The sequence below is a fragment of the Mangrovibacter plantisponsor genome (assembly GCF_003182475.1).
Classification (GTDB): domain Bacteria; phylum Pseudomonadota; class Gammaproteobacteria; order Enterobacterales; family Enterobacteriaceae; genus Mangrovibacter; species Mangrovibacter plantisponsor.
In genome coordinates, this window is sequence record NZ_QGTS01000003.1 from 1 (window position 1) to 56778 (window position 56778).

At 48.2% G+C, this 56778-nt stretch carries 39 protein-coding genes and 11 pseudogenes; 24 read left to right on the top strand and 26 right to left on the bottom strand.

Annotated elements, in window-relative coordinates; genetic code table 11:
* On the top strand, positions 1–129 hold a 129-nt coding region (locus tag DES37_RS04890; RefSeq protein WP_146211490.1), incomplete at its 5' end, for an IS3 family transposase.
* A 17-nt stretch (positions 130–146) separates the two neighbouring features.
* Entirely contained in the window at positions 147–707 is a 561-nt protein-coding gene (locus DES37_RS04895; protein ID WP_146211491.1) for a Rossmann-fold NAD(P)-binding domain-containing protein, read from the top strand.
* A gap of 352 nt (positions 708–1059) precedes the next feature.
* On the opposite strand, the pseudogene DES37_RS04900 reads toward DES37_RS04895, so the two are convergent.
* A pseudogene (locus DES37_RS04900) lies at positions 1060–1776 on the bottom strand (IS630 family transposase); the annotation flags it as partial.
* 89 nt (positions 1777–1865) lie between these two features.
* Between DES37_RS04900 and DES37_RS04905 the strand changes: the two are divergent.
* Positions 1866–2887, top strand: a pseudogene (locus tag DES37_RS04905) (IS110 family RNA-guided transposase).
* Between the two features lie 1148 nt (positions 2888–4035).
* Positions 4036–6018 (top strand): ligand-gated channel protein, encoded by a 1983-nt coding sequence (locus DES37_RS04915; protein ID WP_110025310.1) that lies wholly within the window; start codon positions 4036–4038, stop codon positions 6016–6018.
* 130 nt (positions 6019–6148) lie between these two features.
* Here DES37_RS04915 and DES37_RS04920 read toward each other — a convergent pair.
* The 3 pseudogenes from DES37_RS04920 to DES37_RS04930 all read right to left on the bottom strand — a co-directional run.
* Positions 6149–6645: pseudogene (locus DES37_RS04920) on the bottom strand (transposase); the annotation flags it as partial.
* Between the two features lie 25 nt (positions 6646–6670).
* Positions 6671–7703 (bottom strand): annotated as a pseudogene (locus DES37_RS04925) (IS3 family transposase).
* A gap of 79 nt (positions 7704–7782) precedes the next feature.
* Positions 7783–7899, bottom strand: a pseudogene (locus tag DES37_RS04930) (transposase); the annotation flags it as partial.
* An 821-nt stretch (positions 7900–8720) separates the two neighbouring features.
* On the opposite strand from DES37_RS04930, the gene DES37_RS04935 reads away from it, so the two are divergent.
* Positions 8721–10379, top strand: coding sequence for a methyl-accepting chemotaxis protein (locus tag DES37_RS04935; protein ID WP_110025081.1), 1659 nt, complete (start codon positions 8721–8723; stop codon positions 10377–10379).
* Between the two features lie 613 nt (positions 10380–10992).
* On the opposite strand, the gene DES37_RS04940 is transcribed toward DES37_RS04935, so the two are convergent.
* Positions 10993–12009, bottom strand: coding sequence for a patatin-like phospholipase family protein (locus DES37_RS04940; RefSeq protein ID WP_110025082.1), 1017 nt, complete (start codon positions 12007–12009; stop codon positions 10993–10995).
* Between the two features lie 896 nt (positions 12010–12905).
* On the opposite strand from DES37_RS04940, the pseudogene DES37_RS04945 reads away from it, so the two are divergent.
* Together DES37_RS04945 and DES37_RS04950 are read left to right on the top strand one after the other, a co-directional pair.
* Positions 12906–13205 (top strand): annotated as a pseudogene (locus DES37_RS04945) (IS110 family transposase); the annotation flags it as partial.
* Positions 13206–13367: 162 nt separating this feature from the next.
* On the top strand, positions 13368–14501 hold the full coding sequence (locus DES37_RS04950; RefSeq protein WP_110025083.1) for a hypothetical protein: 1134 nt from the start codon (positions 13368–13370) through the stop codon (positions 14499–14501).
* A gap of 128 nt (positions 14502–14629) precedes the next feature.
* On the opposite strand, the pseudogene DES37_RS04955 reads toward DES37_RS04950, so the two are convergent.
* A pseudogene (locus tag DES37_RS04955) lies at positions 14630–14707 on the bottom strand (integrase core domain-containing protein); the annotation flags it as partial.
* 1 nt (position 14708) lies between these two features.
* Here DES37_RS04955 and DES37_RS04960 point away from each other — a divergent pair.
* Positions 14709–15095: pseudogene (locus tag DES37_RS04960) on the top strand (transposase); the annotation flags it as partial.
* Positions 15096–15311: 216 nt separating this feature from the next.
* Here DES37_RS04960 and DES37_RS04965 read toward each other — a convergent pair.
* A pseudogene (locus tag DES37_RS04965) lies at positions 15312–16123 on the bottom strand (IS3 family transposase); the annotation flags it as partial.
* Between the two features lie 528 nt (positions 16124–16651).
* On the opposite strand from DES37_RS04965, the gene DES37_RS04970 reads away from it, so the two are divergent.
* The 3 genes and pseudogenes from DES37_RS04970 (at position 16652) to DES37_RS04980 (ending at position 20973) form a co-directional block, all read left to right on the top strand.
* Positions 16652–18073, top strand: coding sequence for a glycoside-pentoside-hexuronide (GPH):cation symporter (locus DES37_RS04970; protein WP_110025084.1), 1422 nt, complete (start codon positions 16652–16654; stop codon positions 18071–18073).
* An 89-nt stretch (positions 18074–18162) separates the two neighbouring features.
* Positions 18163–19506 (top strand): NosD domain-containing protein, encoded by a 1344-nt coding sequence (locus DES37_RS04975; RefSeq protein WP_110025085.1) that lies wholly within the window; start codon positions 18163–18165, stop codon positions 19504–19506.
* A 394-nt stretch (positions 19507–19900) separates the two neighbouring features.
* Positions 19901–20973 (top strand): annotated as a pseudogene (locus tag DES37_RS04980) (carbohydrate porin).
* Between the two features lie 61 nt (positions 20974–21034).
* Here the strand turns inward: DES37_RS04980 and DES37_RS04985 are convergent.
* The 6 genes from DES37_RS04985 to DES37_RS05010 all read right to left on the bottom strand — a co-directional run bounded on the left by DES37_RS04985 (position 21035) and on the right by DES37_RS05010 (position 27768).
* Positions 21035–22003 (bottom strand): carbohydrate kinase family protein, encoded by a 969-nt coding sequence (locus tag DES37_RS04985; RefSeq protein WP_211320538.1) that lies wholly within the window; start codon positions 22001–22003, stop codon positions 21035–21037.
* Positions 22004–22005: 2 nt separating this feature from the next.
* Complete coding sequence (locus DES37_RS04990; RefSeq protein WP_110025086.1) at positions 22006–23730, bottom strand: GH32 C-terminal domain-containing protein; 1725 nt, start codon at positions 23728–23730, stop codon at positions 22006–22008.
* A 107-nt stretch (positions 23731–23837) separates the two neighbouring features.
* Positions 23838–24848 carry a LacI family DNA-binding transcriptional regulator gene (locus DES37_RS04995; protein ID WP_110025087.1) on the bottom strand — a complete coding sequence of 337 codons (1011 nt, stop codon included), beginning with the start codon at positions 24846–24848 and terminating at the stop codon, positions 23838–23840.
* Positions 24849–25314: 466 nt separating this feature from the next.
* Entirely contained in the window at positions 25315–25680 is a 366-nt protein-coding gene (locus DES37_RS05000) for a helix-turn-helix domain-containing protein (RefSeq protein ID WP_110025088.1), read from the bottom strand.
* Positions 25681–25729: 49 nt separating this feature from the next.
* The gene (locus DES37_RS05005) at positions 25730–26227 is read right to left on the bottom strand and encodes a hypothetical protein (protein WP_110025089.1); all 498 of its coding nucleotides are present in this window, start codon (positions 26225–26227) and stop codon (positions 25730–25732) included.
* Positions 26228–26301: 74 nt separating this feature from the next.
* Positions 26302–27768 carry an efflux transporter outer membrane subunit gene (locus DES37_RS05010; RefSeq protein WP_110025090.1) on the bottom strand — a complete coding sequence of 489 codons (1467 nt, stop codon included), beginning with the start codon at positions 27766–27768 and terminating at the stop codon, positions 26302–26304.
* Positions 27769–27857: 89 nt separating this feature from the next.
* Between DES37_RS05010 and DES37_RS05015 the strand changes: the two genes are divergently transcribed.
* From DES37_RS05015 to DES37_RS05030, 4 genes are all read left to right on the top strand, one after another.
* Positions 27858–28472 (top strand): TetR/AcrR family transcriptional regulator, encoded by a 615-nt coding sequence (locus DES37_RS05015; RefSeq protein WP_110025091.1) that lies wholly within the window; start codon positions 27858–27860, stop codon positions 28470–28472.
* Positions 28473–28548: 76 nt separating this feature from the next.
* A complete protein-coding gene (locus DES37_RS05020) occupies positions 28549–29658 on the top strand; it encodes an efflux RND transporter periplasmic adaptor subunit (protein ID WP_110025092.1) in 1110 nt (369 codons plus the stop codon).
* Positions 29655–32765, top strand: coding sequence for an efflux RND transporter permease subunit (locus DES37_RS05025; RefSeq protein WP_110025093.1), 3111 nt, complete (start codon positions 29655–29657; stop codon positions 32763–32765). The genes DES37_RS05020 and DES37_RS05025 overlap by 4 nt, the downstream gene beginning before the upstream one ends.
* Complete coding sequence (locus DES37_RS05030; RefSeq protein WP_110025094.1) at positions 32758–33567, top strand: oxidoreductase; 810 nt, start codon at positions 32758–32760, stop codon at positions 33565–33567. Before DES37_RS05025 ends, DES37_RS05030 begins: the two co-directional genes overlap by 8 nt.
* Positions 33568–33677: 110 nt before the next feature.
* On the opposite strand, the pseudogene DES37_RS05035 reads toward DES37_RS05030, so the two are convergent.
* The 3 genes and pseudogenes from DES37_RS05035 to pth all read right to left on the bottom strand — a co-directional run bounded on the left by DES37_RS05035 (position 33678) and on the right by pth (position 36814).
* Positions 33678–34765, bottom strand: a pseudogene (locus tag DES37_RS05035) (IS3 family transposase).
* 205 nt (positions 34766–34970) lie between these two features.
* The gene (gene ychF / locus DES37_RS05040; protein WP_036105242.1) at positions 34971–36065 is read right to left on the bottom strand and encodes a redox-regulated ATPase YchF; all 1095 of its coding nucleotides are present in this window, start codon (positions 36063–36065) and stop codon (positions 34971–34973) included.
* Between the two features lie 167 nt (positions 36066–36232).
* Positions 36233–36814: an aminoacyl-tRNA hydrolase gene (gene pth / locus DES37_RS05045; protein ID WP_036105540.1), complete on the bottom strand. Its 582-nt coding sequence runs from the start codon at positions 36812–36814 to the stop codon at positions 36233–36235.
* Between the two features lie 330 nt (positions 36815–37144).
* Here pth and ychH point away from each other — a divergent pair, with 330 nt between their 5' ends.
* On the top strand, positions 37145–37420 hold the full coding sequence (gene ychH, locus DES37_RS05050) for a stress-induced protein YchH (RefSeq protein WP_036105245.1): 276 nt from the start codon (positions 37145–37147) through the stop codon (positions 37418–37420).
* A 61-nt stretch (positions 37421–37481) separates the two neighbouring features.
* On the opposite strand, the gene dauA is transcribed toward ychH, so the two are convergent.
* The 4 genes from dauA to lolB all read right to left on the bottom strand — a co-directional run bounded on the left by dauA (position 37482) and on the right by lolB (position 41853).
* Positions 37482–39176 carry a C4-dicarboxylic acid transporter DauA gene (gene dauA, locus DES37_RS05055; protein WP_110025095.1) on the bottom strand — a complete coding sequence of 565 codons (1695 nt, stop codon included), beginning with the start codon at positions 39174–39176 and terminating at the stop codon, positions 37482–37484.
* Between the two features lie 120 nt (positions 39177–39296).
* A complete protein-coding gene (gene prs, locus DES37_RS05060) occupies positions 39297–40244 on the bottom strand; it encodes a ribose-phosphate diphosphokinase (protein ID WP_146211492.1) in 948 nt (315 codons plus the stop codon).
* 131 nt (positions 40245–40375) lie between these two features.
* The gene (gene ispE / locus DES37_RS05065; RefSeq protein WP_036105251.1) at positions 40376–41233 is read right to left on the bottom strand and encodes a 4-(cytidine 5'-diphospho)-2-C-methyl-D-erythritol kinase; all 858 of its coding nucleotides are present in this window, start codon (positions 41231–41233) and stop codon (positions 40376–40378) included.
* Positions 41230–41853: a lipoprotein insertase outer membrane protein LolB gene (lolB, locus tag DES37_RS05070; protein ID WP_036105544.1), complete on the bottom strand. Its 624-nt coding sequence runs from the start codon at positions 41851–41853 to the stop codon at positions 41230–41232. Before lolB ends, ispE begins: the two co-directional genes overlap by 4 nt.
* Positions 41854–42043: 190 nt before the next feature.
* Here lolB and hemA point away from each other — a divergent pair, with 190 nt between their 5' ends.
* Genes hemA through kdsA form a run of 6 tightly spaced genes read left to right on the top strand, consistent with a single transcriptional unit; the run spans position 42044 to position 47362 of the window.
* A complete protein-coding gene (hemA, locus tag DES37_RS05075) occupies positions 42044–43300 on the top strand; it encodes a glutamyl-tRNA reductase (protein WP_036105254.1) in 1257 nt (418 codons plus the stop codon).
* A 42-nt stretch (positions 43301–43342) separates the two neighbouring features.
* Entirely contained in the window at positions 43343–44425 is a 1083-nt protein-coding gene (prfA, locus tag DES37_RS05080) for a peptide chain release factor 1 (RefSeq protein WP_110025096.1), read from the top strand.
* Entirely contained in the window at positions 44425–45267 is an 843-nt protein-coding gene (gene prmC / locus DES37_RS05085; protein WP_110025097.1) for a peptide chain release factor N(5)-glutamine methyltransferase, read from the top strand. Before prfA ends, prmC begins: the two co-directional genes overlap by 1 nt.
* Positions 45268–45269: 2 nt before the next feature.
* Positions 45270–45662, top strand: coding sequence for a SirB2 family protein (locus tag DES37_RS05090; RefSeq protein WP_036105262.1), 393 nt, complete (start codon positions 45270–45272; stop codon positions 45660–45662).
* Positions 45659–46468 carry an invasion regulator SirB1 gene (gene sirB1, locus DES37_RS05095; RefSeq protein WP_110025098.1) on the top strand — a complete coding sequence of 270 codons (810 nt, stop codon included), beginning with the start codon at positions 45659–45661 and terminating at the stop codon, positions 46466–46468. Before DES37_RS05090 ends, sirB1 begins: the two co-directional genes overlap by 4 nt.
* Positions 46469–46507: 39 nt before the next feature.
* Entirely contained in the window at positions 46508–47362 is an 855-nt protein-coding gene (gene kdsA / locus DES37_RS05100) for a 3-deoxy-8-phosphooctulonate synthase (protein WP_110025099.1), read from the top strand.
* 68 nt (positions 47363–47430) lie between these two features.
* On the opposite strand, the gene chaA is transcribed toward kdsA, so the two are convergent.
* Entirely contained in the window at positions 47431–48528 is a 1098-nt protein-coding gene (chaA, locus tag DES37_RS05105; RefSeq protein ID WP_110025100.1) for a sodium-potassium/proton antiporter ChaA, read from the bottom strand.
* A gap of 482 nt (positions 48529–49010) precedes the next feature.
* Between chaA and DES37_RS05115 the strand changes: the two genes are divergently transcribed.
* Positions 49011–49676 carry a gamma-glutamylcyclotransferase gene (locus tag DES37_RS05115; RefSeq protein WP_110025101.1) on the top strand — a complete coding sequence of 222 codons (666 nt, stop codon included), beginning with the start codon at positions 49011–49013 and terminating at the stop codon, positions 49674–49676.
* 78 nt (positions 49677–49754) lie between these two features.
* Here the strand turns inward: DES37_RS05115 and DES37_RS05120 are convergent, their stop codons facing one another.
* The 3 genes from DES37_RS05120 to DES37_RS05130 form a co-directional block, all read right to left on the bottom strand.
* Positions 49755–50000, bottom strand: coding sequence for a hypothetical protein (locus DES37_RS05120; protein WP_036105281.1), 246 nt, complete (start codon positions 49998–50000; stop codon positions 49755–49757).
* Between the two features lie 221 nt (positions 50001–50221).
* A complete protein-coding gene (locus DES37_RS05125) occupies positions 50222–52012 on the bottom strand; it encodes a methyl-accepting chemotaxis protein (RefSeq protein ID WP_036105284.1) in 1791 nt (596 codons plus the stop codon).
* 94 nt (positions 52013–52106) lie between these two features.
* Entirely contained in the window at positions 52107–52460 is a 354-nt protein-coding gene (locus tag DES37_RS05130; RefSeq protein WP_036105545.1) for a DsrE/DsrF/TusD sulfur relay family protein, read from the bottom strand.
* A 163-nt stretch (positions 52461–52623) separates the two neighbouring features.
* Between DES37_RS05130 and DES37_RS05135 the strand changes: the two genes are divergently transcribed.
* A complete protein-coding gene (locus DES37_RS05135) occupies positions 52624–54036 on the top strand; it encodes a YchO/YchP family invasin (RefSeq protein WP_110025102.1) in 1413 nt (470 codons plus the stop codon).
* On the opposite strand, the gene narL is transcribed toward DES37_RS05135, so the two are convergent.
* Both narL and DES37_RS05145 read right to left on the bottom strand, forming a co-directional pair.
* Positions 54033–54680 (bottom strand): two-component system response regulator NarL, encoded by a 648-nt coding sequence (gene narL / locus DES37_RS05140; RefSeq protein ID WP_036105287.1) that lies wholly within the window; start codon positions 54678–54680, stop codon positions 54033–54035. The genes DES37_RS05135 and narL overlap by 4 nt on opposite strands.
* Positions 54681–54791: 111 nt before the next feature.
* The gene (locus DES37_RS05145; protein ID WP_170123726.1) at positions 54792–56426 is read right to left on the bottom strand and encodes a histidine kinase; all 1635 of its coding nucleotides are present in this window, start codon (positions 56424–56426) and stop codon (positions 54792–54794) included.
* Between the last annotated feature and the right edge of the window lie 352 nt (positions 56427–56778).

Genomic DNA, 56778 nt, shown 5'->3' on the forward strand with positions numbered 1-56778 from the left:
TTTATCAGTCGGGAAATAATGCGGACGACGGTGTTTAATTATATCGAGTGCGATTACAATCGGTGGCGTCGTCACAGTGCCTGTGGCGGTCTCAGTCCGGAACAATTTGAAAACGAAAACCTCGCTTAGGGCCGTGTCCACATTTCGTGGGTAGGATCAACAATCCGAACACCGATGAACGTCGCACATTTGCCCGTGTTGCGGAAACTGAACGAGGTAGTGTCGAAGTGGTGCATATCCTTAATGGGGCATTTCTCGATAAACGCATCGTATTCGGTTTTCTTGGTGCATTCGATTTACAGACACAAGAGGCATTTCTCTGGGGGGATGGTGATGCAATTACCGATGTAACAACTTATCGTGATACGGGACTCTACACCGCTGAGGTTGCGATTGATGAAGAAATCGTCCCACCTGTTTTCGAAATCGCTGGTGAAACATTAACTTTTGACGAACTGGTCAGGGCTTATGAAGATGCATCTGGTAACACTCTGACCATCGTGAAAAAAGGCAGTTATGCTGACCTTGATAAGGAAATAGCAGCACGCCGTAAGGCAGAACCCAATAATTTTTATGCCTGGCTTCCTCTGATGTATTATCGTGGTTCGTTTGGTGGTAAAGGAAAGCTTCACTCCCTTGCAAATGAACGGTACCCAATGATTAAACCCGAATCAGTCAGGGATTATATTCATCGGGATAAGCTCTGAGGTCATATCAGCAACAACATACTGACATCCGGATGCTAACTTTAACTGGATGCTCCCGAAATAAATGCGAAATGAAATTTTGAAAACCTGACAGGCACGAGGGAATAATCCCATGTTAAGCTATAACTATTTTTATTACGCATCTTAATTCTGCAACATAGTCGTATTGCGACGCTCCCACTCGTCAAAATATACGTTAACATTAGCATTTCTTCACCGAAAAATATGAATTACGTTTTAATAAATAGCACATTTCTCGGGAGCATGCGGATTATTGTAATATCTGCAGGTACAATAAATGGCAGAGAGAAGCACAGAATGTCTATTGAATATATAATATCAGAACGACTTATGTGGCTTTAAGATGTTTCAGCAGTCTGATGAACAGCACCGAACTTTTGCTGTTGCCGCCAACGTAACTGACCTTTCCTGTACCGCTGTGTAAGGCTCCGGCAAGATAATATTTTTCATTCTGACCTGGCGTGACTACTCGCTTTTGCTGCCCGCGAACCTGCCAGTCTGCGCCGATTTTTGGGTTAAGATGGATATCCACTTCATCCTCATAAAAGACCGGGTGTTCTGCGCTACATTCGTCCAGTGCTTTATGGATTGCCGCCATCTTTTCGTCTTTATGGGGATCGCGAATACGCAACGTTGGCGCGGCTCTGCGCCATACCAGCCCGGCAGAGGGTAACCAGCGACGCACCGTGCCGGCATGTAACTGGCATCCGGTTATCTCATTGATTTTTATCGCCAGTAATTCGGTACTCCAGCGTGAACGTTGATAACCAAAATCGCCGGGAGAATGCTTTATGAGTTCACGTAACAGGGTGCAGATATGCTCAAAAGGCCAGCGTCGGGAGCGTCCTGCGGGTAAGGATTTCAGGCCTTCAATACCTGAGTGCGTAAACCAGTTAATCCAGCGCCCAACAGAAGAACGGGCACAACAAAGCGTTCTTGCGACATCGCTGACACGGTCGCCCCGATGCAACATCAGCATGGCGGTCAGCCTGCGGGCATGGTTCTTGTCACGTGTTCCGGGCTGAGTTCCCTCAAAGTGATCTATTATTCTGCGCTAATGAAATGGACACCTCTCCACAAAGGCTTCAGTGAGCCATGCTGTAAGTGCAAACCAACAGCAACATGAAGAGGTGTCCCATGGAACAAATTATCGGAATTGATCTGGCAAAGCGAGTATTTCAGGTGCACGTCGTTTCTGCACATGGTGAGAATAAAGCCAACAAAATGATCACCCGTGAAAAACTGCTGGCCTTTATTGCTCAACAGCCGCCATCACGTATTGTGATGGAAGCGTGTGGTAGCGCGAATTACTGGACTCGTCAGTTCAGTGATCACGGACATGAAGTAAAACAAATCAGCCCACAGTATGTCGCACCTTTCAGAATGGGCAATAAAAATGACAAAAATGATGCCGCTGCAATTGTTGAGGCTGACAGCCGCCCGGGGATGCGCTACGTGCCGGAAAAATCTCTGGAGCAGCAGGACATTCAGTGTCTGCACCGGGTTCGCCAGCGTCTGATGAAAAACAAAACGGCCCTAATTAATCAGATAAGAGGGCTGGGTCTGGATACGGAATTTCGATGCCAGAAGGCGCACATAAGATCATGGCCTGTTTACCGGATTATCTGGAAGATACAGAAAATGACCTGACCACTCTCAGTCGGCAGTTGTTTCACGAGATGCTACAGGAATTACAGAGCAGCCAGCAGCGAATTAAAGACCTGGACGTTCGTCTTACGCACATCAGCCAGCAGAATGAGGATACGCTCCGACTGGAAAGTATTCCTGGTATCGGGCCGATAGGAGCATCAGCCCTGACGGTCGCTCTGGGTGACAGCAACGATTTTCAGAATGGTCGCCATTTTGCCAGTTATCTGGGGCTGGTGCCAGGAGAACACAGTAGCGGCGGCAAAGTTAGGCTTCTGGGCATAACGAAACGGGGAGATGGTTACCTTCGTGGATTACTCATCCACGGAGCCCGGTCCGTAGTTTATCGGGTAATTAACCTCCCGGATGAACAGTGCAACAGTTTGCAGCGATGGCTGAAAGGTCTTATTACCCGGAGTGGAGTGAATAAAGCCGTAGTGGCGCTGGCTAATAAGAATGCCCGAGTGGCTTGGGCGCTGGTAAACCAGAAAACAGAATACACACCAATGTAACTTACTGATTTTAATTAGCCCAAAGAGTAGATGTGCTGACAGGTAGAACCGGCTCTCTGTAAACCTGACAAATAGCTGGGCTGCAAAAAGCCATGGCACTAATGAGGACAGAGAGTACGGATGTTCATCGGGGCTCACGAAGCCGGATATATGTGTGTGGCTACTTTGTCAGAAAAAGACCTGCCGGTGCTTGCATCGGAGAGGTGTCCATATAGCTATTTAGCTGAAAACCACCTGTCACTGCATTCAGGATTTTGATGGAAGATATACCTTTTTGGGGAAATCGAGAAAAAAAGGACAGCATTTATCTTCATTCATTCGCTGTATCACGAAATATGGCTGGAAAAGGGATCGGAGGGGAAGTTATCTCTTTCATTCGAGATATGGGGCGGAAAAAATAGCGTCAGTTTCTACGGCTGGATTGTGCATCCACAAGCGAAAAATTGATCCACTGGTATGAAAAACAAGGTTTTTACTTTGTTGATACAGTGGTTGTTAACCAAAAGAAATGGAACCTGATGGAAATGCCTTGTGAAGAAGAGAGTTGTAATATGATCTTACCCAGCATGAGTGGACATGCGACAGAGTAAGTAAACTCTTAACAAGAGGCGACTCATGACAAAATCAGTATCAACGATCAAAAAGCCCCTCAAACAAAATACGGAAGAATCTCGCGAGGAGTAGTTTATACAATTGTGCCTGCATATGGGGAATTTCGAAAATTCGGATGCTCACTTGCTGATTTTCAGCCGCGCAGTAATAGGGGGCTGAATCATGCAAGGACTGCCTCATCCCGGAAATGACAGCCCCGGTGATATAGTGATGAGTCATGTCTACTTTGAGACAAATTGCCCGCATTTTCAGGACAATGCATGGACTGCTCCTGATAGCCAGCAAGAGGTTTATCCATTCGACAAAGATTCTGTAACAGCCTTGACCTGTTGATTCCTGCCTTTGAACTGACATCCCAGCACGATATTTTATTTGAACAATAATAATTACCATTATCATTACTCTTTACACAATTAAAATATTTTGTAAGACTTTCGCTTTATCTCTCCATCACTCAGAGCCCTGACAAGGCAAGTAATCCAGCTCTGCAGCTTACTCAGATGGGGATTTTTTTTCATTTGAAATGGAATGTGGAAATGACAATACCTCGTATTAAGTTACTTGCGGTTACCTTGTGTGCAGCTGTCCCCCCGCTGTGGGTTCACGCAGCCGATGACACAATGGTTATTACAGCAACGGGCTTCGAGCAGAAAATCCAGAATGCCCCTGCCTCTATCTCCGTTATATCCAAACAACAGATTGAAGATAAAGCCTATCGCGACGTTACCGATGCGCTGAAAGACGTTCCCGGTGTCGTAGTAACTGGCGGCGGTAGCAGCAGCGATATCAGCATCCGCGGCATGTCTTCCCAGTACACCCTTTTTCTCGTCAACGGTAAGCGTGTCAGTACCCGTAGCACTCGTCCAAACAGTGACAACGCAGGGATTGAACAGGGCTGGCTGCCGCCACTGGAGTCCATTGAGAGGATCGAAGTTATCCGCGGGCCAATGTCTTCGCTGTATGGTTCCGATGCAATGGGTGGTGTCATCAACGTGATTACCAGAAAAGTCTCTAACACCCGGGCCTGGACAGGGTCGCTGCATGGTGACGCCACTTTCCAGGAAAATAACGATTCCGGCGATTTATTCCAAACTAATATCTACGCATCCGGCCCACTGATTGACGGCCTGCTGGGGGCAAAAATCACGGGCCTGCTATCTCGTCGGGCGGAAGATAAAATCGAAAATGGCTTCAACGAACAAAAAATGCGCAACGGCGGGGTGACGCTGAACTTCACGCCTGACGACAAGAACGACTTCGATTTCGATTACGCGCGTGAGCTACAGGACCGCAACAGCACGCCAGGAATGTCCATGGCCTCCGAAAGCTGTCGCGGCAATGTCTGTACGCCAAACAGCAAAAGTGAATCGCGTTATGAACATACCACTTACTCTGTAACTCATAACGGTTATTACGATAATTTCAACACAACCAGCTACGCCCAACAGGAAGAGACTAACAACCCAGGGCGTAACATGAAATCATATAATACGACCCTGAATAATCAGAACCAGGTTTTCCTTGGCGATCACACACTGACTCTGGGTGGGCAATATCGTTATGAAAAGCTGAGTGATAAAGGTAACCAACTGGAAGCCGCAGATGGCCTCAGCAAACTCACCCGCTGGAGTTGGGCTCTCTTTGCTGAAGATGAATGGGCAGTAGCCGATAGCTTTACACTGACCACTGGTCTGCGTATGGATAAAGACGAAAACTACGGTACCAACTGGACTCCTCGCGGCTATGGTGTCTGGCATCTGACTGATCAATGGACACTAAAAGGTGGCGTTTCCGCAGGCTACCGTGCTCCTGACCTTCGCCAGTCTTCCGCCAGTTGGGGACAGATAACCGGTGGTGGTCGCCTTGATGGCATTATTGTTGGTAACCCCGATCTGAAGCCAGAAAAAAGCCTGAGCGAAGAAATAGCCCTGTTATGGGATAACAATGACAACCTGAACGCAGGTATCACGCTATTCAACACGGACTTTAAAGATAAGATAACCGAAGTACGTCGCTGCAATAGCAGGGCTGAACCGGCCTGTACTATCGGTAACACCAGCTATGATTTCGTTAGCGATCGCATCAATGTTGATAAAGCCAATATGCGTGGTGTGGAGTCGACCTTCGGATGGAAGATCACCCGCAACCTAAACTGGACAGCGAACTATACCTTCACGCAGTCAGAACAGAAAAGCGGCCAGTTCTCAGGCAAGCCGTTGAACAAAATGCCGAAAAATATGTTCAACACCACCCTGGACTGGCAGGCAACCCCTGAAGTAGGCTTATGGAGTCGCCTGAATTTCCGTGGGAAAACCTCGGAATATCTGAGCCGCACCTCCATGTCGCAAGGTACGCCCTCCTATACCCAGGTGGATTTAGGTTTGCGTTATAACGCGAACAAAAACCTGCAGGTCTCCGCAGGCGTGTATAACGTTCTCGATAAGCAGATTGATTACGACACCTACGATACAGTACTGGATGGTCGTCGTTATACTGTGGGGCTGACCTATAATTTCTGATGAACTGATTAGCAAAAGCGCCGGTTAAACGCGGTACCAAAACTTAACTGCCAGTGCGGCAAAAATTTAATTCGGGGTTCTACTCCAGAACCCCATATTTTCCTTTATCCCAGGATATGTCCACTCCCCGTTATCTGAGACACTCATTATTAGAATTTTCTAACTGTTTCCGGTATATATCCGGAGGGAGATTATTTAAACTTTCATGGGTACGATTCCGGTTATAATCCTGCTGCCAGAACCATGCCATCTCTCTGACCTGACTCAATGATTCAAACAGATAAGCGTTTAAAAACTCCCTGCGGAATGAACCATTGAACCCTCAATGAATCCGTTCTGTTGCGGTTTACCCGGTTGAATATGGCACAGTGTAATATGATTATATTCACAGTAATTCAGCAGGTTAACTGATATAAGCTCCGGGCCATTATCGACTCTGATTTACTCAGGCAGTCCTCGTTTTTCTTTCAGCCGCTCAAGTACACGGATAACTCTGTCTGCAGGCAATGATGTATCGACTTCAATCGCCAGACATTCACGGGTTCCTTAGTCAATAATATTCAGTGTTCTGAATCGCTTACCGCAATAAAGTGCATCATGCATAAAGTCCAGAGCCCGCTGATGATCCTACCCACGTAATGTGGACACAGCCTTAAGCGAGGTTTTCGTTTTCAAACTGTTCCGGGCTGAGACCGCCACAGGCACTGTGACGCCGCCACCGATTGTAATCACACCCGATATAATTAAACACCGTCGTCCGCATTATTTCACGGCTGATAAAGTGTTCCCGTGGATACATTCCACTTTCAGTGTAACGTTTTTCGGGCATTTACGCCGCCAGAGCGCCATCTGTAACGCATCGCAGGCCAGTTTCGCCGTCATTCGTGAGGACATCGACCAGCCAATAACGGCATGGGACCACAGATCAATCACCACCGCCAGATACAGCCAGCCTTCATCCGTGCGAAGATACGTGATATCGCCTGCCCACTTCTGATTCGGGCCACTGGCGATAAAGTCCTGCTCCAGCAGGTTTTCCGATACCGGCAGACCGTGTTGACGATAGCTGACCGGGCTGAACTTCCGGCTGGCTTTTGCCCGTAATCTCTGACGGCGCAGGCTGGCGGCGATGGTTTTGATATTGTATTCAGGCAGTTCTTCGGCGAGACGAGGCGCACCATAGCGCTGCTTTGCTTCCGTGAATGCCTGACTGACAGCAGTATCACAGATGAGCCGCAACTGCTGGCGTGGGCCGGTTTGATGGCGACGTTTAAGCCAGGCGTACCAGCTGCTTCAGGCAACCTGAAGCACGCGACACATGGCTTTGACGCTGAACTCAGCCTGATGCTTTCCGATGAAGACATACTTCATTTCAGGCGCTTCGCGAAGTATGTCGCGGCCTTTTGGAGAATGACCAGTTCTTCATCGCGCTCCGCCAGTTGGCGCTTAAGGCGGGCAATTTCGACGGACATTTCCTGTTCACGTTCGGAAGATGAATGTGCATTTTTTAGCTTACTGCGCCAGTTGTAGAGCCAGGATTCATACAGGCTGAGTTCACGGGCGGCGGCAGCGACACCGATGCGCTGAGCCAGTTTCAGGGCTTCATCGCGGAATTCGGGAGTGTACTGTTTACGGGCCGTTTTGCTGTTGAGGCGATTGTGTGCGGATAACTCATTTGGGCACAGGTTTTCCTGATGCCAGATAGATGTAAGCAACAACCCAAAACCAGAATCAGTGCTTGCAAAACGGAAGTAGTCCATAGATGTAGAAAATCGCATTACTTATACCATTCTGATGGCAGATTTCTTCAACCTTAAGACCGGAATCAGCCAGCTTTAAGATGTTAACGATCTGGGTTTCAGTAAAACGTGCTTTTTTCATGTAGGGCTCTGCAAATGTTAAAGCAGAAAATCTAATTGTAGCTGTCTCATTTTAGGGGAAGTGGATACAGAAAGCGGGGTCAGATTTATAAAAATCCGCTTTGTAAATGTCATCTTACTCATGTCTCTTAAAAGTTGAACTTAGTTTGGGCTGTGGTGTTCCACAATCAGCGTTATCGACTTGTTAAAAGAAAAGTTGATGACTTTCATTTAATTAATAAAATATACATTTATGATGTCAATCATGATTCCAACGGAGTGTATATCAGTAATTTTTCGGCCAGCAATACACGAAACTATCAGTGTAATCACAGCAATAAAGTAAAGCATCCTGTGGTAAAGCTGGCATGGTATGTGCAGAACCAGCTTAGTCTTGTGGAGTTTTCGACGCACATATGTGACAGATTGACAGTGCCAAAACCATAATTAATAAGTGGTAAATAAAATAACACCTTTAGCTGATGGAAAATAATTTAAATTAATTATTGGTATTATTTTAATAGTGGTTAAATTAAATAAATGTGATTTCAATCATTAAATTGTAATAATAAATTAAGACTATTTTAAGCAAGTGAATGTATATTAAGTGGCATAAGGCAATAGTCTGTATATTTAGTTTAACTTATTGTTATATATTTTTGTGTTGTTTAATTCGTGCTTCACTGCTTAACCAAAACCTGTGTCTGGCTTAAACATTGTGAACAACTGTATATGAAGTGTGGTTGATATAATTGAAACCAAGCTTCAATTAACACAAAGCCAGTCTCATGTTGGCCAACTTTTTCCAACGTGGATAACCACATTGATTATCCGGAGCCAATGATGAATATTTTAAAAGATATCACTGTCAGAAAAATGGTCTTAATCATCCTTGCAATATTCACATTAATTTGGGGTATTGCAACCTCATTGACACTGAACAACTTCAGTGAAATGGAAAACTTACTGACCCAGAATACCACTCAGAAAAAAAGCTACGCGATGCTGGTAAAAGGTAATGACCAGTACTTCCGCACCATGACACGCATGTTACGCGCCATTGACTTCCGCGAATCCGGAAACACGGCAGATGCGGAAAAAACCTTCGCGTCTGCAGGCAAGGCGCTGAAAATCAGCCAGGACAGCCTGGCACAGTTCCGTGCAGCTGCTCACCCTGGGGTCGATGAAGCGCTGGTACAAAGTATGGTGAATGACTGGGACATTCTGCTGAATACGGCCATTGCGCCGATGCTGCAAAATGCCCGGGCCAATAACATGGACGATTTCCGCCAGACATTTCGTAAAGTCTATCCGCCGCTGAGTGTGCAGTTTGGCACCACGGCAGAAAAATACACTCAGGCAATGCAGTCTGGCACGTTGGTACAGCAGGCCCGGACGCATATCAGCAACAACCGCTTTATCTTACTGGGTGCACTGGTTGCCGGTATTGTGACGCTTTTCCTGACCGACCGCTATCTGGTGGTTTACCTGGTGCGTCCCATTGGTGCAATTAAAAAACACCTGGAGCGTTTAACTGCAGGCCAGTTGCACCATAGTATTGATGACTTTGGCCGTAACTGTGCCGGGCAATTAATTCCTTATCTCCGCACCATGCAGCAAAGCCTGCGGGATACAGTCAGCACTATCCGCGACAGCTCTGCCACCATTTACAGCAGCACCAACGAGATACGGAAAGGGAATGAAGAGTTGTCAGTACGTACCGACCAGCAGGCAGCGGCTTTGCAGGAAACTGCAGCCAGTATGGAAGAACTGACCTCTACCGTGAAAAACAATGCGGATAACGTCCGCCACGCACGACAGTTCACCGATGAAGCACAACAAGTGGCGGAAAAAGGCGGCATCATTACCGGTACGGTAGTGAAAACGATGGAAGGTATAACAGAGAGTTCTCAGAAAATTGCCGACATCACCAGTGTGATTAACAGTATTTCGTTTCAGACGAATATTCTGGCGCTTAACGCCGCCGTTGAGGCCGCCAGAGCCGGGGAACAAGGACGCGGGTTCGCCGTCGTCGCCAGCGAAGTTCGCTCACTGGCACAGCGAAGTGCGCAGGCAGCAAAAGAGATTGAAGGCCTGATTGGTGAATCAGTCAGCCGGGTAAATGCCGGAGCCGGGCAGGTACAGGAAGCCGGAAAAGCGATGCAAACCATTATTACCTCAGTGAGCCGGGTCAGAGAGTTAATGGGCGAGATATCAATCGCCTCCGATGAACAAAGCCGCGGCATTGAACAAATTGGACAGGCGATGACGGAGCTCGATGGCGTCACCCAACAAAACGCCACCCAGGTTCAACTGGCAGCGACCAGTGCAGCCGAGCTGGAAAGAGAAGCGGAGCAGTTGAATGAAGTTGTTGCTGTATTTGACCTGGGTAACGGTACTGTCAGTCAGGCAAATACTGAGCAGAAAAAACCGGTGCTGAAGTCACGCCTTAAAGTAGCGGCTGTGACATCCGGTACGGTAGATAACTGGGAGTCATTCTGATAATAACGCAGTGATATAGCAGGCCTTTGCCGGGAAAATCACAGGTTTCCCGGCCTTTTTGTACCTTGTTTACTTCTTTTTCACGAATAACTAATGGCGAGAGTGCCTGTCCATACCTGTAACTCTATTCATGGGTCAGCAATACATTGACCTGCTCCCCGTTGATTAATACACCGCGATGTTAGTAATGTCTTCATCAGTAACTTACCGCCGTATTCGGGATTTCAGGCGTACAGGTCACGCGTATTCTCGACAGTATCGCGCTGTTTCGGGGGGATTCCCCTTGCTTACCCCACAACTTTTTTGAGTGTATAAAAATCTATACCGGGTAACAGCCCTCTTTCTTTATCGGAGGGTATCTTTCGACAACAACTGGAGTTTACATTTCTAACTGTACTTTAAGGGATGAAACGAAGTGGTTAAAAAACACACTTAGCATACGTTTCCGTACGACTGAGCTTCAGACCCCTGGTACGCTAATAGCCACTTTACTGGATGGAAAATGAGTCTCGGCAGAAAAGATTCTGAACTCGATTTAATCTGACAGAAGCCTGTATCAATAACCAACAACTGTCAGATCAGGTCTGAGTTAGTATAAGTTAAGGGGCATAGCTTACTTCGAAAACTTAAAATCCCCACCACTACTGACTAACAAATTAGCAATTTCAGTTAGTGTTTTATCAAACACAGCCGCATTCTGTCGCCCTGCGTTACGCAGAAGTTCTAGATTCTCTCGTGACGCGTTATCTAAAGCAGCGTCTGCACCATATAACTCGGGCTGAATTCTGTAGTATTTAGAGTTTTTTACCGTTGAGGCAATTTGTTGTAAATAATACGCAGTCATCTGGGGCCCACCCTCGAGTGCAATATCGATTACAGGTTTCGCCCAGCTAAATGGTCCCCAGTCCTTAATTTCGGAATAGGAATAGCCCTGTAATTTTTTACCCGTTCCAAGTGAAACAATAATCATATCTTTGATACCAGAGACATTACTAAATTTAATGGCTTCGGAGTATGCACAAAGCGCGGGGTCGTTAGCCGCCACACCACCATCTACGAGGATAAATTTTTCTGATACAGGAGGTAATGAGTAAATTCGTGCCGCTTCAAAATATGTGGGTGCAGCAGAAGTGCCACGTAAAATATCCCTGACAAGAAAATCTTGTCCCTTAGTTATTGCTGAGTGTTGCTTGAAGATCACGGGAAGACGGTTGCTTACATCATAAGAAACAAAGCAGGTCGGCCTTAATAATTCACTTAGTTTTATTTCACCAAACGCCGTATTTAACACTCTCTCCAGCTCTTTACTTGAATATTTTTCATCAGTTGCCCCCCCTAATGAACTAATTTTTTTCCAGACGCCCACATCAAAAATGTCATCACCATCCTCAAGATAGAAATTAACAGCTTCTTGAGCGGTGAATTTTGGTTTTCCTTGCGTATCTGGACAAACATAGGCGGAGCAAAGAATGGCACCAGTACTGGTGCCTGCTACCAAATCGAAATAATCGGCAATTCTTGCGTTTGAATTATTTGATATTATTTGTAGTTTCTTCTCCAGCTCGACCAGAATCATACCCGGAAGGATGCCTCTGATCCCCCCACCATCTATAGAAAGTATTCTCATCATGACTTTTATTCCTCTAAAGAAATACAGGGTAATATATATCTCCTTTGGTTATGCCTACGAACAGGAGATATGGGTTTTTGAAATTCTGGTCAGTCATTAACTCTGCCAATAGCATTACTTGCCTAATACAAGCAATTACGGAGTATATACAGACAACATTGCTGATTCTTCCCTGCGTTACATCAACAAACCAAGGTGATGTAGTTTAAAAGGTTATCCATGAATAGTTTTCACCTCTCGCTGAGTCATATAATACAAACAGCAATAAAAAAACATCGAAGACGCAAACCAAAAAGTATAATCCACTGTATAAAAATGGACAAAGATTTGTACATTTTCTTCGTTAAAGTATTTTTTACGTTGAAAACTATACTATCACCAGATAGAATGCTAAAAATAACATTGATTTTAGTTAAATCCAAAATGAGATTATAATAAAGATAATCCGCACAAGTTGTGCCAACTGACTGATGAATGAACTAAAACGTCAACCAGATTGAATAATTTTGATTATAGCAACATTATTCAACTAAACATCATCCGATGAAGAAAATAATAAATCACATTCGAAACAAGAACTAAGCTATAGTGTATTAGTTTGATTACCAAGGGATACTGACGGTTTTCACTGAAAGCACACAATCAATTCTGATAGTCTGCTTTAAGCGAGGTATAGTCATTCGCACCCTGAGAATTACACTTTTAAGTGATTCAGAGTATGCGCATACTGGTTACGAATATTGAGCTAGAATGATGCGATGATCGCCGCTTTTCTTTCGAGCCAGTAGGTGCTCCACGTTCGATAACGAATACTCAGGCGTGCAGATAAACTGCTGGCTATATTTCTTTCGAGGAGCGTGGAATGCATACCAATCCCCGATAAAAAGGAGTTGGTGATGACTGTGACTAATCAGTTTGTTGCACACGTGGTCTGGACTGGGCAGATAAAAAACACGATGTCTGCGTTCAGTTTGAAACGGTGAACGCGAGTTCCATCTGAAGGTAAAAGGCAGGATCGCAATAGCTCTCGAGCTGAAGAAGGGGCCAGTGGTGTATTCTCTTAAAAAATATCCGTTTATCACAGTTTTCCCTGTTTATCGCTGGTTCGCTACCGGCAGGCCTTCCCACCCAGTGGCGCAAAAGATGACCCGCAGCATGCTGAGCTGGCATTAGAATTAATGCTACGTTACCCCAAAATATAAAAGCCATTGAACCCGACAATGCGGATATTAGCTTACTTCATTGTGTGCTGGCAGTTAACACTCACCGTCAGATATTTCTAAGTCCTTACTATGAGTTTCGAAATTCACGCTTTGTACTAATTTAATTATATGTACACCTTGAGGCGGAGCTATAAAATGGCGTTCACACGAAAGTCATTCTACTTGACTAGCATATTCTCCTGCATCGCGATTATTTTGGGTATTCTGTTATTTTATGGACTGGATGAGCCCTCCGGTATGCACGCGACGAGTGCGCAGGAGTTTCATGTTGAGCAGGAGTTTCATGTTGAGAATGAATCCAGTACGGCACCAGATTCGCAGAATACAAACTCTTTAGGGGCAGTGATCACTGGTTCTCGAGAACCAGGTGTTTCATGGAACAACCATAATCATGCCTCAATTATTGTTACCCCGTTTGATGCGGGCGGATTGAATAGCGTCGGTCCCGGGAGTACATCGGCCAATCATGGCGAACACTCTCCTGCACAGTCAACGGTCTATCAAGATATTGTCCAGATTCCCGACAGGGCTTATGCATTTCCCTCATTTTCCAAAGTTGACATTCCATTGCTATCCGCTACAAGTTATTCTGAAACAGTAGAATCTGTACCAAGAGGGCAGGGGTCGGTAAACATTACTACATCGGTCAACATTGCCACACCTGAGCTATGGTCTGAGCCAGACCTGAAAAAAATCACTGCTACCGTAAGCTTTCCACGAACAAAGACTTACAAGCTTGGGGAGACCTTTATTGTCACACTCGCTGTCATAAACGGGGTGAACCCAATTGCGACTATTGAGGTCACTAGGTTGCTTGGAATCGAGGGAAACACGACGACAACCCAAACTCCACTGATGACTGAATCGAGAGAGATGAAAGCCATCCTCGTGTATGCAGGTAAAAAGGTCGATTCAGGAGATACAGAAATTCAGCGCGTATCATCAAAGCAAGCCACAATCTGGTCATGGGACGTTACGCCTGATTCCCCGGGGCGGCACTACATGAAAATTATTCTGACAGCCCAGATGCCCAATAACAAACCAGACTTCTCAAGGCCGTTCATCTACGAACTCACAGTAACAGAGGACTTATGGAGCCATATAAAGCGGATTCTGGCAACGTGGATAACACCACAGTGGATTTCGGCAGACTGGCTCTGGAAGTCGATCATGGTGCCTGTTGGTTTGTTCGTTTTGTGGCAAGTACGTGCCCGCTGGCGTGCCCACAGGCGTAAGAAAAAGCTGGCTCAGAAGAATGGTGCTAGCTAGTAAATCAGAATGCAAATAGCCATGTGAGTTGGCATTCACTTCCAGAGAGTTTCTGGTAAGCCAACATCCGCTCCTGTCAAGTAGCGGACTGACTAAATGAACTAAAGGTCCACTAATGCTGGGTAAGATCACTCTTCCGGTGTCAGGTTATTCAGGGATTCATGAGGCCGCTCGCTGTTATATTCAGCCAGCCAGCGCTCGGTAATTGGTGTAGGTCCGGTGAGTGCCATGATGATCATTGCGGAAAGTGGTGACCTGAACCGTTTTGCTCATTATCGTCAGTATGTTAATTACTGCGGATTTAACCTTTCAGCAAGTCAGAGCGGAGAAAGGTGTAGTGGTTACAGTCTGTCAAAACGTGGAAATGCACGGCTGAGATATGCGTTCTGGCTCGCCACTACAGTCGCCGTCAGAATGCAGGAAAATACTCTTCGAAATAAGTATGAGTGCTATATCCGGGAACATGGCGATACACCTGATCAGCGTCGAAAAGCAGTTGTTGCAGTAGCAACCAAACTTGCACGGATAGCACATTCAGTTGTCAAAAATGATACAGATTATCAACGATATTTCGATATAAGCCATGGGACGTGATTCCGTCGGGCCGTAAGGCACATCGCGACCTTTAGATAATGCTCAACGCCCATGGCTTCCCTTAATGCTTTGTTAAGTCCTGTCGGGCCATATGGACCCTTGTTCACCATGGTAAGCATAATATCAGGCCAGTAGCATGGGCTGAACCCGGAATTAAGGCCAGTTTTCACACTGGTTGGGTCTCTATTTTGTAAATTAAATTGATTCATAAGGTAGTCCGTTGTCCATCCGCATCTTCAGCGGGTAGCCGCGATTTACCACGATCCTGTCCAGCACCCGGACGACTCGCTGAGCCGGGATATTAAGGTCAATTTCTATCGCCAGTGCTTCGCGGTTAAAATCATCCACCACATTGAAGGTCCGGAAGCGTCTGCCGCACACCAGCGCGTCATGCATAAAATCGATGGACCAGCTCTGGTTTAACGCATGCGGCGTCGCCAGTGGTGCTGGATTACGCACCGGCAGGCGCTGTTTACCCTTACGGCGAAAATTCAGTTTCAGCAGGCAGTAAATCCGGTGAACGTGTTTATGGTTCCAGGTATTGCCCTGCCTGCGCAGCACCTGAAACAGTTTTTTAAAACCGTACTTTGGATAACGCTCTGCCATCGTTGATAGCGCATCAATAACGGGCTCATCCCGCCGGGTATCGGGCTGGTAAAAATAGACCGTCCTGCTCAGCGATAACGTCCTGCAGGCCTGGCGAATGCTCATGGTAAATTGTGCAGTCAGGTAACCGACGAGCTCACGCTTTATCGCTGTTTTTAAAGATTTTTTTCGATAACGTCTTTCAGTGCCCGGCATTCAAGGCTGAGATCAGCAAACATCTGTTTGAGGCGACGGTTTTCATCCTCCAGGTCTTTCATCTTTTTGATATCAGAGGCTTCCATACCGCCAAACTTCGATTTCCAGTTGTAATAGCTGGCTTCAGAAATACCGGCTTCACGGCAGACATCCTTAACGGTACGTCCGGCTTCGACAGACTTCAGAACGGCAATGATCTGGTGTTCGGTGAATCGGGCTTTACGCATGGTGATCTCCTCACAGGACATAATCAGTATGTCGGAAGATCTCTAAATGTGAATGGTTCGTTTTGCAGGGATACTTACAACTGTTTTTAGATGTTATTTAAGTAAGGTTTTTTCATTGGTTATATTATGATTTAACTCTGCTTCGGATTTTGTTGCCGAAATAAGAGATAGACAGGAAGAGTTTATCGTTTTTTATGTTTTTTATAAGTGAAAGGAATTTAATAATTATGTGCGTGTTGGTCGTATATATCTTACGGGGAAATTGAGAGTCGGATCTATACTTTCATGTAACGTGGATACATGTGACGTGCATTGCAAACTTAGCTACACTCAGTGCATATAATTATATTACATTCAGAACAGAGCATTTTTATGGGGATAAATAAGAATGTTGCATCACCTGCTACCTTGCCCCATCGTCATTTTCATGTAACGGCGGACGTTGCGAAATAAGTCATTTTATTTTTACTGGCACCGGCTTTAACGGTGATATTTTATACTTACGAACGTGGAATTAATGAGGGATATATGTCTGGAAGTGCAATAAGAAAGCAAAGCGCATATGAAAAGCTGAGCCTGAGAGAAAAGGTTGGCTATGGCATGGGCGATGCTGGTTCCTGCATGATCTGGAGCGTGCTGGCACTCTATTTGACATGGTTTTACACCGATGTCTATGGCCTGGCTCCTGGCATCGTCGGTACGTTATTTTTGGTTATACGTATTTTTGATGCTTTCAGCGATCCAGTTATGGGGGCTATTTGTGACCGTACCAAAAGCCGCTGGGGCAAGTTCCGCCCATGGCTGCTTTGGATGGCTCTTCCGTTCGGTCTCGGCGCGGTAGCAATGTTTACCACGCCTGATATTGGCATGAACGGAAAAATCATCTATGCCTGGGTAACCTATCTGATTATGTCGCTGATCTATACAGCGATTAATATTCCCTATTGCTCGGTAGCTGGCGTGATTACACTGAATCAAAAAGAACGTATGGGATGTCTATCATGGCGTTTTTTCCTTAACGGGCTGGCAACTCTAATCATCTCTTCTACCATTCTGCCGCTAACCGACTGGCTGGGAAACGGTAACCGAGCCTCTGGCTTTCAGATGACCATGATAATTATGGGCGCTGCCGCTACCTTAATGTTCCTGTTTTGCTTCTCGAGCATTAAGGAACGTGTAGTTGCAGTGAAGGAAAACGACTCATTAAAGCGCGATCTGAAAGATATCGTTAAAAATGACCAATGGTTGTTGATGATTACCATCACCTTCCTTAACGTTTTCCCGGCCTTTATTCGTGGTGCGGTAACCATCTATTATGCCACCTATGTTATGCAGGCTTCTGTCGGATTTATCACCTTCTTTATGGCGCTGGGTGTCGCTTGCAATATGCTGGGGAGCGTAATAGCTAAACCACTTACTGATCGTTTCGATAAAGTGAAACTGTTCCGTATTATCAATGTCGTCCTTGGTATCCTGTCGTTCGCTCTTTGGTTTGTAAACCCAGCGTCGCTGACACCTCTGTTAACGCTGTTTATAATCATAAATATCCTGCACTTAATTCAGTCAGGCCCAATCCTGTGGGCCATGATGTCCGATGTTGATGATTACGGTGACTGGAAATTTGGCAAACGTTTAACCGGTATTTCATTCGCTGGAAACCTGTTTATGTTGAAAATGGGACTTGCGGTCGCTGGGGCTATCGTCGCCTGGGTTCTTTCCTGGACAGGATATATAGCGAATAAACCGGAACAGAATCCAGACACGATTGAGGGCATTATTATTATGTTCTCCCTCATGCCAATGGTTAGCTATTTTATCAGCGCATTTATTGCCCGGCATTTCAAACTCAATAATGTTTTTCTGGAGAGAATAAAAGTCGATTTGGCAAAGCGCGGATTAGAAAATAGCAATGCTGTATTGCAGAACCAACATGAAGCCCCTGTATCTTAACCGATACGTTAATTTATTAATTCGCAACGAACTCAGCCTGTCTTTGCAGGCTGCTGCTAAATTGCACGCCTTTTAAGGAATATTAATTTATGTCTAATGAAAATTATTATGATGTGACAGCATGGAATATCGGAAATGCACATCAGGATATTGGTGAAGTGATTAACAGTATCATCGACGATATTAAGACCAGGCAAACGCAAACAGATATTAATGAAGGCGGAAAGCCAGGTGCGGTAATTTATATTCCACCTGGCGACTACCACTTAACAACGCAGGTGGTGATCGATATCAGCTATCTTAAAATAGTGGGTTCCGGCCACGGTTTTACTTCTTCAAGCATTCGTTTTAATACGCCGCAAAATGAATGGGCCGACTGGCATGAATTGTGGCCGGGCGGCAGTCGTATTCTGGTTGATCTTACTCCGCATGTGGGCGATGAAGAACATAGTGCAGCCGCGTTCTACGTTAAGAGAGATGGTAATCCACGCATTAGTTCTGTTGAGTTTGCTGACTTCTGCATTGATGGTTTACATTTTATTGGGGCTAGCGACCCGGAAAATAGCTATGTCAATGGTAAAACGGGTATTTATATCGCCAGTGCGCAGGACTCATTCCGTATAACGGGTATGGGAATGGTTTATTTAGAGCATGGTGCCGTGATTTATAACGCCGATGCGCTGTCAATACATGATAACTTTCTTGCAGAATGCGGCAACTGCATAGAGCTGCGCGGAGCAGGACAGGCATCAAAAATCACTGATAACTTAATCGGCGCTGGTTATAACGGCTATTCGATTTATGCTGAAAATTTTGGTGGGCTGTTGGTAACGGCAAATAATGTTTTTCCGCGTGGTTCGAGTAGTGTTCATTTTTCTGGCGTGATTCGCTCTTCAATTACCAGCAACAGGTTCCATTCGTTTTATCCGGGTATGCTGGTACTCGAAAATAATTGTTCAGAAAACATGATTTCTTCGAATCATTTCTTTCGCGAACGTGAGCCCTGGGGGCCTATGCAAAAATACGATAACGGTTTAGATGATTTATATGGTCTGCTGTATATCAGCGGCAATAATAACTCCATTGTTGCCAACCATATTTCTGAAACCATAGAAGCCCAATATATTAAGCCATCTGGTGCAAGGCCAGTAGTCATACGTCTCGTTTCAGGTAGTGGAAACTACCTCTCCGATAATCATATTGTCGCCACTACCGAAGCCGCTAATGCACAGCAAATAGCGAAGCAATCATGCTTTGATACCCAGGTACGCGCGTTGCTGACCGTCGATACCTTGATGCCACTTGATGTCACCATGGTACAAGTGGAAAAGGAATCGCTGCATAACACGATTCTGGATTCAGGAAGTGATGCACAAGTAATAGTGGACAAAACGGTAAACGCCTTCAGAGCCACACCAACACCAGGTATGTAACGGTCTTACCTCGCAAGCTCCGAACAAAACGGGGGGCTTATGCCCCCTTTTTTTGTGTTTTAAACGCAGGGATAAAATAATGAATATAAAATATGTGGCATTGTCTCTAGGTACGCTATTTTCCTCTGGCCTGACGGCAGCGCAAATTTCTACCTCCGATGATATCAACCAGCGTTTTACCCAACTTGAACAGCGTTTAATCAATGCCGAGCAACAAGCAAAAGAGGCTCAGGACGAGATCAAAGCGTTGAAGCAGCAGAAGCTTGTCACTCAGCAAAATATGGTGACGACAACAGTTAATACTGATAAATCAGAAAAGCACACGAACGAGCCTGTAAAATTAATGCTTTCAGGCAATAGCGATATCAAACTCTACGGTGACGTTGAGTTCAATATGGATGCAGCCAGCAGCACCGGCAGCCTGATATCGGTAAATAGCTCGGCAAGAAACTGGGCCAAGGGTAATAATGAGCGTTGGGATATTAACGGCCGAATTCTTCTGGGATTTGACGGCACCCGCAGAGCCGACAATGGCCATTTTGCGGGTTTTTCCGCGCAGCCGCTGGCATATATGACCGGAAAAATGGATGTTGATGACGCTGTATTTTTCTTTGGCCGTGAAGATGACTGGAAGGTAAAAATAGGGCGCTTCGAAGCGTATGATATGTTCCCTCTCAATCAAGATACTTTATTGAATATTCCGGTAATACCGCTAATGACCTTTATAGCGACGGCTACGGCTATATCTACATGATGAAAGAGGGGCGGGGCCGCAGCAGCAATGGTGGAAATTTCCTGATCAGCAAAACGCAGGATAACTGGTACTTTGAGCTGAATAGTCTGCTGGAAAATGGCAGCTCTCTCTTCCAGGATGCGGGCTACCACGGCAACACGCTCGTGAACAAAAAAAATGCAGCCTACCTGCGTCCTGTTGTCGTTTGGAGCCGCGGTCGTTTTTCAACTGCGGTGGCGATGGAAAAGAACATCGTAAATAACGCCTACGGCTATTACACTAACAATAACAATTGGGTCGATCAATCAGACCGTACCGGCTATGGCTGGACGATGACCTGGAATGAACAAAAAACCGATCCCGAGGATGGTGTCATGACCAACCTCGACATTGCCTATATGGATGCCTCAGATGAAAAAGATTTCACCGCAGGCATAAATTCTCTATGGCACCGTTTTGAACTGGGCTATATCTTTGCGCATAACAAAATCGATAAATTTAGCGCCGCCAACTATGCTGACATCTGTGATGACAACTGTTGGATCGCTAAAGCAGGCGATTACGATATCCATACTCTTCACGCTTCGTGGCAGCTTCCAAATATCATGGATATGAAGAATTTTAACATCTACCTGGGTGCTTACGCTTCGTGGCTCGAAGCGAATCCTGCGCAAGGGGACAAACATGAAGATGCCCGTTACGGTGGGCGTGTGCGTTTTAAATACTTTTTCTGATACGATTAAGGCCCGCTTTATGCGGGCCTTATCATTGTTGAATTAAAATTCCTAAAGGCTTTTACGGCATCAGTTCGGCCAGTGTTGGAATCGCATCGATAGCACCAAAACGCGTACAGGTTAATGCACCAACTTTATTGGCCCAGGTAACGTCTGTAATGAAATCGTTATAGTTTATTTGTGTTATATCCCGCTGAGTAAACCGCAACAGCAGTGCGCCGACGAACGCGTCTCCGGCACCTGTCGAATCCACTGACTTAACTTCTATGGAAGGAACCTGCTCTTGCCTGCCGTCCCAGTAGCTGGCCCAGGTACCGCGGTTGCCGAGCGTAACGTTAACGAAGGTTGCTCCCCGGTCATGTAAATAGCGGCAACCTTTTGCCAGATCGCTATAACCGGTTATCAGGGCTAGCTCTTCTTCGCTCATTTTTATCACATCAGCCATTGCAAGCAACGGCTCACAACGGTGAATAAACTCAGCCTCATTGCCACCCCATAGACTGCTGCGGAAGTTGGGATCAAACGAAAGCATTTTTCCCTTCTCCTTTGCAATCTGCGCTACGGCGAAGTAAGTCTTATATAGCTCGCCGTCAAGTAGACCTGTAGCGGCGCCCAGATGAACGATTTTACTGTCGTGCAAAAAATCTGCTGGCAGGCTATGTTGCGCCAGATGACCATCGGCCCCTCGGCAGAAAACAAAATCACGTTCACCGTCATGCTGAATACCAACAAAAGCCAACGTCGTGGGCGCTTGATTATCACGTATAATCAACGAGGTATCCAGCGATTCACGACGCAGCGTCTGGATAAGAAACTCACCGAAAGGATCGTTCCCAACCTGCGCAGCCAGCCGGACTGCCCCTCCCAGTCTGGCAATAGTGACTGCGACATTTGCTGGCGCGCCGCCCGCTTTCTTGAGGAATTTTTCTCCCTGTACCAATCCCTGATCAATGTCGGTACAAACAAAATCAATCAACAGCTCACCCAGGCAGATAATGTTCTGGCTTTTTGTATTTGTTTTCATATTCATGGTTATTGTTCCCAAATGCTACGGTATTGAGTCAGTCGTGCCGTGGCTATCCGTGCTGATGAATTGTATTTCAGCGTAAGCTCATTACAGCGACTGAGATGGTAATAACGCCGTGTGCCGCAATGGCTTCCCTCGTTGGCAAAAACCTCAACAATGCCAGCGTCAAAAAACAGCTCAAGCGTCTCGATCTTTTCAACGTAAGCGCCATACTGCCCTTCGTCATGACCTTCAGCCCGAAGCGTAAGCCAGTTTTCGGCGTAACACAGTTCTGCTTGTTCGCCTGTTTCCCCATTCAGTATCAAAAGCAGCCGGGATATGTCCTTTCCGGTCAGTTTCAGTGAAAATGACTGCTGCGTATCGACAGACAGACGCAGCAATCCATTTTGGCATGCCTGATGATGGTCAGTTTGCTGTCTAACGCATTCTTCTGGTGGTAGCAACGGCTGCATGCACAGAGCCCCATGGTTATTGAGCATAAAGCGGCGCGGCAAAGACATTTCACCGTTGTAGACTGACGCAGCGCTTTTTTTGCTGGCCCAGTTATAGAGCCAGGCGAAACCCAGTATCTGCTGCCCGTCGCGAAAAGTTTGTAAGGCATAAAAATCGGTGCCGAAATCCAGCGTCTGCAAAGGCTTATCATCAGGTGTAAAGCGACCGCTGTTGAAATCTCCGGTCTGGGCATAGAGCAAGTTATGACGGCCGGTTTGTGGCTCGGTATAGCCAACGATGCCGATGATTAATACCCATTTCCCGTTGATGGAGAAAAAATCCGGGCATTCAACACAACGACCACCGTGTTCCCTGAAGTGTCTATCCGCTCGCCATAGCACGTGGTCGAATGTCCACTCATCACTTTCTGCCGAAGTGAACAGCAGTGCTGCCGGATCGCCATCCACTGACGCGCCAAGTAGCATAAAATAGTGGTTTCTTTCACCATCGAACCAGACTTTCGGATCTCGGAAATCACAACCTACGCCTGCTGGCAGCTCGCTCAAGACCTGCTTTACTGATTCAACTTTATCCAGCCAGGGACCTGATGTAGCGCACTTTTGTACTTCACGATAGCCCTTATAAAGATCGTACGCTGGCAGACGTTCTGTAAACCAGAATCGGATTTTACCGTCATTTTCCTGAAAAGCGGTGCCGGAAAACGCACCACCAGTCGCGCCCAGCGCCTCGAGGTTTTGCTCCGGTTGTAGAAAGACAGGGTAGTGCCGCCAGTGGTAAAGATCCTCACTGGCAGCATGCCCCCAGTGCATTGGTCCCCATTCAGTGCTGTGCGGATGATATTGATAGAAGAGATGGTATGTCTCGTCGATTTTGCATAGTCCGTTAGGGTCGTTCATCCAGTTTATAAACGGGGAAAAATGAAGCGCCGGACGTAGCGACTCCTTCGAATACCAGTCCACCATCTTGCTGCGCCCAACAGGGTAAAGCGTGTGTGTATCACTGATCAAAAAGGTAACGCCTTCCTGCGCTAAGGTTTTCGGCAGCCAGTAATAAAAAAGAGATATATCTGCGGCATTCTCCTCCCATTCAATGGTTAGCGGCTGATCGGAATAATGCGTATAGGTGAAATACTGATGATAATCAGCGGCCTTTTTTATCGCATAGATAATTTCCCCTCCTGCTGAAAACTGTAATAGAGGCGAGTTGTTTTCGCGGCTGCGTTTCAGCCAAATATCAAACCTCATTCCTGAAGTAACAGGTAATGTTAATTTTTTCATAGAATATACTTTCCGGTGGTGATGAATTTTTTGCAATTAACTTTCTCTCCATGGCTCACCATAGAGTTAATTAATCTGCTGAGTTTATATTAACTGCAAAGCAACAGTTATACTTTTGTCACAGTCATACCCAGGCTGCTTTCGCGAATTATTAACTTGGTAGTCAGTTCAATAGAGTCAATACCTTCCTTTTTTTCTGAGGCGTTAATTATCTCGAAGGCCAGCTTACCCATTTCATTTATTGGTTGAGCAATGCTCGTTATATTCAGCATTTGGGCGATAATAGTGTTATCAAAACTGGCGATAGCGATATCACCAGGGATGCGAATGTTACGGCGTCGCAGATTTTCAATAACATAGCTTGCCGCTACATCGTTATAAATAAACAGGCAGTTTAATTTATCCTCTTGTGTAAGAATATTATCAACAATTTTATCCAGTGAGTGGATATGCCCTCGGTTATCTTCGCCGTCCCCTTTGGGGATCCAGTAGCTATGTTGCTTTTCCACCTGATATCCGCGGCTACGAACTTTCTTACAAAAGGCGGACATCTTGCGGTTATCCACACCATCCTGTCCGATAAAACCAAAGCGGGTGCGACCAGTATCAATAAAGTGCTCGGCAACCTTTTCAGCCCCTCGTTCCTGGTTGTTGGAAACTGAATTAAAGAAGCGGGAAGTTTGCGTTACCACGGCAGTATTAATGCCCGTAGCTTGCAGCCACGCGGAGAGTGACGATTCCGCCTCAGTTGGAACCCAAATCAGCGCTTCAATACCCATGCCAGCCAGCGCTCTTATCATTTGCCGATCCTGAAACGGCTGATTCTGGTGGGTCTTAACCAGAATGGTTTTCCCGGTGTAGCGAGCCTCTTCTTCCAGTGAAGACAGAAGTTCACAGAAATGCGGATTAACCAGATTGGGGACCACCAAACCAATCAGCCCGGAGCATTTGCCACTCAGTAGGACTGCATTTCTGTTTGGTACGTAACAAAGAAAATCCATTGCCTCGTGTACAACACGACGAGTTTGTACTGTTACGCTGGGATGATTGTTAATCACCCGGGATACCGTTGCGGTAGAAACGCCAGCTCTGGTTGCTACATCTCGTATTGAAGCCATAAATAATGTTATCGGTTACAAGCGTTACATAATTAACAACAAGTATAAAACAAAGAGTGATGAAAAATGTCGGGCGGATCTCGTGTTGTAACGTTACATGAAATCTTGATCAACTCCACAGAATTAGCCAAGCCAAACTCGTCCGCTTAGCAACATTAGTGAATGTAATCCATCAGCGGTACGCTGCTGTTGGTCTAAAGCGGATAGTTGCAATTGCGATCTGACCATGAAACAACATCGGATGCTGAAAACATCATGGTTTCTACCTTCGATAATACATTGGTGTAGTCTTCCAGCCAGGAGCGTCAGGTATATTGATGCAGCAACAAAGATGATCTTGCTTGCAAGTTTTATTAATCAGGGAAAAATCAACCATTGTTTTTTTGTGGTATCAGTTCCGTTTTCGAAAAAAAGAGAGGTCACGGCCTCCCAAATCCAGTGACTTATTTATGTTGTTATAGTTATTTTACTTACCATCAGAATAAAAAACGTCACTATGCTGAAGGCTAAATTTCTTTCTGTACTTTTGTGGAGGTAGTTGATACTTTTTATGAAACGCTCTGGTAAATGATTGTTGAGAGTCAAAACCATACTTTATGGCCAGACTAATCAGTGGCTCATTTGATGTTATGAGTTTATCAGCAATCAAAATTAGTTTCCTTTCTCTGATAAAATGACCAAGAGTTTGTCCGGTCTCCGCTAAAAATAATCTTTGTAAGTGCCATTTTGAATAACCGGATTTAATGGCTATGTCATCGATTTTCAGATGCGATTCAATATTGTTATTTATCCATAGAATTAAGTCACTAATGAAATTTTTTCTGTTTTTCATGGCACGGTTCTCGACGTATTCTGCCCCCGGACAGAATGATGTTTCATCCTTAGATCTTTGGTGTGGCTGATTCAGATAATGTCTGAATATTTATCTCCAGCGAATGCGTGACCTTTATGGAGGTTAGCTGAACCCGAAGAACAAAGAGATAGTTATCAATCTGTTCACTGGTTAAATGGAAACAGGGCGAAACATTATGCAGTACAACGTGTTGCTGTATAAAGCTCTCTGCTTTAGATGGAATGTTTTCTTTATTGAATGACGGCGTGGTATCTAACAAAAGGACTAACTGTGTTTGTCTGTACTTAATATTTTCCTGAATATTGTCTGAACTAATTTTCTGAAGGGAGATGATAAGAGTATCGGCCTCATCTACTACGGACTGGCAATTGTCCTGAACCCAGCAGGGAAACTTTCTTGCAAGCTGGCTTACCTGTTCAGAATCCCCGGCTGAAAGAAAAACATGAGCACAAGGATCAAGACGGAACAATTCGACCAGGAAGCTTTCAGTCAGATTATTTATCCCAAGAATGCCAATTCGCGTCATATTGCCACCATGTTTCCGTTATGCTCATTTGAAGAAACAACTTTTTTCTCTGTTTAAAAAGCCAGAGAGTCCGTTTACCCGGGTTTATTTGCCACTTCACCAGATAATGAAGATTGCCAGCCACCACCCAGAGCCCTGAATGCTGCCACTGCTGCACGGGCTGATTCTGTCTGCGCCTGCGCTCTTGCATCGGAAGCCTGGAGAAGCGTTTCATCATTATGCAGCACGTCAATCAGGCTGGCCGTGCCATGCTGAAACGCGATGAATGATGACTGTTGTGCACTGGCAAGAGAGGTTTCACCTCGGGTCAGTATGGCTGCTTGTGTCTGACGATTGACCAGCGCCGAGAAGGCGTTTTCAACGTCTTCCGTTGCGCGTAATACGGACAGCCGGTAAGCGGCAAGTGCTTCTGCTTCCTGACCTTTCGCCTGCTCTATCTGTGCATTAATACGGCCAAAGTCAAAAAGCCGCCAGCGTAACCCCAGTACACCTGCCGACTGGCTGGCACCGGCAGTGAAAAGATTACCCCCTGACACTGCCGTTGCACTGCCAAGCAGCGCGTTAAGAGAAAACTTTGGATAATACTCGCTGACTGCCACGCCGATACGGGCGCTTGATGCCGCCAGATGACGCTCGGCCACAATAATATCGGGTCTGCGGCGAAGCAGGTCAGCCGGGGTACCCATTGCAGTAATTGCTGGTGTATGAGGAATAGCCCCCGATGCAGCCAGTTGCGCACGATGCGTCCCGGGTGGCGTACCCAGCATAACGTCCAGCGCATTCATGGCGGCATCAAGCCCATTGTTCAGAACCGGTACCGTTGCCTTTACCTGTTCAAGTACGCCTTCAGTCTGGCGAACCTGATATTCTGGTGCCAGCCCTTTGCTGTACAACAGCTGAATTTTTTCCAGCAGTTGTTGTTGTGTGATGACCTGTTTATTCGCAATATCCAGCCGGGTCTGCAATCCGCGCAGGGTGATATAGATATCCGCAGTTTGCGCCGCGACAGCCAGACGTGTGGCCGCGACACCGGCCTCAGAAGCCTGATAATCGGCCAGAGCAGCCTGACGGGTTCGCCTCAGGCCACCAAACAGGTCTATCTCCCAGCTTGCATTGAGATCGGTTTCATAAGAATTGCCGTAGCGATTATAATCCGGTGTTGAATTGAGCACCTGACCCAATGGTGTTTCAACCGACTGCCTGGCGCGGGCTGCTTGTCCGCTGATATTGCCCGAAGGGAGCAGCGCTGCGGTTGCGGCTCCCAACCCTGCTCGGGCCTGTACCATCCTGGCGGAAGCCTGGGCGAGGTCGAGATTTTGCTTGAGAGCGTCAGCAACCAACCGACTTAATAAGGGGTCGCCGAAGCTCTCCCACCAGATTGCGTAACTGGCAGGTTCGGATGTATTACCCTGCTGTAAGGCCGGTTGAGCCTGATAACGCTCCGCAAGTGGTACCTCAGGGCGATGATAGTCTGGCCCGACGGTACAACCCGCCAGGAGGGAAGTACCCACGATCAGTGCAAGCGTATTTAGGGAAAACATGAAGAACCCTTGAGTTGAATTTAAATTGTGACTACATTACCAAATGGTCACTCGTTGTCAATCAGGTCTTATTGAGATAAGTTGGAATAATGACTAAACAGATGAACAATACCCCTTCACGGGGGCCTACCGACCACAGTGTCCGTGATCAGGTTGTTGACGCAGCCACTGAGCATTTCGGTCACTTTGGCTATGAAAAAACCACTGTCTCCGACCTCGCCAAAGCGATCGGTTTTTCAAAGGCTTATATTTATAAGTTTTTCGACTCCAAACAGGCGATTGGTGAAGTGATTTGCTCCAACCGGCTGGCGATGATAATGGAAATTGTCAACGCTGCGATTGCCGATGCGCCGACCGCGTCTGAGAAAATAAGACGATTATTCAGAACATTATCAGAATCTGGCAGTGATTTATTTTTTCATGACCGTAAGTTGTACGACATTGCTGCTGTTGCAGCGCGTGATAACTGGCCTTCAGCACAAGCGCATGAGCAGCGCCTGCGGAAGCTTATTGAGCAGATCATTGTGGAAGGGCGAAAGGCAGGTGAATTCGAAAGAAAAACGCCTCTTGACGAGGCTACGGATGCGATCTTTATGGTTATGCGGCCTTATATCAGCCCGGTTCAACTGCAATATAATCTTGATGACGCCCAGGCAGCGGCCGCGTTACTGTCGTCATTGATCCTGAGAAGTTTATCACCATAGCGTAGTGACTATTGACAAAAATGGTCACCTGCTCGAATATGTGATTCCTGTCCTGTCTAATTAATTAAGGGAACCCATGTTCGGGCTTAAACCTGTCACCTTTGCTATTTGTCTGTTGCCGTTTGCCCTTGCGGCCTGTGGCGATGCTTCCGATAACAGTGATCCACGCAGCCTGCCACCTCTCGTCAGGTCTGCAACTGCGATCAACGCAACCGATTATTCCCGAGCTTTCACGGGGGTGGTCGCTGCACGAATTCAGAGCGACCTGGGTTTCAGGGTACAGGGCAAAATCCTGGAACGTCTCGTTGATACCGGCCAGACAGTGAAACGTGGCCAGCCATTAATGCGTCTGGACCCCGTTGATCTGAGGCTGCAGGCGCAGGCTCAGCAGCAGGCTGTCGCCGCAGCAAAAGCGCGCGCCCGACAGACAGCGGACGACGAAGCACGATATCGCGGTCTGGTCACAGCAGGTGCCGTATCGGCATCCGCTTACGATCAGATTAAGACCGCTGCAGATACGGCCAGGGCTGATCTCAGTGCCGCCCAGGCACAGGCAAATGTGGCGCAAAACGCCATGAACTACGCAGTCCTGGTGGCTGATTCTGACGGCGTGGTGGTGGAAACGTTGGCTGAGCCGGGTCAGGTTGTTAGTGCCGGGCAGCCAGTTATCAGGCTTGCCAGAGCAGGGCAACGAGAAGCTGTTGTCCAGTTGCCTGAGACGCTTCGCCCGGCCATTGGAAGCGAGGCGCAGGCCTCGCTGTACGGCAGCGATGAACAACCTGTTTCCGCGAAACTGCGGTTGCTTTCTGATTCAACTGATCCGCTGACGCGCACGTTTGAGGCGCGGTATGTGCTCGATGGCCCCTTGTCTGGCGCGCCCCTTGGTGCCACTGTCACCATCCATATTGCTGAGGACAAAACATCCCGGTCGTTGCTGCAGGTGCCTTTAGCCGCCATTTTTGACGCGGGTAAAGGCCCGGGGGTTTGGTGTATTTCAGGCACCCCAGCCAGGGTGACATGGCGGCCCGTACAGATTGTTAGCCTCGGGGATAATGCTGCAAACGTGACCGGCAGCCTTAAGCCCGGCGAACAGGTCGTGGCGCTGGGGGCTCATCTGCTGCATGATGGTGAGACTGTCCGGCTGGCGAAACAGAGCGATGTCAGTGTCGCCGGGAGTCGGCCATGAGTAGCGGGCGTTTCAATCTTTCCGCGCTTGCCGTGCGCGAGCATTCAATTACGCTGTTTCTTATCCTGTTGATAACCATAGCTGGCATTCTCTCGTTCCTTGGACTGGGTCGCGCAGAAGACCCACCGTTCACTGTCAAGCAAATGACCATCATTTCTGCCTGGCCTGGAGCCACGGCTCAGGAAATGCAGGACCAGGTAGCCGATCCGCTGGAAAAACGGCTACAGGAACTCAAATGGTATGACCGCACGGAGACCTACACGCGCCCCGGCCTGGCTTTTACCACACTCGCATTACAGGATGGAACACCGCCTTCTCAGGTTCAGGAAGAGTTTTACCAGGCGCGTAAAAAGCTGGGTGATGAGGCAAAAAACCTGCCCGCAGGCGTGATCGGCCCGATGATCAACGATGAGTTCTCCGATGTCACGTTTGCGCTCTTTGCTCTTAAGGCAAAAGGAGAGCCACAGCGGCTACTGGTACGTGATGCCGAGTCATTACGCCAGCGCTTATTACATGTTCCCGGCGTTAAAAAGGTCAATATTATCGGCGAACAGGCGGAGCGGATATTTGTCTCATTTTCCCATGACCGTCTGGCAACACTGGGGGTCTCTCCACAAGATATATTTTCTGCCCTTAACAACCAAAACGTACTGACGCCTGCCGGTTCGATAGACACTCACGGGCCACAGGTTTTTATCCGTCTGGATGGAGCGTTTGACAACCTTGAGAAAATTCGTGAAACGCCGGTTGTGGTTAATGGAAGAATTCTGAAGCTTTCTGATGTGGCGACAGTGAAACGCGGCTACGAAGATCCGGCGACCTTTATGGTGCGTAGTCAGGGTGAGCCTGCACTACTGCTTGGTATCGTGATGCGTGAAGGCTGGAATGGTCTGGATCTGGGGAAAGCGCTGGATAAGGAAGTCGCCAGCATCAATGCGGATATGCCACTCGGCATGACATTCTCTAAAGTCACCGATCAGTCTGTTAACATCAAATCCGCCATAAACGAGTTCATGGTCAAGTTTTTTGTGGCGCTGCTGGTCGTGATGGTGGTCTGCTTTCTCAGCATGGGGTGGCGTGTGGGCGTGGTGGTCGCTGCTGCTGTGCCACTGACGCTGGCTGTTGTCTTTGTGATCATGGAAGCCTCAGGTAAAAACTTCGACCGTATTACCCTGGGTTCGCTTATTCTCGCGCTCGGTTTACTGGTGGATGATGCCATCATTGCCATTGAAATGATGGTGGTGAAGATGGAAGAGGGTTACGACCGAATAAAAGCCTCGGCGTATGCCTGGAGCCACACAGCTGCACCTATGCTGGCCGGTACGCTGGTCACGGCCGTTGGCTTTATGCCCAACGGTTTCGCGCAATCCACGGCGGGTGAATACACCAGCAATATGTTCTGGATTGTGGGGATTGCCTTGATTGCCTCCTGGGTAGTGGCGGTGGTATTTACGCCGTATCTCGGGGTGAAAATGCTGCCTGACATCAAAACGGTTGAAGGAGGGCATGATGCTATCTACAACACCCGCCGCTACAACCGTTTTCGTCAGTTGCTGACACGGGTAATCGCACGAAAATGGCTGGTGGCAGGTTCTGTCATCGCGGTATTCACCGTTGCTGTTCTCGGCATGGCACTGGTGAAAAAACAGTTTTTCCCGACGTCTGACCGGCCTGAGGTTCTGGTGGAAGTGCAGATGCCGTATGGCACCTCCATTGAACAAACCAGCGCCGCCGTAACGAAAATTGAGGACTGGCTCAAGCGCCAGAAAGAAGCAAAAATCGTGACGTCTTATATCGGGCAGGGTTCACCCCGTTTTTATCTCGCTATGGCACCGGAGCTGCCCGATCCCTCTTTTGCGAAAATTGTTATCCTGACCGACAGCCAGGAAGCCCGTGAGGCGCTCAAGTTCCGTCTTCGCCAGGCTGTGGCTGACGGACTGGCCCCGCAGGCGCGAGTTCGCGTAACCCAGTTGGTGTTTGGCCCGTATTCACCCTATCCGGTTGCCTTCCGAGTGATGGGGCCGGATCCGACTGTATTACGTGACCTCGCGTACAAAGTGGAGAAAGTGATGCAGGCCAGCCCGCTGATGAGAACGGTCAACACGGACTGGGGCTCACGCGTGCCGACACTGCATTTCACCCTGAATCAGGACCGGCTGCAGGCGGTGGGGCTGACGTCAAATGCTGTGGCCCAGCAGCTTCAGTTCCTGCTTTCGGGTGTTCCGGTCACCGCTGTGCGTGAAGATATCCGTTCAGTGCAGGTCATAGGACGTGCTGCCGGCGATATCAGGCTTGATCCAGCGAAGATAGCGGGCTTCACCTTAGTCGGTTCTGCAGGGCAGCGTATCCCATTATCGCAAGTTGGCGAGGTTGAAGTGCGGATGGAAGATCCTGTGCTGCGCCGTCGTGACCGAGTGCCAACCATAACAGTGCGGGGTGATATCGCCGAATCCTGGCAGCCGCCGGATGTCTCCACTGCAATTATGAAGCAACTGCAGCCCATCATCACAACGCTTCCTGATGGATACCGTATTGAGGAAGCTGGCTCGATTGAGGAGTCAGGGAAAGCCACCAAAGCGATGGCACCCTTATTCCCAATTATGATAGCCATGACTCTGCTGATCATCATCCTCCAGGTGCGCTCGATGTCGGCGATGGTGATGGTCTTTATGACCGCACCTCTGGGGCTGGTGGGGGTGGTGCCTACCTTACTGCTCTTCAACCAGCCCTTTGGCATCAATGCGTTGGTGGGTCTGATTGCTCTTTCGGGAATTCTCATGCGTAACACCTTAATCCTTATCGGGCAGATTCATCATAACGAGCTGGAAGGGCTTGACCCATTTCATGCGGTCATTGAGGCAACGGTACAGCGCTCAAGGCCCGTACTGCTCACAGCGATGGCGGCCATTTTGGCCTTTATTCCGTTAACCCATTCTGTGTTCTGGGGAACACTTGCCTACACACTGATAGGCGGGACACTGGGTGGGACCATTATTACGTTGGTGTTCCTGCCAGCCATGTATGCCATTTGGTTCCGGATAAAGAGCCCGGATTCAAACTCGTCAGCGGAAAACCATTCAACTTCTGAAGGATTAAACAATGTCTGAACATAAAGTTGTTCTGATTACCGGCGTGTCATCAGGTATTGGCAGGGCGACCGCCCAGGCCTTTAAAGCCAGAGGCTGTCAGGTATTTGGTACTGTCAGAGATATCAACACTGCAGCCCCGTTGAATGGCGTTGCACTGACAGAAATGGACGTCCGCGAGGAACATTCGGTGCAACAGGCGATTGAAAGGGTGATAGACAAAGCCGGACGGATTGATATTCTGGTTAACAGCGCGGGAGTGTCCCTGATTGGTGCGGTTGAGGAAACATCAGTGGAGGAAGCCACCCGGCTGTTTGATACCAACTTTTTTGGCGCATTACGTACGACAAGAGCCGTACTGCCGTACATGCGAAACCAGAAAAGCGGGCGCCTCGTGAATGTCAGCTCGGTGCTGGGCTTTCTGCCCGCGCCCTTTATGGGCATCTATGCTGCGTCCAAACACGCTTTGGAAGGGATGTCTGAAACCCTGGATCACGAGCTACGTGGAAGCGGTGTTCGTGTCACGCTGGTTGAGCCTTCTTTTACAAGAACAAAACTTGATGTGAATTCCGCTGAAACGGCAGAAAAGATGGCCTTTTATGAAGAGGCGCGAGGCCAGACCATGAGGGCCATACTGAAACAAGTCGGAACGGCATCCTTGCCTGAGAGCGTTGCAGGAACAATTGTGACCGCTGCGCTGGGCCCATGGAAAATGCGCAATACGCCCGGAGCAGAAGCCACACTGCTGGCCAGATTACGCCGCTTTGCACCTGCCAGTATGGTCAGTAAAGGACTGAGAAAAACCTTTGGAATGAAAGAATAGCCACTTAACAATCGGCCCTTGTCTGCAATAGTTCACTCCGGTGGATATGCCAGTTGTTCCACATGAGCAACTGGTAATCCCCCCATTTTTAACGGAGGTGATAAGTAGAATCAGGCCATGCGTTGAATATGCTGCATCGGCGTGAAGCCATTCAGTGCCATATTCGGACGTTCGTGATTATAAAACCATTGCCACTGCGTGGCATAGCCCTGCAATTCGTCCAGTGAGTTAAACAGGTGCTGGCCCAGCCAGTCATAACGTACAGTCCGGTTATATCGCTCAATCCAGGAATTCTGTTGAGGTTTGCCAGGCTGAAGAAAACGAAGCGTTATATTCTGCTGAGCTGCCTATGACATCAGTACCTTGCTGGTATATTCTGGCCCGTTATCGTATCGTATTGCTGCCGGTTTACCTTTCCATTCAATGCGTTGTTCGAGAGTCCTCACTACACGATTTGCTGGCAGGGAAAAATCCACTTCAATCGCCAGTGCTTCACGATTAAAGTCATCAATGATATTCAGTAAACGGACGGAGCGACCGTCTGATAGCTGATCATGCATGAAGTCCATCGACCAGCATTCGTTGCGACTTTCTGGCACCGTCAGCGGTTCAGGTTTATCCCGTTTCAGTCTTTTTTTCGGCTTTATTCGCATGTTCAGCGACAGTTCACAGTAAATTCGCTACACCCTTTTGTGGTTGAAGCGGAAGCCTTTTACGTTGCGCAGGTACAAAAAGCACAGACCAAACCCCCAGTTGCGCTGACTGCCAGTGATGCGGAGCAGCCAGTCGGCAATGACCTCATTTTCCTCATTCAGTTGAGACTGATAGCGATAGCAACTTTCGCTGACAACAAACAACTGGCAGGCAAAACTTATGCTGACATTCCGGCTCCTGACTGCATCCTGCGCCATCTGCTTTCGACTCGATGGCTTCACCACTTTTTTGCCATGGCTTCCTGAAGGATTTCGGTTTTGAGGCGCTCCTCCGCATACATTTTTTTGAGGCAGCGGTTTTCATCTTCCAGTTCTTTCAGACGGGTCATCATGAAGGCATCCATCCCGCCAAAACGCGAACGCCACTTATAGAAACTGGCATTGCTCATGCCATGTTCACGACATAGTTCAGCCACCGGAGTTCCGGCCTCAGCTTGCTTCAGAATGGACATGATCTGGCTGTCAGTAAAACGTGACTTTTTCATAGAGATCTCCCCGGTTCAGATTACGAGAAAATTCTACTTATAAACACACTGGTTTTTCGGGGAGATTACCACTCATTTTAGACTGTGCTTTCATGAGATCACATGAGACAATGTGGAATAAAAAATCCACGCAATTGCGTGGATTTTAGAGGGTTTTGTGATTCCTATGAGATTCAGCGAAACCTCATGAGACAACAAATTTTATTTAGACGTTAAACAGGAAGTTCATAACATCGCCATCTTTAACGATATAGTCTTTCCCTTCAGCGCGCATTTTACCGGCTTCTTTCGCACCCTGTTCACCTTTATAGGTAATAAAGTCTTCATAAGCGATAGTTTGCGCGCGGATAAAGCCTTTTTCGAAGTCGGTATGGATTTTACCTGCGGCCTGCGGCGCAGTAGCACCAACCGGGATAGTCCATGCACGGACTTCTTTCACACCCGCGGTGAAGTAGGTTTGCAGGCTAAGCAGTTCATAGCCTGCACGAATTACACGGTTCAGGCCGGGTTCTTCGAGGCCCAGTTCCGCCATAAATTCGTCACGGTCTGCATCATCCAGCTCGGCGATATCTGATTCAACAGAAGCACACACGGCAACCACGACAGAGCCTTCTGCTGCGGCAATTTCTTTCACTGTATCCAGATACGGATTGTTTTCAAAACCATCTTCGTTGACGTTGGCGATATACATCGTTGGTTTCAGCGTCAGGAAGCTCAGGTATTTGATAGCCGCTTTGTCTTCATCTGTCAGTGTTTTGAGTGCACGCAACATACCGGCATTTTCCAGTTGTGGCAGGCATTTTTCCAGTGCAGCCAGTTCAGCTTTGGCGTCTTTGTCACCACCTTTGGCTTTTTTCTGAACGCGATGAATGGCGCGTTCGCAGGTGTCCAGGTCAGACAGCGCCAGTTCAGTATTAATAACGTCAATATCGTCAGCCGGGTCAACTTTATTGTTCACGTGAATGATGTTGTCGTTCTCAAAACAACGCACAACGTGACCAATCGCTTCAGTTTCACGGATGTTCGTCAGGAACTGGTTACCAAGGCCTTCACCTTTGGATGCGCCTTTAACCAGTCCGGCAATATCAACGAATTCCATTGTGGTAGGCAAAATACGCTGTGGTTTAACAATTTCTGCCAGTTTATCCAGGCGTGGGTCTGGCATGGGCACAACACCAGTGTTTGGCTCAATGGTGCAAAACGGAAAGTTTGCGGCTTCAATTCCCGCTTTAGTGAGTGCGTTGAACAATGTGGACTTACCCACGTTCGGCAAGCCGACAATACCGCATTTGAATCCCATGGTTTAGATCACCTTAATCACTTAAATCAAAGGGTTATAATTAACCTGATGAAGAATAAAATAGTCTGATACCTATTATACACACAAAGCGCAATCTAAGGGCGGCAATTGCATGTGTGGCGCGGCCAGCAAAAAACGGTGCAACCGCGCCAGAGTGTGGCAAACAACTAGCCTTTGAAGGCGTGCAGGCGGTTTGTTGCCAGAGTAAGGCCATCTTTGAATAAGATATCTGTGCAGCGCACGGCTTCATCAATAGCCGCATCAATAGCTTGCTGCTCGGATAGTGGAGGTTTACCCAGCACAAAACCGGTGACTTTATTTTTATCACCTGGGTGACCAATGCCCACTCGCAGGCGGTGGAACCCAGGGTTATTACCCAGTTTACTAATGATATCTTTCAGGCCGTTATGGCCGCCATGGCCGCCACCTGTTTTGAATTTCGCTACCCCGGGCGGCAGGTCAAGCTCATCATGGGCGACCAGAATTTCATCCGGCATAATGCGATAAAAGCTCGCCATCGCCAGGACAGCTTTGCCGCTCAGGTTCATAAACGTAGTTGGAACCAGCAACCGGACATCATTCCCGTTAACCTGAATACGCGCAGAATAACCAAAAAACTTCGGGTCATCTTTCAGAGACTGGTTATGACGTTGTGCGAGTAAATCAACATACCATGCACCAGCATTATGGCGGGTCGCGGCGTATTCCGCGCCAGGGTTCGCCAGCCCTACAATTAACTTAATAGCCACATGCATCTTCCTGCATTAAATAAGTGCGCCGTATTTTAGCGGGTCGGCACGGAGATGACAAAGCACGTTCGGGTATTGCGGTCTGCCCCGGGACTGTTTTTTACAGCACGGCCAGATAATGTACTTAGGGGAAAATAATGGGAGTAAAAATGGATAATTTATGGAGGCAATCATTATTAAATACATTTATTCAAATAGTTATTTGTAAAATTTTGTCATATTAAAGCCATTATTGTGATCCTGTACGCACACTGCGTCAGTTTGTTCTGCTTATACTTTAGACAAAGGAGGGGGAAGCCCCACCGAACCACTTTTTACCGGAGGTGACATATGAAACGTAAAAACGCTTCGTTACTCGGCAATTTCTTAATGGGGTTTGGTCTCGTGGTGATGGTTGCCGGGGTTGGTGTTTCCGTACTGAATCAGTTACCTCAACTGAATATTTCTGAGATGCTGGGCCATGGCGCTATTTTTAGTATATTCGCGGGAGCCATACTTTGGCTGGTTGGTGCGCGGGTAAGTGGTCACGAGGCGGTTGCCGACCGCTACTGGTGGGTTCGCCACTTTGATAAGCGTTGCCAGCGTAAACAGCATCGCCACAGCTAAATTGTTCTTAGCTTCTTATTATGCGCCCCAGCCAGCTTTCTGGCTGGGGCGCGCTGTTTTATTACACCTGAGTATGCACGATATCTTTTACTGCATCATCAAAACCGGGGAAGAAGGTAAGCTTACCTTCAATCGGTTTCACGCCTGCACGAGCCAGCGTGCGCAGAGGTTGAAAGCCTAACTCACAGATGCGCAACTCTGTTCCTTCAGGTAACCGGCTGATAAACCGCTCAAGGGCTGCAAGCCCGCCAGCATCTAACAGTGTGACACCATACCAGTTGAGCACAATTACGTGTTTACCTGGCAATTGCGCGGTCAGTTGCTCAAAAATGCCATCTGCAGCGGCGAAGAATAACGGGCCAGTGATACGGGTTGCCAGCACGGTATCCGGTAACGGTTGAGTAACGGGCGCCAGGCGGGTCATTTGCGCGATGCGCCGCATAAACAATAGTGATGCAAGCACAATCCCTACGCTGATGGCGATAACCATATCGAACAGTACCGTGAGCGACATACACAGCAACATCACGATAATGTCATCTGGCGGCGCGCGGCGGAATAAGTTAATGACTTTGTGCGCTTCGCTCATGTTCCAGGCAACTATCAGCAGCAACGCGGCCATTGAAGCCAGCGGCAGCCAGGAAAGCCAGGGAGCAAGGAGTAAAATTGCCAGCAATACCAGAATTGCATGGATAATTGCTGCAACAGGTGAAGTTGCCCCGGCACGCACATTAGCGGCAGAACGGGCTATAGCCGCTGTTGCTGTAATCCCCCCAAAGAATGGCGCAATGACGTTACCGAAGCCCTGCCCAAGTAATTCACTGTTGGCATTATGTTTGGTTCCCGTCATACCGTCGAGAACCACGGCGCACAGTAAGGATTCAATAGCTCCCAGCATCGCCATTGAAAATGCTGCAGGCAACAAGGCCTGAACAGTGGACCAGGAAAGCGTAAAGCTGCTGCCTGGCAGAGTCCAGGGGAGCATTAGCTGAGGTAAAACTTGCGGAATACCATTCCCCTGGCTGCCATCGGGCAACAGGTAGTGAAAGCGTGACCCAATTGTTGCCACATCCCCACCCATCATTTTAACCACTGCCATTACCGCGCAACCGGCAACCAGTGCAGGCAAATGACCAGGCAAACGGATCCCTAAACGTGGCCACAAAATTAGCGTACCCAGTGTAACAACCCCTGGCAGGGTATCGCCCCAGTTTAGGGTAGGAAGGGCTGTTATCAGTGCGAAGAGTTTATTCAGGTAATGCTCAGGGACATGGGCCAGTGTTAAACCAAAAAAATCTTTGATTTGCATGGTGGCAATGGTGATGGCGATACCCGAAGTGAAACCCAGCGTAACTGGAAGCGGGATGTATTCAATGAGCCGGCCAAAACGAGCCAGCCCAAATAAAATTAAGAAAAAGCCAGAGAGCATAGTGGCAATCAACAAGCCTGCCAGGCCAAATTGCTGCGATACCGGATAGAGAATAACAACGAATGCCGCGGTCGGGCCCGAGACACTAAACCGCGAGCCTCCTGTAATGGCAATCACAATACCGGCAATGGCTGATGTATATAACCCGTATTGCGGAGCAACCCCACTGCCAATGGCAAGTGCCATTGCTAATGGTATGGCTATTATACCAACCGTCAGGCCAGCTAACAGGTCACGGTAAAAACGTGCCAGCGTGTACTTTTGTTGTACGCAAGCTTCTTTTACTGCATAGAACGGCATAAGGTGAGAAAAAATTGATCGTTTCACAATCCAGCACCCAGATGCGCATCACAAGGTGGTCACACCAGTGAAGGAGGCAATTAGTATTACAAAATAAATACGGAACAAAAAAAACCCGCCTGAGCGGGTTTTACGTAAATCACTCTATCAATGTTCAAACATTGCAGAGATTGATTCTTCATTGCTGATGCGGCGAATCGCCTCAGCCAGCATGCCAGACAGGGTAAGAGTACGCACGTTTGGCAGTGCTTTGATTTCCGGTGCCAGAGGAATGGTATCGCACACAACCACTTCATCAATGACGGAATTTTTCAGGTTAGTTACAGCGTTGCCTGAGAAAATCGGGTGAGTGGCATAGGCAAAAACACGTTTTGCACCACGTTCTTTCAGTGCTTCAGCTGCTTTACACAGGGTGCCACCGGTATCGATCATATCGTCTACCAGTACGCAGTCGCGGCCAGCAACATCACCAATGATATGCATTACCTGAGAAACGTTAGCGCGAGGACGACGTTTATCGATAATCGCCATGTCGGTGTCGTTCAGCAGTTTGGCAATGGCGCGGGCACGTACTACGCCGCCGATATCCGGAGAAACCACAATGGGGTTATCCAGTTCCAGTTGCAGCATATCTTCGAGCAGAATCGGGCTGCCGAAAACGTTATCAACCGGGACATCAAAGAAACCCTGAATTTGTTCAGCATGCAGGTCGACGGTCAGAACACGGTCAACACCAACGCTGGACAGGAAGTCAGCAACAACTTTTGCTGTAATAGGAACACGAGCGGAGCGCACGCGACGATCCTGACGGGCATAGCCGAAGTAGGGGATCACGGCGGTAATACGGCCTGCAGATGCACGACGCAGGGCGTCAACCATGACAACCAGCTCCATCAGATTATCGTTGGTGGGAGCACAAGTGGACTGGATGATGAAAATATCACCACCGCGAACATTTTCGTTAATTTGTACACTTACTTCGCCGTCGCTAAAACGACCTACAGCTGCGTCACCGAGAGAAGTATACAGGCGGTTGGCAATACGTTGTGCTAGTTCCGGTGTGGCGTTACCAGCAAAAAGCTTCATATCAGGCACGAGAAGAACCTCAGGCATGCGTCCAGTGTGGGATGGCGAAAGTAACTTATGGGGGCCGTTTTTCACCATCCGGTGTATTAATTAAGCGCAGCATGCAACGTCTGGAACAAGGGTGACGTTGTCACCTGCACTCAGATTCCCCGAAGGCTGCGAAGGAGCGGCGAAAGATTTTGCCCTTTTGCCACAAAACCCTGTAACCATTGCGGGGCTTGCTCAAGAACCTGACGGGCTTCCGCTTCTGTGTTGAATTCAGCATAAACACATGCACCGGTACCAGTCAGGCGCGACGGCGCGTATTCTAACAGCCAGGAAAGCGCTCTATCAACCTCGCCAAAACGTTTTCTTGCGATAACTTCGCAATCATTCTTGAATTCACATTTTAGTAACGTGTCCAGAGACCTTACAGGCGTATTTCTGGGCAACTCCGGGTCAGTAAAAATTAATGGTGTGGATATGCTCACACCAGGGTGAATCACTAAGTACCATTTTTCAGCAGGTGTGGCAGGCGTGAGTACTTCGCCGACACCTTCGGCGAAGGCTGCGTGCCCACGCACAAAAACAGGCACATCTGCACCAAGTTGCAAACCCAGTGTGGCTAATTCATCTTCAGTAAGATTAGCCTGCCAGAGCGCATTTAGTGCAACCAAAACTGTTGCAGCATTGGATGAACCACCGCCAAGGCCGCCACCCATCGGGAGTTTTTTATCAACTGACAACTGCGCGCCACAAGAGGCCGCAATCTGCCCCTTGCTCAGTGCATAGCCTTGCAATAAACGCCCAGCCCGTACCAGCAGGTTCTCTTCTTCAGGCACACCAGCTACCTGTGTTTGTAACTGTATCTGCCCATTATCCGTTACGGTTACCCCAACCGTATCGCCGTAGTCCAGAAACTGAAACAGAGTCTGCAGGTTGTGGTAACCATCCGCACGGCGGCCAGTAATATAGAGAAATAAATTCAGTTTAGCGGGTGCTGGCCACAACGTTGTCATTTAATAATCCAGTTATCCATTTTTAATTTGATACGCTGGTCACCATTAGTTAACTCCATATTGTTGGGCAGCGAAGGCGTCACTTTCGTATTGTAACCGGAATAAGTAACGTGCCAGGTTTTGCCGTTAACTGTGTAATTGAGAGTATTTAACTGATACTGGCTGTCCAGAGTATAGTCAGTTGCATCGCCGGGTAACCCAACCATCCACTGGCGCAGGCTTTGCAGCGGAATCGACATACCTGTCAGTTTTTCAATCATTTCTTCGGCGTCGTCAGAAACATAACGTTTGCCTTTGTTATCAACCAGAATAACCTGGCCTGGTTGTGCATTCAGCTCCAGCTCTGTACTGCCAAGCGGGTTGGTGAGCAACAGGCGGTATTTATCAGCTCCGGTTTGTTGCCAGAAAAAGCGAGCATAAACTTTTTGCTGCTCTGTAAGGAAAGCGAACGCGCCGCGGGTCTGGTATTGCGTTACTGCTTTAATGGCGTTTTCACGTTGAACCCACTGTGGGGAGTCCGGGCTTTTCCCGGGTTGTTTCGGTGAGTTAAGTGCACAGGCAGTCAGCATCAGGCTGGCAAGCGGGACCAGGCGTAACAGCCGGGCAGAAGAAAAAGTTATCACAATGACATCCCTTTTGTGGTCAGTTGCACGCATGCTATCGCCCACAGGCCATAGCGTCTATGGGCAAGTTGTCATAAATCATGAAATTATCTATTACTCCGAAAGCGGTAGCTTACTTTAATTGATATGACGCATATTGTATGATGCATCCAGAAATCCATAGTGATGTCGGTACTACTCGCCAGAAATGACTCTATTAGCGTTAGGTATTAACCATAAAACAGCCCCAGTCTCTTTGCGGGAACGTGTTTCGTTCACGCCGGAGACCCTTGATCATGCGCTTAATAGCTTGCTTGCGCAGCCAAAGGTACAGGGTGGTGTGGTGTTATCAACGTGCAACCGTACTGAATTGTATTTGAGTGTTGAAGAGCAAAGCGACTTGCAAGAACAACTGGTGCGCTGGCTGTGTGATTACCATCAACTGAACGAAGCAGATGTTCGCCAAAGCCTGTACTGGCATAAAGATAATGATGCCGTCAGCCATTTAATGCGGGTTGCCAGTGGCCTGGATTCCCTGGTATTGGGTGAACCGCAAATTCTTGGTCAGGTAAAAAAAGCGTTTGCAGATTCACAGCGTGAACACTCTGTGTCTGGCGAGCTGGAAAGAATGTTCCAGAAGTCGTTTTCAGTGGCGAAACGTGTTCGTACCGAAACAGAAATTGGTGCAAGTGCGGTCTCTGTCGCTTTTGCTGCCTGCACGCTTGCCCGGCAAATTTTCGAGTCACTGTCTTCTGTAACCGTTATGCTGGTGGGCGCAGGCGAAACTATTGAGCTGGTCGCACGGCATTTGCGTGAACATAAAGTCAAACAAATGATAATCGCGAATCGTACCAGGGAAAGGGCGCAACTGCTTGCTCAGGAAGTGGGAGCAGAGGTTATCTCTCTTGGCGATGTCGATGAACGGTTATATCAGGCTGATATCATCATCAGTTCTACTGCCAGTCCTTTACCTATTATCGGTAAAGGAATGGTTGAGCGTGCTATGAAAAAACGCCGGAATCAGCCCGTTTTGCTGGTTGACATTGCTGTTCCGCGTGATGTCGAACCAGAAGTCAGCAATGTGCCCAATGCTTACCTCTATAGTGTGGACGACCTTCAGTCCATCATTGAACACAATATGGCACAACGCCAGGCGGCAGCGCAGCAGGCTGAAGCCATTGTTACCCAGGAAACGGGCGAATTTATGTCGTGGCTGCGTGCGCAGAGCGCGACAGAGACAATTCGGGATTTCCGTGCTCATGCTGAGCATGTTCGTGATGATCTGGCTGAACGTGCACTTGCTGCCCTGGCTCAGGGGGAAGATGCCAATGCCGTGGTTCAGGATCTCGCCCGCAAACTGACACAAAAACTGATCCATACCCCAACCAAAGCATTACAGCAGGCCGCCCGCGATGGCGATGAAGAACGCCTGCAACTCCTGCGCAACAGCCTCGGGCTGGATTAGTTCTTTTCTCATTTCTCTTTTTATAAAGGTAATCTTCAATCCATGAAGCCCTCTATTGTTGCCAAACTGGAAGCCCTGCACGAGCGCCATGAAGAAGTTCAGGCGTTATTGGGTGATGCTGCGACTATCGCGGATCAGGATCGTTTTCGCGCACTGTCGCGTGAATATGCTCAACTGGCTGATGTTTCGCGTTGTTTCCAGCAATGGCAGCAAAACGCAGAAGATATTGAAACTGCAGAAAGCCTGCTGAGCGACCCGGAAATGCGCGAAATGGCTCAGGAAGAGTTAGATCAAGCGCGTAAGATGCAGGAAAGCCTGGAGCAACAACTCCAGTTATTGCTGCTGCCTAAAGACCCCGACGATGAACGTAGTGCTTTTGTGGAAGTACGCGCCGGAACAGGGGGTGATGAAGCCGCGATTTTTGCTGGTGACTTATTCCGTATGTACAGCCGCTATGCAGAATCTCGCCGTTGGCAGGTTGAGATAATGAGTGCCAACGACGGTGAGCATGGCGGGTACAAAGAAGTGATTGCCCGGGTGAGTGGCGACGGGGTTTATGGGCGCCTGAAATTTGAGTCTGGCGGTCATCGCGTACAGCGTGTACCGGCTACTGAATCTCAGGGGCGTATTCACACCTCTGCCTGTACTGTTGCGGTTATGCCGGAACTGCCAGAAGCTGAAATGCCAGATATCAACCCCGGGGACTTACGCATTGATACTTTCCGCTCTTCCGGGGCGGGTGGGCAGCACGTTAACACCACTGATTCCGCGATCCGTATCACTCACTTACCAACAGGGATTGTGGTGGAATGTCAGGATGAACGTTCCCAACATAAAAACAAAGCGAAAGCGTTGTCTGTTTTGGGCGCGAGGATCCGGGCACAGGAAGAGTCCCGCCGGCATCAGGAAGAAGCGACAACCCGGCGTAACTTGCTGGGCACAGGCGATCGCTCTGACCGCAACCGGACCTATAATTTTCCACAGGGAAGGGTGACCGATCACCGAATCAACCTCACTCTTTATCGTCTGGACGAAGTGATGGAAGGTAAGCTGGATATGCTGATTGAGCCTGTGATTCAGGAATACCAGGCAGACCAGCTTGCTGCACTGTCTGAGCAAGAATAATGGACCTTAGTGAATGGCTGGCCCGTGCGGCTGAGCATCTCTGTGACAGCGACAGCCCGCGGCGTGATGCGGAAATATTACTCAGCCACGTAACGGGAAAAGGGCGCACCTTTTTGCTGGCGTTCGGTGAAACCGAGCTCAGCCCGGAACAGTATCAGCAGGCTGAAACACTGCTGGCCCGGCGAAAAAATGGTGAGCCAGTTGCTTATATCCTGGGTGAGCGTGAGTTCTGGTCGCTACCACTTTATGTTTCGCCACACACGCTGATACCGCGCCCGGATACCGAATGCCTGGTCGAGCAGGCTTTGGTGCGCATACCTCCAGAATCATGCCAGGTGTTGGATGCCGGGACGGGAACTGGCGCGATTGCTCTGGCGATTGCCAGTGAACGCCCTGACTGCCAGGTCACCGGTGTGGACCGGGTTCCGGAAGCGGTGGAACTCGCCCGTCGCAACGCTGCCCGCTTGGGTATTTCCAATGTGCAGTTTTTGCAAAGCGACTGGTTTTCCGCAGTCAGCTCGCTGCAGTTCAGCCTGGTAGTCAGTAATCCCCCCTATATTGATGAAACCGACGAACATCTTGGGCAGGGCGATGTGCGTTTTGAGCCACGCAGCGCCCTGGTTGCTAAAGACAACGGGCTTGCTGATTTGGCCGAACTGGTGTCTCAGGCCCGGGGCGTACTTATTCCCGGCGGCTGGTTGTTACTCGAGCATGGCTGGAAGCAGGGGGAATCAGTTCGGGCGTTGTTCTGTGCTGCAGGCTATCACCATGTAGAAACTGTTAAAGACTATGGGAATAACGACCGTCTGACTCTTGGGCGCTACGGTATGCCGGAGGAATAATAATGGCTGAGCTGGCCGTGTTACGGGTGCATATTGTTACTTTGTGTATCTCTGTCGGGTTATTTGTATTGCGTTACTGGTGGATGCACAACAACGCTCCAGTCATGCGTAAACGCTGGGTGCGCATTGTCCCGCATATTAACGACACAATACTGCTGGCAAGCGGTGTGGCACTTATGTTGTTAAAGCATCTCTATCCTTTTACCCCACAAGGCGCATGGCTGACTGAAAAGTTATTTGGCGTTATCATTTATATCGTTTTAGGGTTTATTGCGTTAGGCCGCGGGCCGCGCAACCCGCAGATTCGCTGGTTTGCATTTTTGCTGGCACTGGTGGTGCTTTATATCATTTTCCGAATTGCCACCACTCAAGTACCACTGCTGGGGATATTATGAAGTTGTTAGACAATTTCGAGTTCAATCACGCCACGTTATGTGATGGTATGATTCTGATTTCTCAATTAATACGCGATGATTTTCCGTCATGGGAAGTACAGCAACAACTCGATACACTGGTTAGCCAGGCGCGTGAAGAGATTAGCATGGGCTGGGATGCTGACCGGCAAATGGAAAAATTGCTTGCCCTGTTTTACGGTGAGTGGGGCTTTAAAGATGCAGGTGGTGTTTACCGCCTTTCCGATGCATTGTGGCTGGACAATGTCCTGAAAAACAGGCAAGGGAGTGCGGTGTCGCTGGGCGCTATTTTGCTGTGGCTTGCCGGGCAACTTGCTCTGCCTTTGATGCCGGTTGTTTTCCCCACCCAACTTATCTTACGGGCGGACTGGATGGACGGCGATATGATGCTGATTAACCCCTTTAATGGTGAGCATCTTGACCGGCACACACTGGATGTCTGGCTGAAAGGGAATATCAGCCCCGTGGCGCAATTATTCGAAGATGATCTCACCGAAGCGGATAATGTGCAGGTTATTAATAAAATGCTCTACACGCTGAAAACTGCGTTGATGGAAGAGCAGCAACTTATTTTGGCACTTAGGGCCAGCGAAGTGTTGTTGCAGTTCAACCCGGAAGACCCGTACGAAATTCGTGACCGTGGGCTGATTTACGCACAACTTGATTGCGAGCATATAGCGCTTAACGACTTAAACTATTTTGTTGAGCAGTGCCCTGAAGACCCGGTCAGCGAAATGATCCGCGCGCAAATAAATACTCTTTCCCGCAAGCAAGTGACGTTGCATTAACGTGCATGCTGTGGCTTAAACCTTCAATAAGGCGAAGATATGAAGCAAAAAGTGGTTAACATTGGTGACATCAGTGTGGCGAATGATCTGCCATTTGTCTTGTTTGGTGGCATGAATGTGCTTGAATCCCGCGACCTGGCGATGCGTATTTGTGAACACTACGTCAAGGTCACCGAAAAACTGGGCATCCCTTACGTTTTTAAAGCGTCATTCGACAAAGCTAACCGCTCATCCATTAATTCATATCGTGGCCCGGGGCTTGATGAAGGGATGAAAATTTTCCAGGAGCTGAAAGCTGCATTTGGTGTGAAAATCATTACTGATGTGCATGAAGCATACCAGGCTCAGCCGGTATCAGAAGTGGTCGATGTGATTCAGCTTCCTGCATTCCTGGCTCGCCAGACAGACCTGGTTGAAGCGATGGCGAAAACGGGCGCAGTGATTAATATTAAAAAGCCGCAGTTTATTAGCCCGGGGCAAGTGGGCAACATCGTTGATAAATTCCGTGAAGGCGGCAATGAAAACGTGATTCTGTGTGACCGCGGCAGTAACTTTGGCTACGACAATTTAGTTGTCGATATGCTGGGTTTTGGTGTTATGAAGAAAGTTTCTGGCAATTCGCCCGTGATTTTTGACGTGACGCACGCATTGCAATGCCGTGACCCATTTGGCGCTGCATCAAGTGGCCGCCGTGCACAGGTTACTGAACTGGCTCGCGCAGGCATGGCAACGGGTATTGCCGGCCTGTTTATTGAAGCACACCCGGACCCGGAACACGCCCGCTGTGATGGCCCGTCAGCATTGCCGCTGGATAAACTGGAACCGTTCCTGGTGCAGATGAAAGCGATTGACGACCTGGTGAAAAGCTTCCCGGAACTGGATACCAGCAACTAAGCTGGTGTTCAAACCAAAAATAAAACCCCGCTACAGCATTGCTGGCGGGGTTTTTTACTGGGGAAATGTCAGGCGAAAATAGTCATCAAATAGGTTATAAACAGGGCCAGGTGTGCGGAGCCATTCAGCACATTGGTTCGCCCGGTAGAGAAAGATACCTGGCATAACACCAGCACTGTCGACATCACCACAATTTCTGGTAACCCGAGAGCGAAAGTGAGTTCGTGCCCGGTGAGCAGAGAAATAATCGTCACGGTTGGCACTGTCAGTGAAATAGTCGCCAGAACAGAGCCAAAGAACAAATTCATTGCCCGTTGAACCTGGTTATTAAGCACTGCTTTGATAGCACCAAGCCCTTCAGGCGACAAAATCAACAGTGCGACCAAAAAGCCGGTGAAAGCAACCGGGGCGTTCAGATGGGTAAGTAATCCTTCCAAAGGAACTGCGTTCAGCTTGGTGACTGAAATAACCGCAACCAGGTGAACGACCAGCCAGCATGCGTGCCAGATATTGCTGTGTGCAGAGGGTTTACCATGATGCGGGTCATCATCGTCACTGTCATCTTCGTGTTCATAGACAAATAAGTTCTGATGTGTGCGGGTCTGGATCAGTAAAAAAACGCCATACATTGCTGCTGATATTAATGCAATAATGAGCATCTGGCCGGTGGTAAAATCACCACCCGGCAACGCTGCCGGAAAGATAAGAACAATGACGGCAAGGGGAAGTATCGCCATTAAATACTGCTTAATGCCATACAGGTTGACGTGCTGGGTAGCAAACTTATTCCCGCCAAGAAGCAGAGAAAAACCAACCAGACCACCAGTGACAATCATGATGATGGAGTAGAGCGTATCCCGCATGAGCGTTGGCGCTGCGTCGCCAGTCGCCATTAATGCGGATATCAGGCTGACCTCCAAAATAACAACAGATAAAGTCAGGATCAGCGAACCAAGGGGTTCCCCCAGGCGATGCGCCAGTACATCTGCATGGCGTACAACACTAAATGCACTAAACAGAATACCCGCAAGGGCAAGAATGTTAATGCCGATTATCGCAGGCAAGTTGGTGGTTGATCCCCAAACAAACAACACACCAACTGCAATTAACGGCATGAGTAGTGATGTTTCTTTATGGCGGGTTTTTACTGCATCCTGGTTTCCCATAACTAACTTCCTTAACGTGGTGGTGCCAATACTGACAGACACAGGCCCGGTATCATGACAGTTGCAGGTGACATAAAGTGGCCCTGGCGTTGAATTATCTTTTTCGGTGTTTTATTGCATTAAAAAACGCTAACTTAACAGAATATCAGGAAAAAATTGTTACATTTACTCTGTTTTACCTGATGATTCTTTCTGAGAACCTGGCGAAGTCTCGCAGTTTCCTCAATATGGTAAGTGGGCTCGTGCCAACGCATTGCTCTGTTTTGATAGTGTATCTGTGTTTTTTTGATTAAGGGCACTGGAGGCGCAGAAAAAAACGCCGATATCAAGTAAAAGCATTACCTCATATTTATGCCTGATTTCGGGTATGTGTTTTGCATAGATGTTAGCAGAGTGGTTAAGTGGCAGATGACGTAAGCAGAAGCGGCAGGCTTATTTTGAGGTGGTTTGTTGGTTCTGTGCAGTGGCTGTAGGAGGGTATCGTGTTAACGCGAGATTTTTTATTAAAAGCAGATTGCCGTACCGCATTCGGTGATATTGACGAAACACTATTGTGGACAGGTGAACAGCGGGAAGCGTCACTATGTGAAACGCTGGCACGCCGCCCCGGCCGTGGCCCTGTGTGGGTCTTTGGTTACGGTTCTTTGATGTGGAATCCCGCGTTTGAATTTGATGATGCCCGCGCCGGGAGGTTAACTGGCTGGCACCGTGCATTTTGTTTACGCCTTACCGCAGGGCGCGGAACCGCCTGTAAACCCGGCAGAATGCTGGCGCTACGGGAAGGCGGTGAAACCGTAGGTATGGCCTTCCGCATTCCAGAAAATGAACTGGATGCCGAGTTACCACTACTCTGGAAAAGGGAAATGATAACCGGGTGTTATTTGCCAACCTGGTGCCATATTGCCCTGGATGATGGGCGCGAAATTGATGCGCTGGTATTCATAATGGATGCCCGGCACCCGTTGTTTGAAGGAGATACCCGGCCAGAAGTGATTGCGCCTTTAATTGCCGGAGCCAGTGGCCCACTGGGAACCAACGCCCAATATTTGTTTTCCCTTGCACAGCAGTGCCAGAAAATGGGTATTGTTGACGAGAGTATGGAACGGCTTAATCACCTGGTTCAGCAGTTGCACCAGCCTGGTGCTTAAACGCTTTGCCAGTGCAGCAAAATGCCGGGTTTTACCCCGGCACTGAACACATAACAAGCCAGTAAAACAAATTGCTGATTACGCGGGTACGTAGCTAATCGCATGCTCCAGCGACTGGCTGTGGCTGTCAATCAGCACATTCCAGATACCGCTAAAAGGTACGGCGAGGTAAGCAGTATTGCGGTTTTGAACGCTCATGATTTCTGCATCAATCCCGGTCTGCTCGCAATCATTCGCACTCAGATGAATGTGACAATTGTCTGAACAACGTACTACGACAGTATCGCCGCCAAACAGTTTTAAAGTTGTTTTTACCACAGCCATTGTTAGTTGACCCCATCAGAATAAATTAACAGACCTCCTTGTCTGATTAGTCCCCCTTGATACGTGAGTTTGCTCACAAATCACTCATCTCATAACACCAAAGAGTCCGTGAGGAATTTCTGATTTTGATCAAATAAAAATGCAATGCTTAAACTTTAATTACAAAATGCTTGAATCAATTCAGCCAGCGCAAAATATCACCAGCGACTGGCTGAATAACGTTATTTAATTCGGAACAGGCTGGCTGTTTCCGCCAGTTCACCGGCCTGCATTTGCAGAGCATCCGCCGCAGCAGCGGATTCGACGACCAGCTCAGCATTTTGCTGTACCATTTGATCAAGGCGAGTGACAGCCTGGTTAATCTCCTGAATTCCAAGCATTTGTTCGCTGGTGGCAATGGTGATTTCACGCATAATTCCCGACACATTGGTGATGCCGCCTGATACTTCCTCCATGCTGTCACCTGCCAGTCTTACAAAATGCGCGCCACTTTCAACACACTGTGTTGTATCGTCAATCAGTGATTTTATCTCTTTTGCCGCCTGAGCGCTGCGCTGTGCAAGGCTACGCACTTCACCGGCTACTACGGCAAACCCACGCCCTTGTTCTCCGGCTCGCGCCGCTTCCACAGCAGCATTCAATGCCAGAATGTTGGTCTGGAAAGCAATACCATCAATGACACTGGTAATTTGCCCTATACGCTGGGATGCATCTTCAATCTGTTGCATGGTGGAGATTGCCTGGGCGACAACTTCACCACCACGCCCGGCAGCCTGAGATGCAGAGGATGCCTGTTGGTTGGCCTGTGCAGCCGCATCTGTTGAGTGGGAAACTGATGCAGAAATTTGTTCAACGGCACTGGCGGTTTCTCGCAGGCTGGATGCGGCCTGCTCGGTGCGTGTCGACAAGTCCTGATTACCCGCGGCAATTTCATTGGCGGCAATTTTAACTGAAGCACTGGATTCGCGAATTTGTTCCATTGCTCCGGCCAGCTTGTCACAGAATGCGTTAAAAGCATGAGCAATCTGAGATACTTCATCATTGCCGGTATCCGGCAGCCGTTGAGAAAGGTCGTTGGTGCCACTACTGATTGAGCCCATAGCGTCACGAATAGAAGACAAGCGCTTCAATACTGTTGAAACCAACATATGCACTAAACCAGCAGAAATGACAGCCAGCACCAGCAAAGCAAAAGCTGAAGCTTTTAACAGCGCTCGCATACCGGCTGTTGCATCTTGTTTATCCAGCGCAACCACCAGATACCATTGTGTGCCACCAACCTGTTGCGCCGCCAAATATTTGCTCGCTTCGCCAATGCTCCCTTGTTCCAGTGTTTTGGCCTGGCGTAGTGTGGCAAATGGAATACCGGTAACCAGGCTGTCAAATGGTTTCAGTGCCAGCTCAGCTTTAGCGGCGGCAATCAAAGTTCCATCTTCGTTGACCAGCATGCCTGAACTGTTGGCCGTTGGGTGAATGCTACGAACGTTATCAACAACCGTATCCATGGAGACATCGCCGGCAACCACTGCTTTTATCTGCCCGTCTGCGCTAACCGGGACGGCGAAAGACACCACCAGTTTACCGGTGCCTGCATCAACATAAGGTGCAGTGACAATTGGCGCACTGGCCGCAACGGCTTGTTTATACCAGGGGCGCCCGGTTGGGTCATAATCCGCTGGCACGCCGGTTGGATCGGTAAACTTCGCAGTTCTGTTGGCATACCCAACATACACGTTAGTAAAACCGCCAGCAGTTGCGATTTGCCGGAAAAACGGCAGCGGGTCATTTTGTAATGCTACTGACTGCAGGGAAGAAATCATGGTCAGTTTACTGCTGACCCAGTCACGGATTGCCAGCGCATGGCTGTCTGCTGTGCTCTGCAAAATTTGGTTATTTTGGTTGATGTTGTCCTTACGGGTGACCTGGTAGTTAATGACCGTGTTTAATATCAGGGCAATAACTAAGCATCCTGTTGCAGCCAGCAAAATACGTGCGCGAATTGAACTTATCATTTTGGTTGACCTTTACTGCGTTGTTTTGCCAGTTATCGGCCAACCTTAATTGAGACTTGAGACCACCTAAGTGGTATACCCGACCAGCACAGACTCAGAATGTCAGAACTTTATCGGCTTCCAGTGTCCATTTGGCCAGTTCAACCAGAGTGCCAATCTCTATACCGTCAATCAGAGGCAACGCGCTGACACCGCGCCCGTCTGCACAGGTTTTACATAAACGCACCGGAATGTTTTGTGCGGTCAGGATCTCCAGCATTTGCTGAATATTGTAGCCTTCTGCCGGGTGCTGCTGGCGCAGACCTGCCGTAACGGCATCAGACATCAAAAAAAGTTGAAGTACTGGCTGCGGTTGTTGCTCACTCAGTGCAATTGCCAGACGCAGGCAGTTAAACAGCGACTCACTGCCATAAGCAGCACCATTTGCAATCAGGGTTATCTTTTGCATAACACTTCCCTCTGGTTCAGGCATTGTTTCTGGAATTATCTGTATGGCATGATGATAGTAGTTACCTGTAAGCTGGTACATTGATGTTGAGTCATAAAAGCGAAGTCTCTTCCCTTATTTTTAAAGCGGGTATAACGGGCTGAATGATAGTTGTAGCTGATTAATGCGTTTTTATTCTTTTTTCTGTACTACGTTTTTGCTTGTTGGCCTTGCTTGTTGGGCAGGCAATGCAGGCGCGGCGAGTGATACCGTTTCTTCGGGGTCACAGAGTGTTACTGCCGGGGAAAACTTACCCGACCTGGGCGGTACTACTACCTCTCAAAGTGAATTTGAACAAACACTTTCTCAATATTTGAAAGGGTTGAGTTCAGCGAGCGATACCTCCACGGATGATTCATCCGCTATTTTCAAAGACTGGGCATTTGATAATGCGCGTGATTACGTTTCTTCCCGGATGGCAAAAGAAGCGCAAAGCCTGCTTGCTCCGGCAGGCCAGGCAAGTTTCAGTCTGTTGGTCGATCAGGACGGAAATTTTGCCGGTACTCAGGGGGCGCTGTTTACTCCCTGGAATGAAGATGCACAAGGCCTGACATGGACACAACTGAGTATCAGCGACCAGGATGAAGGCGTGGTGGGCAATGCCGGAATAGGGCAACGCTGGAATCAGGGTAACTGGCTGGTTGGTTATAACTCGTTTTATGATTTATTAATGCACGGGCAAGAACAACGTGGTGGGCTGGGTGCTGAGCTCTGGGGGCAGTCTCTGCGTCTTTCAGCGAATTATTACTACCCCCTGACTGGGTGGCATAACAGCAGTACCACCCGAAGCCGCAGGCTTGCACGGGGTTATGATATCAACGCCCGTGCATGGTTACCTTTCTATCACCATATCAGTACTACAGTAAGCTTTGAGCAATATTTTGGTCAGCACGTTGACTTGTTCGACAGTGGTACTGGTTACCATAACCCTTATGCGGTTAATGTCGGGTTTAACTATACCCCTGTGCCACTACTGACCTTAACGGCTCAACATAAGCAGGGTGAAAATGGTGAAGTGCAAAACAACCTGGGGCTTAAGGTTAACTACCGGTTTGGTGTGGCGCTGGACCGGCAACTCTCTGCCGATGAAGTGGCAACAGTGCAGTCTTTACGTGGAAGCCGCTATGATGCGCCGGAGCGCAATAACATTCCGGTACTGGAATATAAGCAACGTAAAACATTAAGTGTCTGGCTGGCTACACCGCCGTGGGATCTCCAGGCGGGTGAGACTGTAAGCCTCAAGATTGAACTGCGGAACCGTTACGGTATTCGTAATATCAGCTGGCAGGGCGATACCCAGGCACTTAGCCTGACAGCGCCTACAAAACGGCGCGATACCACTGGCTGGACGGTAATAATGCCGCAGTGGAACGATGCTGAAGGCGCCACTAATCAGTGGCGGTTGTCAGTTATTATCGAAGACACAAAAGGGCAGAAAGTCACTTCAAACTGGATAACGCTTAAACTCACACCACCGGTAACAGCAGATATTCCAGGTAATTCAACAGAATACAAGCTGCTGCCCGAAGAGAATTAAAAAACTCTGTCCTGGTGCACCCACACCGCGGCCTCAACCCGTGATTTGAGTTTCATCTTTTTCAGCAGATGCTTAACATGAACTTTCACGGTACTTTCAGTGATATCAAGCTGGCGGGCTATCAACTTGTTGGGTAAGCCCTGTGCTATCAGCCGTAAAATATCCTGTTCCCTGGGAGTAAGCTGGTTTACATCACGCTCAGTGCCGTTTCGGCTGTTGCGTAAACTGGCCGCGAGGATGGGAGTCAGCGTGTCACTTAATACCATTTCACCGGCCGCTGCCTGTTGTAAGGCCACCAGTAACTCTTCAGGTTCCATATCTTTGAGTAAATAGCCGTCAGCTCCACGTTTCAGTGCCTGGACGACATCCTCTTCGAGATTAGACACGGTAAAGACAACAATACGGCCGGAGAGAGATTTTTGGCGCAGATGGTCCAACGTTTCCAGTCCGTTCATTCCTGGCATATTCAGATCCAGCAGAATCAAATCCGGATCCAGAGATTCTGCCATGGCTATTCCTTGCTCACCGCTGCTGGCTTCCCCAATAACCTGAATATCGGGGGCAAGGCCAATCAGTTGCTTTACGCCGCGTCTTAGCATGGGGTGATCATCAATCAACAGAATAGTTGCGGGTTCCTCAGCCATTGTTTTCTCCACATAATCGTCCAATGAACAAGCGCTTAAAGCCAGTTTAGCACCGGATTGAAAACCTGCCGGGTTCCGTACTGAAGTTTCTGGAGAGTTGTGACTGTGAGTTTATTCTGATGAACCCGGGGAATGGCGCTTGCTTGCCCGGAAATGTACGGTAATTTCAGTGCCACCAGATGCCGGTGACTGAAGGGAGAATGTCGCGTTCAGGCTTTGCGCGCGGTCGCGCATAATCAAAACACCATAGTGGCTATTATCACTGATGTTCTCAGGGATACCGGCACCGTTATCAAACAGTGTCAGTGTCACCCAGCCATTATTTTCTTCTACTGTGATACTCGCGGCGGTTGCATTGGCATGGCGTACAACATTGCTTAATCCTTCACGCACTATATGAATCAGGTGGAGTATTTGGTGTTCAGCAATATGCGAAGAGACACCTTGCCAGTTGAGTGAAACGGCAAAACCCAGACGCTGGCTGAAATCTTCACAGCAATCTTCCAGTGCCGTCTTCAGACCAGGTTCGTTCAGGTTCAGGCGGAAAGTGCTCAGTAACTGGCGCATCTGCACCCATGAACTGTTCAATTCATGGCGTATCTGGCCGACAAGTGTCTGAGCGTCGTTGTCCAGCGTATTGCCCTGCATTTGTAATACACCAACCTGCATCTTCATACTGGATAGTGATTGTGCCAGAGAATCATGCAGGTTTTTGGCAAGGTCTGATTGCTCCTGCATAAGAAGAAATTGCTGTTGCTGTGCCTGCTGTTGCTCAATTGCGAGAACAGCTGTAATACCCGCTGCGACAGTTTCAATTAATTGAGAATGTTCGCCTGATAACGCCTGGGTATCAGGCAACTCACCGAGCAAAATTCCGTAAAAATGCTGGCGATTATGTAAGCGCCAGCATAGCGGAGTACCCGCTACCGGAGCCGGGTTCACATCACGTGGGCAGTTAAGGCAATCAGTTTCTTGTTGGGCTGTGTAACTGACTTCGTAATAGTGCTGATTTTCATCATGTTCATAAATACGCAGTTGTAAATTTATCAACGGCGTGACTGACTGCAATTCAAATAAAATACTGGGTATGCGCTGGCAAACAGGCCCTTCACTATTAAGTACCAGGTTAATCCGCTGAAGAACCGTTGCGTTATTAATAAATGAGGCAGTCTCTGGGGAGAATAACTGCGTGGGTGGCGTATTTTTACTTGCATGGCGGGTGATACGCCATTGCATGATGATTAGCACGACGAGTAAGGCAAGCATTACCGCAAGGCATTTTTGAATCAATATAGCCTGCTTGATGTGCTTCGCGGTATGTATGTCAAAAACCCGGTTAAGGGCGGTTACTTTTTCTGCGAAGACTTCAAGTTGCGGGGTGGCAGCCTGAGGAGACGTAGCAGACAACAGAGCAGGGAGCAGTGAGGTACGCCAGTCTGCCTGTAACATATCCAGTTGATGTTTTTGGTTGTCATGGCGGGCTGCGTTACCAAGGGTGGTAGAAAACAAAATACTCTGGATTTCAGCCAGTCTGCGGCTGTTGGTTTCAGTCACAGGTATTAAGGGCAGTAGTTGCCAGGTTTTAGTATGAATAATATCTGTTGTTTTAATCCCGGATTTGCTGGTGGCGATTTCCTGGCTTAGCCATACGCATGTGGCCATTCCGGTCGCGCCGAGCACAGCCAGCAGCATAATCAGCGGCACCATAAACTGGCGCAGCTTTGTGCTTACACGGGGAACGGACATAAACAGTGGCCTCAGCATGAACATCAACTGTGTATGATTGTGAATGATATTGTCGCTCACACCCATACCCCGGAAGAGTTATGTTCATGGACAAAAATCGGTAGCGCAGTATTTATTTTAGTGGCAATTAGTGCAGTAGTTATCTGAAAAATAATATGATTTTAATTTTTAAACTGAGTTAATTTTCCTTAAATAATCTTAAGGAAAATATCAAAATATGATGAGTATCACGTTAAGTCTGCGGGGTGTTACCCGTGTCGAACCTTAGTCGAACCTTCTCATCCTTCCCCATGCTGGAGAATATGCAAAAATATTTATTGGGGTTTAATAAGGATGAATTGGCGAGGATGGT

Excerpts from the sequence above, each read along its gene's own strand:
- DES37_RS04915 (WP_110025310.1), top strand. The coding sequence starts at position 4,036 with ATGACAATACCTCGTATTAAGTTACTTGCGGTTACCTTGTGTGCAGCT.
- DES37_RS04935 (WP_110025081.1), top strand. The coding sequence starts at position 8,721 with ATGAATATTTTAAAAGATATCACTGTCAGAAAAATGGTCTTAATCATC.
- DES37_RS04940 (WP_110025082.1), bottom strand. The coding sequence starts at position 12,009 with ATGATGAGAATACTTTCTATAGATGGTGGGGGGATCAGAGGCATCCTT.
- DES37_RS04950 (WP_110025083.1), top strand. The coding sequence starts at position 13,368 with ATGGCGTTCACACGAAAGTCATTCTACTTGACTAGCATATTCTCCTGC.
- DES37_RS04970 (WP_110025084.1), top strand. The coding sequence starts at position 16,652 with ATGTCTGGAAGTGCAATAAGAAAGCAAAGCGCATATGAAAAGCTGAGC.
- DES37_RS04975 (WP_110025085.1), top strand. The coding sequence starts at position 18,163 with ATGTCTAATGAAAATTATTATGATGTGACAGCATGGAATATCGGAAAT.
- DES37_RS04985 (WP_211320538.1), bottom strand. The coding sequence starts at position 22,003 with ATGAATATGAAAACAAATACAAAAAGCCAGAACATTATCTGCCTGGGT.
- DES37_RS04990 (WP_110025086.1), bottom strand. The coding sequence starts at position 23,730 with ATGAAAAAATTAACATTACCTGTTACTTCAGGAATGAGGTTTGATATT.
- DES37_RS04995 (WP_110025087.1), bottom strand. The coding sequence starts at position 24,848 with ATGGCTTCAATACGAGATGTAGCAACCAGAGCTGGCGTTTCTACCGCA.
- DES37_RS05000 (WP_110025088.1), bottom strand. The coding sequence starts at position 25,680 with ATGAAAAACAGAAAAAATTTCATTAGTGACTTAATTCTATGGATAAAT.
- DES37_RS05005 (WP_110025089.1), bottom strand. The coding sequence starts at position 26,227 with ATGACGCGAATTGGCATTCTTGGGATAAATAATCTGACTGAAAGCTTC.
- DES37_RS05010 (WP_110025090.1), bottom strand. The coding sequence starts at position 27,768 with ATGTTTTCCCTAAATACGCTTGCACTGATCGTGGGTACTTCCCTCCTG.
- DES37_RS05015 (WP_110025091.1), top strand. The coding sequence starts at position 27,858 with ATGACTAAACAGATGAACAATACCCCTTCACGGGGGCCTACCGACCAC.
- DES37_RS05020 (WP_110025092.1), top strand. The coding sequence starts at position 28,549 with ATGTTCGGGCTTAAACCTGTCACCTTTGCTATTTGTCTGTTGCCGTTT.
- DES37_RS05025 (WP_110025093.1), top strand. The coding sequence starts at position 29,655 with ATGAGTAGCGGGCGTTTCAATCTTTCCGCGCTTGCCGTGCGCGAGCAT.
- DES37_RS05030 (WP_110025094.1), top strand. The coding sequence starts at position 32,758 with ATGTCTGAACATAAAGTTGTTCTGATTACCGGCGTGTCATCAGGTATT.
- ychF (WP_036105242.1), bottom strand. The coding sequence starts at position 36,065 with ATGGGATTCAAATGCGGTATTGTCGGCTTGCCGAACGTGGGTAAGTCC.
- ychH (WP_036105245.1), top strand. The coding sequence starts at position 37,145 with ATGAAACGTAAAAACGCTTCGTTACTCGGCAATTTCTTAATGGGGTTT.
- ispE (WP_036105251.1), bottom strand. The coding sequence starts at position 41,233 with ATGACAACGTTGTGGCCAGCACCCGCTAAACTGAATTTATTTCTCTAT.
- hemA (WP_036105254.1), top strand. The coding sequence starts at position 42,044 with ATGACTCTATTAGCGTTAGGTATTAACCATAAAACAGCCCCAGTCTCT.
- prfA (WP_110025096.1), top strand. The coding sequence starts at position 43,343 with ATGAAGCCCTCTATTGTTGCCAAACTGGAAGCCCTGCACGAGCGCCAT.
- prmC (WP_110025097.1), top strand. The coding sequence starts at position 44,425 with ATGGACCTTAGTGAATGGCTGGCCCGTGCGGCTGAGCATCTCTGTGAC.
- DES37_RS05090 (WP_036105262.1), top strand. The coding sequence starts at position 45,270 with ATGGCTGAGCTGGCCGTGTTACGGGTGCATATTGTTACTTTGTGTATC.
- sirB1 (WP_110025098.1), top strand. The coding sequence starts at position 45,659 with ATGAAGTTGTTAGACAATTTCGAGTTCAATCACGCCACGTTATGTGAT.
- kdsA (WP_110025099.1), top strand. The coding sequence starts at position 46,508 with ATGAAGCAAAAAGTGGTTAACATTGGTGACATCAGTGTGGCGAATGAT.
- chaA (WP_110025100.1), bottom strand. The coding sequence starts at position 48,528 with ATGGGAAACCAGGATGCAGTAAAAACCCGCCATAAAGAAACATCACTA.
- DES37_RS05120 (WP_036105281.1), bottom strand. The coding sequence starts at position 50,000 with ATGGCTGTGGTAAAAACAACTTTAAAACTGTTTGGCGGCGATACTGTC.
- DES37_RS05125 (WP_036105284.1), bottom strand. The coding sequence starts at position 52,012 with ATGATAAGTTCAATTCGCGCACGTATTTTGCTGGCTGCAACAGGATGC.
- DES37_RS05130 (WP_036105545.1), bottom strand. The coding sequence starts at position 52,460 with ATGCAAAAGATAACCCTGATTGCAAATGGTGCTGCTTATGGCAGTGAG.
- DES37_RS05135 (WP_110025102.1), top strand. The coding sequence starts at position 52,624 with ATGCGTTTTTATTCTTTTTTCTGTACTACGTTTTTGCTTGTTGGCCTT.
- narL (WP_036105287.1), bottom strand. The coding sequence starts at position 54,680 with ATGGCTGAGGAACCCGCAACTATTCTGTTGATTGATGATCACCCCATG.
- DES37_RS05145 (WP_170123726.1), bottom strand. The coding sequence starts at position 56,426 with ATGTCCGTTCCCCGTGTAAGCACAAAGCTGCGCCAGTTTATGGTGCCG.